51 protein-coding genes and 1 tRNA gene (1 of these 52 running past the window's edge) are annotated in these 57,671 nt (G+C 50.9%); 26 read left to right on the forward strand and 26 right to left on the reverse strand.

The genetic code is table 11. The annotated features are described in order from the left end of the window. Positions 1–1,107: 1,107 nt before the first annotated feature. The 12 genes from KP80_RS04420 to KP80_RS04475 all read right to left on the reverse strand — a co-directional run bounded on the left by KP80_RS04420 (position 1,108) and on the right by KP80_RS04475 (position 8,680). Positions 1,108–1,383: a type II toxin-antitoxin system RelE/ParE family toxin gene (locus tag KP80_RS04420; protein WP_052282379.1), complete on the reverse strand. Its 276-nt coding sequence runs from the start codon at positions 1,381–1,383 to the stop codon at positions 1,108–1,110. Positions 1,384–1,386: 3 nt separating this feature from the next. Then, positions 1,387–1,635 (reverse strand): CopG family ribbon-helix-helix protein, encoded by a 249-nt coding sequence (locus KP80_RS04425; protein ID WP_052282380.1) that lies wholly within the window; start codon positions 1,633–1,635, stop codon positions 1,387–1,389. A 96-nt stretch (positions 1,636–1,731) separates the two neighbouring features. Next, positions 1,732–2,565, reverse strand: a complete 834-nt coding sequence (locus tag KP80_RS04430; RefSeq protein ID WP_052282381.1) for a DUF4942 domain-containing protein — start codon at positions 2,563–2,565, stop codon at positions 1,732–1,734. Between the two features lie 113 nt (positions 2,566–2,678). Then, on the reverse strand, positions 2,679–2,999 hold the full coding sequence (locus KP80_RS04435) for a TA system toxin CbtA family protein (RefSeq protein ID WP_034917128.1): 321 nt from the start codon (positions 2,997–2,999) through the stop codon (positions 2,679–2,681). A gap of 36 nt (positions 3,000–3,035) precedes the next feature. Next, on the reverse strand, positions 3,036–3,359 hold the full coding sequence (locus KP80_RS04440) for a type IV toxin-antitoxin system YeeU family antitoxin (protein ID WP_052282466.1): 324 nt from the start codon (positions 3,357–3,359) through the stop codon (positions 3,036–3,038). A gap of 12 nt (positions 3,360–3,371) precedes the next feature. After that, a complete protein-coding gene (radC, locus tag KP80_RS04445) occupies positions 3,372–3,842 on the reverse strand; it encodes a RadC family protein (protein ID WP_052282382.1) in 471 nt (156 codons plus the stop codon). Between the two features lie 70 nt (positions 3,843–3,912). Continuing rightward, a complete protein-coding gene (locus KP80_RS04450) occupies positions 3,913–4,734 on the reverse strand; it encodes a DUF932 domain-containing protein (RefSeq protein ID WP_052282383.1) in 822 nt (273 codons plus the stop codon). Positions 4,735–4,830: 96 nt separating this feature from the next. Beyond that, positions 4,831–5,289 (reverse strand): hypothetical protein, encoded by a 459-nt coding sequence (locus KP80_RS04455; RefSeq protein WP_197276139.1) that lies wholly within the window; start codon positions 5,287–5,289, stop codon positions 4,831–4,833. Between the two features lie 24 nt (positions 5,290–5,313). Then, positions 5,314–5,787 carry a hypothetical protein gene (locus KP80_RS04460; protein ID WP_052282384.1) on the reverse strand — a complete coding sequence of 158 codons (474 nt, stop codon included), beginning with the start codon at positions 5,785–5,787 and terminating at the stop codon, positions 5,314–5,316. Between the two features lie 20 nt (positions 5,788–5,807). Then, positions 5,808–6,497, reverse strand: a complete 690-nt coding sequence (locus KP80_RS04465) for a WYL domain-containing protein (protein WP_052282385.1) — start codon at positions 6,495–6,497, stop codon at positions 5,808–5,810. 213 nt (positions 6,498–6,710) lie between these two features. Further along, positions 6,711–7,586 carry a GTPase family protein gene (locus tag KP80_RS04470; protein ID WP_052282386.1) on the reverse strand — a complete coding sequence of 292 codons (876 nt, stop codon included), beginning with the start codon at positions 7,584–7,586 and terminating at the stop codon, positions 6,711–6,713. Positions 7,587–7,717: 131 nt separating this feature from the next. Beyond that, the gene (locus tag KP80_RS04475) at positions 7,718–8,680 is read right to left on the reverse strand and encodes a hypothetical protein (protein ID WP_052282387.1); all 963 of its coding nucleotides are present in this window, start codon (positions 8,678–8,680) and stop codon (positions 7,718–7,720) included. A 648-nt stretch (positions 8,681–9,328) separates the two neighbouring features. Here KP80_RS04475 and KP80_RS04480 point away from each other — a divergent pair. The 7 genes from KP80_RS04480 to KP80_RS04510 all read left to right on the forward strand — a co-directional run bounded on the left by KP80_RS04480 (position 9,329) and on the right by KP80_RS04510 (position 18,238). Then, entirely contained in the window at positions 9,329–9,535 is a 207-nt protein-coding gene (locus KP80_RS04480) for a helix-turn-helix transcriptional regulator (RefSeq protein WP_043018267.1), read from the forward strand. A 95-nt stretch (positions 9,536–9,630) separates the two neighbouring features. Beyond that, on the forward strand, positions 9,631–10,227 hold the full coding sequence (locus tag KP80_RS04485; protein WP_052282388.1) for a hypothetical protein: 597 nt from the start codon (positions 9,631–9,633) through the stop codon (positions 10,225–10,227). A 209-nt stretch (positions 10,228–10,436) separates the two neighbouring features. Further along, positions 10,437–11,015 carry an inovirus-type Gp2 protein gene (locus KP80_RS04490; RefSeq protein WP_052282389.1) on the forward strand — a complete coding sequence of 193 codons (579 nt, stop codon included), beginning with the start codon at positions 10,437–10,439 and terminating at the stop codon, positions 11,013–11,015. Positions 11,016–11,274: 259 nt separating this feature from the next. Next, positions 11,275–12,831: a type I restriction-modification system subunit M gene (locus tag KP80_RS04495; protein WP_052282390.1), complete on the forward strand. Its 1,557-nt coding sequence runs from the start codon at positions 11,275–11,277 to the stop codon at positions 12,829–12,831. Further along, complete coding sequence (locus KP80_RS04500) at positions 12,828–13,934, forward strand: restriction endonuclease subunit S (RefSeq protein WP_052282391.1); 1,107 nt, start codon at positions 12,828–12,830, stop codon at positions 13,932–13,934. The genes KP80_RS04495 and KP80_RS04500 overlap by 4 nt, the downstream gene beginning before the upstream one ends. Position 13,935: 1 nt before the next feature. Continuing rightward, on the forward strand, positions 13,936–15,126 hold the full coding sequence (locus tag KP80_RS04505) for an AAA family ATPase (RefSeq protein WP_052282392.1): 1,191 nt from the start codon (positions 13,936–13,938) through the stop codon (positions 15,124–15,126). Next, on the forward strand, positions 15,119–18,238 hold the full coding sequence (locus KP80_RS04510) for an HsdR family type I site-specific deoxyribonuclease (protein WP_052282393.1): 3,120 nt from the start codon (positions 15,119–15,121) through the stop codon (positions 18,236–18,238). The genes KP80_RS04505 and KP80_RS04510 overlap by 8 nt, the downstream gene beginning before the upstream one ends. A 249-nt stretch (positions 18,239–18,487) precedes the next feature. Here the strand turns inward: KP80_RS04510 and KP80_RS04515 are convergent, their stop codons facing one another. From KP80_RS04515 to KP80_RS04530, 4 genes are all read right to left on the reverse strand, one after another. Next, the gene (locus KP80_RS04515; RefSeq protein WP_052282394.1) at positions 18,488–20,239 is read right to left on the reverse strand and encodes a hypothetical protein; all 1,752 of its coding nucleotides are present in this window, start codon (positions 20,237–20,239) and stop codon (positions 18,488–18,490) included. 465 nt (positions 20,240–20,704) lie between these two features. Continuing rightward, the gene (locus tag KP80_RS04520) at positions 20,705–21,637 is read right to left on the reverse strand and encodes a COG2958 family protein (RefSeq protein WP_040170604.1); all 933 of its coding nucleotides are present in this window, start codon (positions 21,635–21,637) and stop codon (positions 20,705–20,707) included. 232 nt (positions 21,638–21,869) lie between these two features. Beyond that, on the reverse strand, positions 21,870–23,126 hold the full coding sequence (locus tag KP80_RS04525; protein ID WP_052282395.1) for a tyrosine-type recombinase/integrase: 1,257 nt from the start codon (positions 23,124–23,126) through the stop codon (positions 21,870–21,872). Between the two features lie 186 nt (positions 23,127–23,312). After that, positions 23,313–23,397, reverse strand: a tRNA-Leu gene (locus KP80_RS04530). Positions 23,398–23,603: 206 nt separating this feature from the next. Here KP80_RS04530 and ahr point away from each other — a divergent pair. Continuing rightward, a complete protein-coding gene (gene ahr / locus KP80_RS04535; RefSeq protein ID WP_052282396.1) occupies positions 23,604–24,623 on the forward strand; it encodes an NADPH-dependent aldehyde reductase Ahr in 1,020 nt (339 codons plus the stop codon). 41 nt (positions 24,624–24,664) lie between these two features. On the opposite strand, the gene KP80_RS04540 is transcribed toward ahr, so the two are convergent. After that, positions 24,665–26,302: a glycerone kinase gene (locus KP80_RS04540; protein ID WP_052282397.1), complete on the reverse strand. Its 1,638-nt coding sequence runs from the start codon at positions 26,300–26,302 to the stop codon at positions 24,665–24,667. 134 nt (positions 26,303–26,436) lie between these two features. Between KP80_RS04540 and KP80_RS04545 the strand changes: the two genes are divergently transcribed. After that, positions 26,437–27,936 carry a helicase HerA-like C-terminal domain-containing protein gene (locus tag KP80_RS04545; protein WP_052282398.1) on the forward strand — a complete coding sequence of 500 codons (1,500 nt, stop codon included), beginning with the start codon at positions 26,437–26,439 and terminating at the stop codon, positions 27,934–27,936. 149 nt (positions 27,937–28,085) lie between these two features. On the opposite strand, the gene lptG is transcribed toward KP80_RS04545, so the two are convergent. Further along, entirely contained in the window at positions 28,086–29,168 is a 1,083-nt protein-coding gene (gene lptG, locus KP80_RS04550; RefSeq protein WP_052282399.1) for an LPS export ABC transporter permease LptG, read from the reverse strand. Continuing rightward, positions 29,168–30,268 carry an LPS export ABC transporter permease LptF gene (gene lptF, locus KP80_RS04555; RefSeq protein WP_052282400.1) on the reverse strand — a complete coding sequence of 367 codons (1,101 nt, stop codon included), beginning with the start codon at positions 30,266–30,268 and terminating at the stop codon, positions 29,168–29,170. Before lptF ends, lptG begins: the two co-directional genes overlap by 1 nt. A 267-nt stretch (positions 30,269–30,535) precedes the next feature. Between lptF and pepA the strand changes: the two genes are divergently transcribed. From pepA to KP80_RS04575, 4 genes are all read left to right on the forward strand, one after another. Next, positions 30,536–32,047, forward strand: coding sequence for a leucyl aminopeptidase (gene pepA / locus KP80_RS04560; protein ID WP_052282401.1), 1,512 nt, complete (start codon positions 30,536–30,538; stop codon positions 32,045–32,047). 123 nt (positions 32,048–32,170) lie between these two features. After that, positions 32,171–32,614, forward strand: coding sequence for a DNA polymerase III subunit chi (gene holC, locus KP80_RS04565; protein ID WP_052282402.1), 444 nt, complete (start codon positions 32,171–32,173; stop codon positions 32,612–32,614). Beyond that, a complete protein-coding gene (locus KP80_RS04570) occupies positions 32,614–35,469 on the forward strand; it encodes a valine--tRNA ligase (RefSeq protein ID WP_052282403.1) in 2,856 nt (951 codons plus the stop codon). The genes holC and KP80_RS04570 overlap by 1 nt, the downstream gene beginning before the upstream one ends. Before the next feature lie 225 nt (positions 35,470–35,694). Then, positions 35,695–36,198, forward strand: coding sequence for a GNAT family N-acetyltransferase (locus tag KP80_RS04575; protein ID WP_052282404.1), 504 nt, complete (start codon positions 35,695–35,697; stop codon positions 36,196–36,198). A 22-nt stretch (positions 36,199–36,220) separates the two neighbouring features. Here the strand turns inward: KP80_RS04575 and KP80_RS04580 are convergent, their stop codons facing one another. The 3 genes from KP80_RS04580 to rraB all read right to left on the reverse strand — a co-directional run bounded on the left by KP80_RS04580 (position 36,221) and on the right by rraB (position 38,453). Beyond that, positions 36,221–37,051 carry a topoisomerase II gene (locus KP80_RS04580; protein ID WP_052282405.1) on the reverse strand — a complete coding sequence of 277 codons (831 nt, stop codon included), beginning with the start codon at positions 37,049–37,051 and terminating at the stop codon, positions 36,221–36,223. Between the two features lie 170 nt (positions 37,052–37,221). Next, positions 37,222–37,980, reverse strand: a complete 759-nt coding sequence (gene miaE, locus KP80_RS04585; protein ID WP_052282406.1) for a tRNA isopentenyl-2-thiomethyl-A-37 hydroxylase MiaE — start codon at positions 37,978–37,980, stop codon at positions 37,222–37,224. 53 nt (positions 37,981–38,033) lie between these two features. Then, positions 38,034–38,453, reverse strand: a complete 420-nt coding sequence (gene rraB / locus KP80_RS04590; protein ID WP_052282407.1) for a ribonuclease E inhibitor RraB — start codon at positions 38,451–38,453, stop codon at positions 38,034–38,036. A gap of 95 nt (positions 38,454–38,548) precedes the next feature. Here rraB and argL point away from each other — a divergent pair, with 95 nt between their 5' ends. Beyond that, positions 38,549–38,644 carry a putative translational regulatory protein ArgL gene (argL, locus tag KP80_RS23425; RefSeq protein WP_419772949.1) on the forward strand — a complete coding sequence of 32 codons (96 nt, stop codon included), beginning with the start codon at positions 38,549–38,551 and terminating at the stop codon, positions 38,642–38,644. Next, positions 38,614–39,618, forward strand: a complete 1,005-nt coding sequence (argF, locus tag KP80_RS04595; RefSeq protein WP_052282408.1) for an ornithine carbamoyltransferase — start codon at positions 38,614–38,616, stop codon at positions 39,616–39,618. Before argL ends, argF begins: the two co-directional genes overlap by 31 nt. A 217-nt stretch (positions 39,619–39,835) precedes the next feature. Here the strand turns inward: argF and KP80_RS04600 are convergent, their stop codons facing one another. After that, positions 39,836–40,288: a YhcH/YjgK/YiaL family protein gene (locus KP80_RS04600; protein WP_052282409.1), complete on the reverse strand. Its 453-nt coding sequence runs from the start codon at positions 40,286–40,288 to the stop codon at positions 39,836–39,838. 261 nt (positions 40,289–40,549) lie between these two features. Here KP80_RS04600 and KP80_RS22205 point away from each other — a divergent pair, with 261 nt between their 5' ends. The 6 genes from KP80_RS22205 (at position 40,550) to KP80_RS04625 (ending at position 44,004) form a co-directional block, all read left to right on the forward strand. Next, positions 40,550–40,654 carry a pyrBI operon leader peptide gene (locus KP80_RS22205; RefSeq protein WP_072351778.1) on the forward strand — a complete coding sequence of 35 codons (105 nt, stop codon included), beginning with the start codon at positions 40,550–40,552 and terminating at the stop codon, positions 40,652–40,654. 36 nt (positions 40,655–40,690) lie between these two features. Continuing rightward, positions 40,691–41,626: an aspartate carbamoyltransferase gene (gene pyrB, locus KP80_RS04605; RefSeq protein ID WP_052282410.1), complete on the forward strand. Its 936-nt coding sequence runs from the start codon at positions 40,691–40,693 to the stop codon at positions 41,624–41,626. 13 nt (positions 41,627–41,639) lie between these two features. Beyond that, positions 41,640–42,101, forward strand: a complete 462-nt coding sequence (gene pyrI / locus KP80_RS04610; protein ID WP_052282411.1) for an aspartate carbamoyltransferase regulatory subunit — start codon at positions 41,640–41,642, stop codon at positions 42,099–42,101. A 73-nt stretch (positions 42,102–42,174) separates the two neighbouring features. After that, positions 42,175–42,561: a 2-iminobutanoate/2-iminopropanoate deaminase gene (gene ridA / locus KP80_RS04615; RefSeq protein WP_052282412.1), complete on the forward strand. Its 387-nt coding sequence runs from the start codon at positions 42,175–42,177 to the stop codon at positions 42,559–42,561. Positions 42,562–42,933: 372 nt separating this feature from the next. Next, positions 42,934–43,449: a glycine zipper 2TM domain-containing protein gene (locus tag KP80_RS04620; protein ID WP_052282413.1), complete on the forward strand. Its 516-nt coding sequence runs from the start codon at positions 42,934–42,936 to the stop codon at positions 43,447–43,449. A gap of 15 nt (positions 43,450–43,464) precedes the next feature. Next, entirely contained in the window at positions 43,465–44,004 is a 540-nt protein-coding gene (locus tag KP80_RS04625) for a DUF5384 family protein (protein ID WP_052282414.1), read from the forward strand. A gap of 104 nt (positions 44,005–44,108) precedes the next feature. Here KP80_RS04625 and mgtA read toward each other — a convergent pair whose 3' ends face one another. Then, positions 44,109–46,817 (reverse strand): magnesium-translocating P-type ATPase, encoded by a 2,709-nt coding sequence (gene mgtA / locus KP80_RS04630; protein ID WP_052282415.1) that lies wholly within the window; start codon positions 46,815–46,817, stop codon positions 44,109–44,111. 357 nt (positions 46,818–47,174) lie between these two features. Here mgtA and treR point away from each other — a divergent pair, with 357 nt between their 5' ends. From treR to nrdG, 5 genes are all read left to right on the forward strand, one after another. Next, a complete protein-coding gene (treR, locus tag KP80_RS04635; RefSeq protein ID WP_052282468.1) occupies positions 47,175–48,122 on the forward strand; it encodes a trehalose operon repressor TreR in 948 nt (315 codons plus the stop codon). A 193-nt stretch (positions 48,123–48,315) separates the two neighbouring features. Next, a complete protein-coding gene (gene treB, locus KP80_RS04640; protein WP_052282416.1) occupies positions 48,316–49,734 on the forward strand; it encodes a PTS trehalose transporter subunit IIBC in 1,419 nt (472 codons plus the stop codon). Positions 49,735–49,791: 57 nt separating this feature from the next. Next, positions 49,792–51,447, forward strand: coding sequence for an alpha,alpha-phosphotrehalase (gene treC / locus KP80_RS04645; protein ID WP_052282417.1), 1,656 nt, complete (start codon positions 49,792–49,794; stop codon positions 51,445–51,447). A 385-nt stretch (positions 51,448–51,832) separates the two neighbouring features. Further along, complete coding sequence (gene nrdD, locus KP80_RS04655) at positions 51,833–53,971, forward strand: anaerobic ribonucleoside-triphosphate reductase (protein ID WP_052282419.1); 2,139 nt, start codon at positions 51,833–51,835, stop codon at positions 53,969–53,971. 218 nt (positions 53,972–54,189) lie between these two features. Next, a complete protein-coding gene (gene nrdG, locus KP80_RS04660; protein WP_052282420.1) occupies positions 54,190–54,654 on the forward strand; it encodes an anaerobic ribonucleoside-triphosphate reductase-activating protein in 465 nt (154 codons plus the stop codon). Positions 54,655–54,672: 18 nt separating this feature from the next. Here nrdG and KP80_RS04665 read toward each other — a convergent pair whose 3' ends face one another. Continuing rightward, positions 54,673–56,583 (reverse strand): BglG family transcription antiterminator, encoded by a 1,911-nt coding sequence (locus KP80_RS04665; protein WP_052282421.1) that lies wholly within the window; start codon positions 56,581–56,583, stop codon positions 54,673–54,675. Between the two features lie 22 nt (positions 56,584–56,605). Then, a protein-coding gene (locus KP80_RS04670; protein WP_052282422.1) for a lactonase family protein crosses the window boundary here: on the reverse strand, positions 56,606–57,671 show its 3' portion. It continues 86 nt past the right edge of the window; only the last 1,066 of its 1,152 coding nucleotides appear in the window; the start codon falls outside the window, past its right edge; it ends in the stop codon at positions 56,606–56,608.

Below are 57,671 nucleotides of genomic sequence, written 5' to 3' on the forward strand. Positions count from 1 at the left end.
CCTCGCTGACCCGGCGGTTTGCTTGCCGTTGTTCCGTCTCAGTGGGGCCGCATTATAAGGAGTTTCTCGCAGCCCGCAATAGCTAAATTGCAGAAAAATGACTGACTGCTGCAATCCCCAGCAGAACCCCGCCTTATACCCACTTACACACAGAGTTATCCACAAACGTGGCAAAATATTATGATTGGCTGCGTATTACGCCTTTCTATATAGAGGGGAAAAGAACGTGATCTACGACTTCGTTAGTATCGGTGATGATTCTGCTTCGGCGGTTGTGCCTACTGAAGTTGCTGCGCTGGCCACGGCGGCGGTACGCCCTATAGGGATACAGCTATATAAAGGAAGGTCACACGTAATCGCTAATCACCGCCGGTGATAGCGTTGAGACACTGGGCAGACCAAACAGCACCAGAGTGCTATACACAAATAGAAGAATGCTGCACTAGCCCGTCATTAACTCATACACTATATAGTTGTGCGTCCACTACCGACGATCAACCTCTATATTCTCTGCAAGTTCACCATCCTCAAAGCGTTGAGTCGATATTCGCGTCCGACGTCGAACAGCGATTTGCACTGTTCAATCATAGTCGTCCTCCCATAGCCGGAGATTGTCGCAGCAGCCCAAGCACTCACCCGTGCGTAATCTGATTGCCATGAAGTGCGCTATAGTATCAGAACGCCATATCGGCTTGTTAAGTAGATTTGAAGGTCAGTGGTTTAACCGAGAAGGCTAAACTTAGCAGCAGCGGATATCACACAAGTGTGTGATCGGGCGATGTGTATGTTAACCCCCAGAGCACTCCAAATATTATCGAACCTCGATATATCCGCAGTTGTACCCGCATCAGTAAGTTGACTTAGGTTGAGTGAAAAAGCGAGGAAAGCCTTGCGGATACTGGATTTCAGGCACAAAAAAAGACGTCCGTTGACGTCTATTGATGTTCCGATGGTGCGAAGGCCGGACTCGCACATGATAATTAATCCTTTGATTTTAAAACAATTTAAAATAATATTTAGTTAATGTACCAACATCGATACCAACACATTAAATCGTTGATTTTGGGACTCGAATCGGGGCACGAGTTACCTCGAAGATGACGAACTTCAGCGATCCTCTCGGGTATGCCAAAGGTCAACAATATAGATAGTGTCGCGCTGAATTTCATAGTGAACGTCATAATCATCAAACAAGATTTTTCTCACTTCTCGTGGTTCATATCTTATCTGAGAAACACCGATTCTTGGATGTTCCGCGAGCCCTGAGGTTCCTATGAGCAAAAGCTCTAATACGTTGTCAGCGTGTTGCCGACTGTATTGACAGGCAAACCTATAAATACGCTCCAGATCATCCTGGGCCTTTTGGGTCCACTGTATTTCCATGGGTTACGATTTTTTCAGTTTGTTAGCGAAGTCAACTACATCCGCATGGCTAACCACTCTTCCCGCATCGACATCAGCAAGCCCTTTCAAAATCTGCTGATGCCGCCGCTCTCTCTCTTCAACCATGGCGGTCAGCGCTTCTTTAATCACCCAGCTTTTGGATCTATCCAGTTCAATAGCCAGGTTTTCAACCGCCGCAGCAAGCTCTGAAGGGATCTGAGCACTGATCGTCTGTTTCGTGAGTTGTCTCATGACCGTCACCTTTTAATAAAAATTAATAACACTTATTAAAATAGCACGTTTGTGTTCACGTAACTACCTGCGGCGAAGACAACATCAGTCCTCTCATCATCTCGAAGCCAGCATTCCCGGATAGTGTTTAGCAATGATGTCATTCATTCGCTCAATCAACTCCAGACGCTTGAAGGCTAGGTGCGCTGTACCTTTTTGATAGTAACGAATGCTGAAGAACTCATCTTCGTAAACGTCCTTAGCCGGGTTATCCCGAATATGCTCCATCAATCGGGTAGAAATATCACCCCGGTTGTCAGGGATGGGTTTGCCATCCAGCAGAAACAGCATTCTCTCCAGGTCCACCAGTTGATCCCGCCGCCAACCCCAGTTCAGACTAAATCCCCATCGATTGTGACTTACCAGATTATTGATGATGATCTTCTTACCAAAGCTGCAGGGACTATTGGTTTTGTAATCCCACGACAGGCCTTTGAAGATGTTGATGATCCCGCGCTCAAATACATCTATTTTATTCAGGTGCAGTTGTTCAAAGGTACTGAGGATATTCTCCTCGCTGATTGCAGGAAGGTCGCCCTCCTCCAGGTTCTTGTGCCACTGGTCGCGAGCCTGTGCATCCATCAAGGCCATCATGCCGGACTTCAGCATCAAATCGCGCCAGATGCTGCGATCTATATTGCGAGTGACGGCAGGCATAGCTTTATCAGCCTTCTCAGTCAGCCAGCTATCGTAGCGGTGCCCGGATTTCATCGCCCAGTCTTGCGCTGTACCACCGCCAATTTCTGAGGTTAGCCGTGATATGGCATCAAGCTGCTCAATGAGTTGTTCAATCTGTTTAAGTGCGGTATCGCGTCCAGTGACTACACGTTCGATACTGGTCGAAAGGATCAGTTCATTATGTTCCGTCAACACGTCGGGTTCTGTTTGCATCGTTAATCATCCATAAAAGCAAACACGCCTGCCGGGAGTGGCAGGCGCATTATGCGATGAATAAAAAAGGTGGGAAGTTCAGAGGTCAAAATCAGGAATGAGGCTCGAAGAATTCAGGTATTTATTAATCCGGTAGCTCGCCTGGCTCGGAGAATATCAGTCGCTGTCAGGAATGGTGTCTGTTCCTGCCATGTAAACCCTTTGCGGTCGATGCGTACCAGTTCATAACGTTCCACCAGGAAATTCACCGCATCGGCGAGCGTGATTCCCGCGTCGATATGCTCCTCAATGGCCGTATCGTCATGGAATGGCGTGTCGTTTAGTGTGAGGCCGTAATGGTGCTCCAGCAGATACGTTAACAGTTGCTGCCAGACCTGTACGGGCGACAGACGTGACGAAACCGGCACCGTGGCCGGTACAGATGAAATGTGCATGGATAGAATCCTGAGAAAAGAAGAAGAGAGAAGGTGTTACGGGGTTGGATAAATAGAAATGTAAACGTAACCGCAGCTACCACGGGTGTCAGCTATGCAGGTTAAACCCGTAAGATGAATGTTCATCTGATGTTGCTGCTGTGGATTTAACTCACCGAACCGCAGCATTGCTTCCAATTGACCTATAAACAGCGGGAAAGTCTGATCCAGTTTCTGCAGTTGCTCCGGGCTAAAGCTCCCCGTCAAACCAGCCCTGTCAGCCAGGTAATGCAGACGCTTGCCTTCCTGAACTAATCTCGCGCCAAATCGTGGGGTGATATCGCTTTGTAGACCCCATTCATGAGGTGGTGTGATTGACATGAAAACCTCCATTTAAAGCAAACCCTGATCAGCAAAAGAAACCACTTCATTCCCAACAACCAAATGATCCAGCACTCGCACTTCTACCAGTGCTAACGCTTTCACTATCCGCTGAGTGATGTGTTTGTCCTGCTGACTGATTTCTGTCGTACCTGACGGATGGTTATGCGCCAGAATTACCGCAGCGGCATTGTGTTTCAGAGCCAATTTAACCACTTCGCGGGGATGAACTTCGGTATGGCTGAGTGTGCCGGTAAATAGAGTTTCGCATCCCAGCAGGCAGTGCTGATTGTCGAGATACATCACGATAAAAACTTCACGCTCCTGATGAGCCATCTGTAATTGCAGCCAGGTCTTAGTGAAGCTGGTGGAGGTAAATGGCTCACTCGGTTGACGCTGATATTTCTCCAGCAGGCGTAACGCCCGACGAATGACGCGTTGCTCGTTTGCAGGAAATACCGGGGATAAATTGAATACAGACATATTTGCTCCTTAAAACAAAAAGCCTCGCCGGTTTATTGGCAAGGCCTGAGGGAAGGGATAATAAAAAGGTTCATGAGGCAAGCTGCAGCATATTCTCGGCCATTATCCATAGAGCGCGGTTAAGCTTCACATCACCGTCGATACCTTTAACGGCGCGTGTATGAGCGCGCTTACCTTTGGTCGTTCGCCCTGACAGCCCGCCTTTAATCAGGTTTTCCTGAATACGCTGGTAAGTGGTCCAGAGATCATTGCTTTCGTCCTGCCAGCGGCGCGGGGAAAGGATCTGCGATTCCGTCACCGGCTGATGTTCTTCACCAAAGCGGTAGGTTAATGCTGCTTTTGCCATTGCCAGTTGGGCCGGTGGCGGTAACAGCAGCGACTGCATGGCATCGCGTTTCTCTTCCACTTGGTCAAATATCCCCAGTACTTCGTAAGCCCCTTCAATGACTTTCTCCACCACGTTACCCTTATGGGGAACACGCACCTCACCAAAACTCTCACCGCAAATCAGCCCATTTTGACAAACCGATCTAAATAGCCCCGGCAGCATCTGGTATGAGCTGGAGCCGTCATGGCTGTTAAGCAGAATGATTTCCGGCACCTGCTTGCCAGTGATTTGGCCTTCGCGGCGCAGGCGCAGCATGTGTTTGGTGTGTTCACGCTTGCTCTGGTCCCGTACACGAGTCTGGCAGGCAAAGAACGGCTGGAAGCCTTCGCGCTGCAGGTTATCGAGCAGGGTTATGGTCGGGATGTAGGTGTATCGGTCGCTGCGTGATTCATGCTTTTCTTCACTAAAGACACTCGGTACGTAATGTGCCAGTTCATCACGGGTTAGCGGGCGGTCGCGGCGAACGAGGTTTACCGCTCCAAAGCGAGATACTAATCGGGTCATGGTTAATTCCGTTTTCGGAGATTAAAAACAAAAAGGCCATGCTTCCCGAAGGAGGCATGACCCGTATGATGATCGTTTGGCTACTAATAAAGAAAGTTAACCTGCGGTATTCCTGCAACCGCTAAGATCCTCCAGCTCTTTTTTTGTATTCTTAATACCGGGACTAAAATGCCCTACTTTTTTGTCATTAACATAAACATCGAACGTTGCGGCATTGCCAAGCGCATCAATGAACTGAATCCAGGCGTTATCGCCATTTCGCCAGCCCAGCGAAGAGGGTAATGGAAACTGTTGGTCATCGGTCACGATCATTATTGCTGTTTTGTCATCATGTGAATCCGCGCGTGTACCGTCCGGCAGGTCGATAAGCACATTATGTTGTAAGATATTTTGCTCATCCGGGTTCATGGTGCAGTTAAGGTTAACAACGACATTTTCCGGGTTAGTGATCAGGTATTCAGTTATGCCCTGACCAAAGCCACTGGCCCACATATTAGGAACCGCAAAAGAGGTAACAGGGAATAACAACATGGTAAAAATAGATAGTCTTTTCATATCCAAACCTTAATTCATTATAATTTATTTTGAGTCAGGCCATTTATAACGGAAGACTTCTTTTCCATTATACAGTCCGACCATGTCATCAAATTGAGGTCTTTTACTATTAGGTCTAAAGGTTACTTTCATGCCGGGACTGCACAGATCCTTGACTGTCACATTAATTTTAGCATCAGCAGTAATGGTATAACCCGTTGCAATATAATCAGTTAGGCTATTCTTGTCACCAGGATTGATCCATCCCCAAACACCAGCTTCGCAATCTTTTAAAGGGGCAGAACGTATCAAGATAAACCCACCTGACGCATCAATTTCAGTAGCTTTACACATTTTTCTCACCTGCTGATAAGCATTGCACCAAAACCTGTTGCCATCCTTATTGTTGACTGCGGCAGGTAATACACCTTTATAAAGGCTGGATGCCTCTGCTAAATTTGATGTAATTATTCCAGCAGCGATCCCAGATATTAATAACAATAACCTTGTTTTTTTCATTTCATTATCCTTTTATTTGGTTAAATATTGTTGGTACTAAAGGAAGATATAACGTCTTCGATACACTGAAAGTGAGGTAGTGCCTGAAGAAAATCGGGACGAGAAAGAATTTCGCGCACCGCCATATCCGGGGCAAAACTGTCCTTATTAAGCGTGACCGCCCGTATATCCGCCAGAGGAAACACGGCGATCCGGGCCTGATGCTCACCGGTCAGATACCACTCACGGTCACGCAAGACCAGACGATAGGGAGCGAGTCCCGTGCAGCGGCAACCATTACCCAATAGCGTCACCCTCCGGTGTTCAGAAACTGCACTCACCAGTCTGGTAAATACGCCGAGGTCTGGTGATGGCAATAGTGAATCCCCGTTCCAAATAAGGCATGGAGACTCACCCGGCCCGCTCAGAAGTGAACTGACCAGATGGTTATCCATATCCGGAAACAATGCTTCAACACCTGACTGGCGGGCGAAAGTCAGCACCGCCAGCTCTCTCTGGCGGCTACCGGACAGCAAACGACACTGACCTTTGCGATACTCAAGATCCAGATACATCAGCCGTTCCCTAAAGTCCCGACGCAGGGTACGAACCGATACGCCAAATTCAGTTGCCAGCGTTCGCATATCTAGCGTTTCGCCCGCTACCAGGCGGCTTATAATTAACGAAAGCCTGACGGCAAGCCGATCATGACGGCGTTCAGCCTGAGTCATGAGACAAGTTCTCCAGTGTGATAATTAGCTGAAAATAAGAAGGTTATTTTAACTAGGGAGCAGGACAGGGAATGGACACAAGAAGACGTATTTTTTAATGTTGCTGAATGCAGCCACGACGGGCTATCAAGAGAAAGCGGACCAAATTTGGTAGCCTATAAAACGTCAGAACGGACAGGATATGTCCCGATAATAACCGCAGGTGAGCCAAGGTTAGAAGAAAATCCAGTCCCAAACGGCACGGGCAACGGATACTACGGCATCGCGGACCGTACGAATGACCGCTTTTAGTGGTGCGGGAATAAATGATGCTGTTTCCGCAGAATCAAAAACCTCTCCCACAGCATCGCCAAAGCCCTCACGTGCCTGCTTTTTTACCGGCTCACTGCATAACCTCCCGTGGAGTTGCTTCATCAGCGGGCTGGTGGCACGGTCCGGCAGGCAACGCATCATGGTTTCAACCATTGATGGCAGGTTCCATTCTGTTCGGGCTGAGACTGCACATACTGGATGATGCGGTGAAAACAGTTGGCGAATGGAGTCCTGCTTGGTCACGATATTAGTCAACTGGTGCGGTGATGGTGCATTGCTGGTGGCGTCCCATTCATGACATGGCTCGATTTTGTCAGCCTGGTTAACGACAATCAGCACCCGTTGCTGGTAGCCAGCCATCACACGCCGGTAGAAACGTTCATCGATGGAGAAAGCACGATCATCGGCTTTAATAACCCACAGAATTAAATCCAATTCAGGAAGGATACAGCGATACAAAGATTCATATTCTTTATCCCGTTGCTCACTCTCACCGACACCGGGCAGGTCTACCAGTATCAGGCTATGTTCACCTCTTCTCAGGCGAAATCGCAGTACGTCACGGGTGCAGGCGTTGACATCACTGACGGGGGTAACCTCACTCTGGAACAGCGCATTACAGAGCGACGATTTACCTACACCTGTTTTGCCCATGATCCCGATGACCGGTTCGTAGTGAGTGAGTTTTTGAATATGGTCAAGAATATGTTTGCCAATGGCATGGGGGAGTGACGCCAACGGTTTCTCGATGGCCCGCAGACCTTCTATTTTTTTCATAAAACAACCTCAGACAGAAAAACAAAACCCCCGAGCCAGGAAGGTTTCGGGGTGATTCACTGAGATAATATCTGTCTGAAATTATTTGGAATGATGTTCAGATGTATACCCTGTTCCCATCTGGTTTTTTACTACCCGCAGATGCGTGAGCACTCATTGTCGATAAGACATTTGAGCGCCTCATCCAGCGTCATGCTTTTACTTTCAGCAATCTGGCTCAACTTTTTTTGGTATAATTTATTCAATTTCAAAGGTGTTGCTGTATCTTTTATCTTTTTCCTACGGGATTTTTGTTCCCAAGCTTTGCCCAGTTCTTCGAGCAATATCTTTTTATGCTCTAAAGCACTTCCTAATCCTTGATAATTCAATTTTGCAATACTTCTTCTTTTATTTTCTTTCAGATATCCTAGTTGCTCGTTACTCCAACCTGTCCAGTTATCAAAGATGGCGATAATAAAATGGTAGCGTTGCTCACAGGAAATAGGTTTGGTATTAATAGCAAGATATTTTTTATTCATTTGTTCCCAAACCCACTGGCATTGCCCTTCATTATTCTTGTCCAACCATGAAAACGGATTGAGAAATTGGTTACTGACATTAGCCCATTCATACTCGATTTCTTTTATAATCTTATCGCGTGAATTCATAGATGAATAAAACACTATGAGAATCTCAATGATTTCCTTTAGTACATCAGGGATGACATCAGTATTTTTTATTCTTGAAAAATCCAACCCATTAGCCTGATAGCATTTTAATCGTTCTTGACGCTGCGTATTTCTTTCTTTTTCATTCTCCACCCCGCCTTGCGTATCAGGATCGTACTGTGACATAAGAAACTTTGTTTCAAACGATTTTTCTCCCCCCATATTTTCGGCAGATAATGTTACTCCGGGATCATATCCAGGAGACAGAGGCACTAACTCAGACTTTGTGTTTCGAATGTTCCCATTAGCTAAAGAAGCTGTCTTCGTCAGCAAATGAAAGAGAAAGAAATGCATCGCCCTCGGATTTTTCTTTAGCCACTTCAGACGCCTTGCCTGACTCTGACGTCTTTCCCGCATATCTCGCTCATCGGCCCCACCCGCTCTCATGACCTCCTCCCCTCATCCAAAACGCTTGTTTTCCATCATTTTCATTCAAGATTAAATGAAGCAATTTAAGATGTAAATCTTACTTTTTTTGAAGGGGAAATAACAATAAAAACACTGTAAATTCGTAGTAAAAGTGTAGTGATTATTTTGATTTCAAGGCAATTATATCAATAAGTTATATCATTCAGACTCAATCAATCATACCGAAAATACATATGATTACTTATAGAATCTATGAAACCACCACCGATGATGCTCTACATAAACTCTTCGTCAGATGTTGCTGTCGTCCCCTCAACTATCAAATCGCTTCGACCCGCCAAAAAACCATCAAGTACAAAAGCAGTTTTTTTCACTCCTACACATAGCGGTCCCTTGAGATTAAATGTCAAAAACCTCGCGTAATGCAGTGCTCAATGGCAGCTTATAGATTGGTATGTAGTAGCGTTCAGGGAACTCGATAGCTGATAGAAAGCGGATCGTTATGATGTAGCACTTAGCAATTCAATTTGCCTTTAGGCCCGTAGTGGCATAGAGGTCAATGACCTTCAACTTTTTTTACAGATTACCGGGTTGGTATGCCGAAGCACGTGGTCGTTATCAAACATCGCGAGTCTGGCTTACCTTTCTTAACCGGAGAATCGAATAATGAACACCCATACATCTCTTTTAGAAGACCAGTTTGTCAATATGGCATATATCACCAGTCTGACGGGCTTAACGGACAAGTGGTTCTACAAGCTAATTAAAGATGATGTTTTCCCAAAACCAATAAAAATGGGCCGTAGCTCCCGCTGGCTAAAAAGCGAAGTTGAATCCTGGCTCCAGGAACGTATTAACCAATCCCGTAAATAACCTCAATCCAAACTAACGTTGCAGTACGAAGATAGTTATCCGGCTCCCCGGAGATTTTCTGCTGCCTGTAATTTAAGCCAGAAGGAATATAAACGATGAAAGGCTATAAACCGCGTTACGAAGAACTTCAAAAATGCTACCAGACCTGGTTGACTGATTTTACGAAGCTGACTGTCCGGCAGGGAATGTGCCATCAAAACATATATCACTATCATAGCCTGACGGTTGGCTGTCTAAATTTTCATGGTAAAGAAGCTGTTATTGCTATTGTGCCCCACTGGCTACACCGGCTTATTTACGGAAAGGGAGCGGCAGCATCATTATCGATAGATGATGACCTGAGCGTAAGCTTATTAACGCAGGAACACCTGTTGGCCCATCATCCCATGCTTGAAGGCGTTCTGCTTTCCGAATGCGTCCGTTTAAAACAGCGTTCACTTGCAAATAAGCTCACCAGTCTGTTTCAGCAGTTTAGAGGGACTGAGCTCCGTCTAAAGCTTGTATGGCTATGCTGGTACGATTTGATGTTGGGCAACTGTCTTGCTGATTGGGTTGAAAGTTTAAAATTCAAAACAAGCGAGGAGGTAAATAGCTGGGTCAATGACCGTCAGGCTGAGAACCACATGCTTACCAGCAAGATGGATGAGTACGTCTGCTTTGCATACCGCACTGTACTCGATCCGCTGATTTGAGCCTCAAGCCTTGTTCTGTAAGGGCTAAGAAATGTTCAGGGAGTTAAAATTAATATCGGTTAATTAATATAATTAATAGGCACTCCCTTTTTATATTCCTCTTAACCCTGTCTACAGATCTGCCCATTAATAATCCATCCCTCAGCTCATTGCCGCGGGAGTATCCTCCTCTACATGGCTGTTCCAAGCAGCAGTCAGGAAATAACCACATGAATATTGAACGATCCTGGACACCAGACTGGTTTCTGGAGTCTGTCTTGAACTGGCATACGGATAATATGATCAACCGGTATGCTTGCCTGCGGGCTATTCGAATAGACTTGTTCTACAAAAATGGAACGCCTAGATATGCACAACCTGGACACCACCAACTGGAACTGGATATCCACTTGTTAATGAAAAACATGATGAGTCTGCGGGCCGTAGTAGGTTATTTCTGGGTCATAGAGTGGACTGAGGATCACCGCTACCACGCCCATGCAGTCTTCTGGTTAGATGGTAATCGGACCCAGATAACTTATCCATGGGCTGCGAAAGCGGGCGAGCTATGGAGCAACATTACAGACAGGGAAGGCTGGCATCACCGTTGCGAGTACAAGGAACACTATCGAGCAAATATCAATATCCCTGTTCACTACAACGATCCTGGAAGTATTACCAACATACGGCAGGTACTCGCCTATATGACAAAAATCCAACAGAAGGAGGGGTTGCTACTCCACGGCTGCAATGAAGTACCTGAGCGTCCACTGACAGGTCGTCCACGACTTCCCCTGCAACTCAACTGAACAGGTATGCAGGTTTATCTGCTGCAGGATACGCTCTAATGCCCAATACGGCAGACCAGAAAACGATTGCTGCAGCACAGCAAATAATCAAATTTTACTAATGCACACAGATAGAGGTAACTGGCATAGCCTTTTTGTCATCGTGAAACCACTTATCGGAAGAGTCATAACTGGATCTGATATAGATACAGTCGTTGTGAACAAATTGCGGTAAAATCTCGTCAACAGCAGTTGCTAAGAATCGAACACAGGATAAAAAATGACAAGCTTTCAACAGCGTGCAGAACTACATCGCCAAATCTGGGCTATCGCCAACGATGTCAGAGGCTCGGTAGATGGATGGGACTTTAAGCAGTATGTCCTTGGTGCACTTTTCTACCGCTTTATCAGTGAAAACTTCTCCAGTTACATCGAAGCTGGTGATGACAGCATCCACTATGCTGCGCTTGATGACAGTATCATTACCGATGACATCAAAGATGATGCCATCAAAACCAAAGGCTATTTCATTTACCCGAGCCAGCTATTCTGCAACGTTGCAGCTAAAGCCAATACCAACGACAGGCTGAATGCTGATTTAAACAGCATTTTTGTCGCCATTGAAAGTTCAGCTTATGGCTATCCATCTGAAGCCGATATCAAAGGCCTGTTTGCTGATTTTGACACCACCAGTAACCGTCTGGGTAACACGGTAAAAGACAAAAATAGCCGTCTGGCCGCCGTGCTGAAAGGTGTAGAAGGTTTAAAACTGGGTAACTTTAATGACCACCAGATTGACCTGTTCGGTGATGCGTACGAGTTCCTGATTTCTAACTATGCGGCAAATGCAGGTAAATCAGGCGGAGAGTTCTTCACACCACAGCACGTTTCAAAACTGATTGCACAACTAGCAATGCACGGTCAGACCCACGTTAACAAAATCTACGACCCGGCAGCAGGCTCGGGCTCACTGCTGCTGCAGGCGAAGAAACATTTTGATAACCACATCATCGAAGAAGGTTTCTTTGGTCAGGAAATAAACCATACGACGTTCAACCTGGCGCGTATGAACATGTTTCTGCACAACATCAACTACGACAAATTTGATATCAGGTTGGGTAATACCCTAACTGAACCACACTTTGGCGATGAAAAGCCGTTTGATGCGATTGTTTCTAACCCGCCGTATTCGGTGAAATGGATTGGCAGTGACGACCCGACGTTGATAAACGATGAGCGTTTTGCTCCGGCAGGTGTGCTGGCTCCAAAATCAAAAGCTGACTTTGCGTTTGTGCTTCATGCGCTGAACTATCTTTCCGCCAAAGGCCGGGCGGCGATTGTCTGCTTCCCGGGGATCTTCTACCGTGGCGGTGCAGAGCAGAAAATCCGTCAGTATCTGGTTGATAACAACTATGTTGAGACGGTGATTTCTCTCGCCCCGAACTTGTTCTTCGGCACCACCATTGCCGTCAATATTCTTGTGCTGTCAAAGCACAAAACCGATACCAGCGTGCAATTTATTGATGCCAGTGGGCTGTTTAAGAAAGAAACCAATAACAACATTCTCACCGATGCCCATATCGCTCAGATCATGCAGGTGTTCAGTAGCAAATCAGATGTTGACCATCTGGCAAAATCAGTGCCCTTTGAAAGAGTGGCCGGGAATGAATACAACCTTTCTGTCAGCAGCTACGTGGAAGCGAAAGACACCCGTGAAATCGTCGATATTACGGAACTGAATGCTGAATTGAAAACTATCGTCAGCAAAATCGACCAGTTACGCAAAGACATTGATGCGATTGTGGCTGAGATTGAAGGTGGCGAGGAGCAGAAATGAGCGAACTGAGTTATCTTGAAAAACTGCTAGATGGGGTTGATGTTGAGTGGAAGCGTTTAGGTGATGTGGCTCGCATCAAAAACGGCAAGGATCACAAGGCGCTTGGCGAAGGCGAATTTCCGGTTTACGGTTCAGGTGGAATTATGCGATACGCAGACACCTACGCCTACAACAAACCTTCTGTTTTAATTCCGAGAAAGGGCTCGCTTGGTAATCTATTTTTCGTTGATGTTCCGTTCTGGACTGTTGACACCATTTTTTATACGGAAATTGATGAAGCACAAATTTGCCCAAAGTATCTTTACTACTTCTTGACGACGGTAGGTCTTGGCGAAATGAACCAAGCAGGTGGCGTGCCAAGCCAGACACAATCAGTTTTAAATAAGCTGAAAATCCCTATCCCCTGCCCGGACACTCCAGAAAAATCCCTTGCCATCCAGTCTGAAATCATCCGGATTCTGGATACGTTTACTGCACTTACCGCTGAGCTTACCGCTGAGCTTAGCATGCGTAAAAAGCAGTACAACTACTATCGCGACAAGTTGCTGGACTTTAAGGAAAGTGAATACGTCAAGGAAATGACATTAGGTGATATTTATGATTTTCAGTATGGAACAGGTAATACGATCCCTAAATCTGGAGGGCAATACCCAGTTTATGGCAGCAATGGGATTGTCGGCACTCATGATAAATATAATAGCGAAGATTCGCCGGTTATTGGCCATATAGGTGCTTACGCAGGCATTGTTAATTGGGGTAAAGGCAAGCATTTTGTTACGTATAATGGCGTCATTTGTAAACATAAATCGACAGAAGTTTTACCGCAATTTGCATACTATTTATTACTGTTACAAGATTTTGGTTCTAAATCTAACAGTGCCTCACAGCCGTTTGTTTCATATCACATACTGAAAGCTCCTGTTGTATTAGTTCCCCCTTTAGATGAACAAACTCGTATCGTCACAGTTCTCGACAAATTTGAGACATTAGCAAACTCTATCAGCGAAGGCCTTCCTCGCGAAATTGAACTGCGACAAAAGCAGTACGAATATTATCGAGACATGCTTTTTAGCTTCCCGAAGCCGGAAGTGGCAGAGGCATAACATGAGCAAGACACTCTCAGAGATAGCCCAACAACTGAGTTCGCCCAGGAAAACCAAAAAAACTGTCACCAAGGAAGTAGAGCAGATTAAGTCTGTACCAAAGGTGCAGTTAATCTACGCTTTCAATGGCACGGGTAAGACACGTCTTTCCCGGGATTTCAAGCAACTGATTGCGTCCAAAGTAAATAACGCAGAAGATGAAGACGAAGCTGAGCAGTCCGAGTCGTCGCACAAAAAAATCCTCTATTACAATGCATTCACCGAGGACTTGTTTTATTGGGATAACGATCTGCAAGAAGACGCAGAACCGAAGCTGAAGGTGCAGCCTAATTCCTATACAAACTGGTTGCTGACATTGCTAAAAGATTTGGGGCAGGATGGCAATATCGTCCGTTATTTCCAGCGCTATGCGAACGACAAGCTAACGCCACACTTCAATCCAGATTTTACAGAAGTTACTTTTTCCATGGAGCGCGGCAACGATGAACGTTCCGCCCATATCAAGTTATCTAAAGGCGAAGAGAGCAACTTCATCTGGAGTGTTTTTTACACCTTGCTGGATCAAGTCGTCACAATTCTCAATGTCGCCGATCCGGATGTACGTGAGAACCGAGAGTTTGATCAACTGGAATATGTATTCATTGATGATCCCGTTAGCTCCCTTGATGATAACCATTTGATTGAATTAGCAGTCAATCTTGCAGGGCTGATCAAATCCAGTGAATCCGATTTGAAGTTCATTATCACGACGCATAATCCACTATTTTATAATGTGCTTTTCAATGAGCTGAACGGAAAAGCTTGTTACATGTTGGAGAGTTTTGAGGATGGTACATTTGCCCTCACAGAAAAACATGGCGACTCTAACAAGAGTTTTTCCTATCATCTCCACCTAAAGCAAACCATCGAACAGGCTATTGTTAATAACAACGTGGAAAGATATCACTTCACGTTACTGCGCAATCTGTATGAGAAAACGGCCAGTTTTTTGGGCTACCCTAGATGGTCCCTACTTTTACCCGACGACAAAGAACTCTATTTGAATAGAATTATGCAGTTCACAAGTCACTGTACGCTATCGAATGAAGCCGTTGCAGAACCAACGCCAGCGGAGAAAGCAACAGTCAAACTGTTGCTCGAACACTTGAAAGATAACTATAACTTCTGGCAGCAGGAACAAAAAAATGGTTGATTGTACCAAGCCAATTGCTGAGTCCAATAATTTTATCATTTTGGACAAATACAACCCGGACTGGAAGATTACCGAGAGCTACCAGAGCGAAGGTGATCTGGAGCGTGAGCTGATTCAGGATTTAGTTAACCAGGGCTATGAATACCTGCCAACCCTGAACAACACCAAGGCTATGCTCGCCAATGTCAGGGAACAGTTGCAAAGCCTTAACAATGTGGAGTTCCTGGAGGCTGAATGGCGTCGCTTTGTAGAAACCTGGATGGACAAGCCCAGCGATGGCGTTGTCGAAAAGGCCCGCAAAATTCATGATGATTATGTTCATGATTTCGTCTTCGACGATGGCCGTATTCAGAATATCTATCTGCTGGATAGAAAAAACGTCCTTCGCAATAAAGTGCAGGTCATCAAGCAGTTTGAACAAGCAGGCACGCATGCCAATCGCTACGATGTCACCATTCTGGTCAATGGCCTGCCGCTGGTACAAATTGAATTGAAAAAACGCGGTGTCGCTATACGTGAAGCCTTCAATCAGATACACCGTTACAGCAAGGAAAGCTTTAACAGTGACAATTCTCTGTTTAAGTATCTGCAACTGTTTGTTATATCCAACGGCACCGATACCCGTTACTTTGCCAATACCACCAAGCGGGATAAAAACAGTTTTGATTTCTCCATGAACTGGGCGAAGTCCGACAACACGTTGATTAAAGACCTGAAGGACTTCACCGCCACGTTTTTCCAGAAGCATACCCTGCTCAATGTGCTGTTTAACTACAGCGTGTTTGACAGTAGCCAGACGCTGCTGGTGATGCGCCCCTATCAGATTGCTGCCACCGAGCGAATCCTATGGAAAATTAACAGTTCCTTTACCGCGAAGAACTGGTCAAAGCCAGAAAGCGGGGGATTTATCTGGCACACTACCGGATCAGGCAAAACCCTGACCAGCTTTAAGGCCGCACGGCTGGCAACCGAACTGGACTTTATTGATAAAGTCTTCTTTGTGGTCGACAGGAAAGATCTCGATTACCAGACCATAAAAGAGTATCAGCGCTTCTCGCCGGACAGCGTGAATGGTTCTGACAATACTGCAGGCCTTAAAAGGAATCTGGATAAAGACGATAATAAAATTATCGTCACTACTATTCAGAAACTGAATAACCTGATGAAGGCGGAAGCGGACTTGTCCGTCTATCAGCAGCAGGTGGTGTTTATTTTTGATGAATGTCACCGTAGTCAGTTTGGTGAAGCACAGAAGAACTTAAAAAAGAAATTCAAACGGTATTACCAGTTCGGTTTTACCGGCACGCCCATTTTCCCGCAAAACGCATTAGGGTCGGAAACGACCGCCAGCGTTTTTGGCCGTGAGTTACATTCTTACGTGATTACCGATGCCATTCGTGATGAAAAGGTGCTGAAGTTTAAGGTGGACTATAACGATGTCCGCCCGCAGTTTAAGGCGCTGGAAACCGAAACCGACGAGAAAAAACTCAGTGCCGCGGAAAATCAGCAGGCTTTTCTTCACCCGCTGCGCATCCAGGAAATCACACAGTACATACTGAACAACTTCTGCCAGAAAACACATCGCACTTTCCCTGGTGCCAGAGGTTTTAATGCCATGCTGGCAGTAAGTAGCGTGGATGCGGCAAAAGCGTATTACGCGACGTTTAAAGAGCTACAGAAAGAGGTGGCTAATAAATCAGCCAGCTATAAACCGTTGCGGGTGGCAACTATCTTCTCTTTTGCGGCTAATGAAGAACAAAGTGCTATCGGTGACATTACTGATGAAAGCTTTGATACCAGTGCAATGAATAGCAGCGCCAAAGAGTTTCTGGATGCAGCCATTGATGATTATAACGCTCACTTTAAGACGAATTTCAGCACTGACAGCAACGGTTTTCAAAACTATTACCGTGATTTGGCCCTGCGAGTTAAAAATCAGGACATCGACCTGCTCATTGTGGTGGGAATGTTTTTAACCGGTTTTGACGCTCCGACGCTGAACACCCTGTTCGTCGATAAAAACCTGCGTTATCACGGCTTGATGCAGGCATTCTCCCGCACCAACCGTATCTTTGATGCCACCAAGACCTTCGGCAATATAGTGACGTTCAGGGATCTTGAACGCGCAACCATTGATGCTATTACGCTGTTTGGTGATAAGAACACCAAAAATGTGGTGCTGGAGAAAAGCTATAAAGAGTACATGGAGGGCTTTACTGATATCGTGACAGGTGAGGCTAAGCGCGGCTTTATGGATATTGTGACGACCTTGGAACACCAGTTCCCTGATCCGGCTAGCATTGATAGCGAGAAGGGGAAAAAAGCCTTCGTTAAACTGTTTGGTGAATACCTGCGGGCTGAAAATATCCTGCAAAACTACGACGAATTTGCCATGCTGAAAGATCTGCAAAAAGTCGATATCAGCGATTCCGATGCCGTGGAAACCTTCAAGACAGCGCATTATCTTGACGATGAAAAGTTTGCCGAATTACAGACCATTCGTCTCCCCACAGAACGTAAGATTCAGGACTATCGTTCAGCCTACAATGATATCCGTGACTGGCAGCGTCGCGAGAAAGTGGCTAATGACAAGGATAAGTCAACCACTGACTGGGATGATGTCGTGTTTGAAATTGACCTACTGAAATCTCAGGAAATTAACCTGGACTACATTCTTGGTCTAATTTTTGAACACAACAGGCAGAAGAAAGGTAAAGAGGCACTGACTGAAGAGGTTAGACGGTTAATTCGCTCAAGCCTAGGTAACAGGGCAAAAGAAGGTCTGATTGTTGACTTTATTCAGCAGACTAACCTTGATGACATGCCGGACAAAGCCAGCATCATTGATGCATTCTTCATTTTTGCTCAGCGTGAGCAGCTACGTGAAGCTGAAGCGTTGATAAAAGAAGAAAACCTCAATGAAGAGGCAGCGAAGCGCTATATCCGTACATCGTTAAAACGCGAATATGCCACCGAAAATGGCACTGAGTTAAACGAGACTTTACCAAAACTTAGTCCGTTAAATCCTCATTACAAAACGAAAAAACAAACCGTTTTTCAGAAATTTGGGGAGTTTATTGAGAAGTTTAAAGGGGTGGGCGGACAAATTTAGTCGTGGGCACATTGGGGGGACAAAATAGTCCCCTTTGATTAAGGATAGCCGTTGCATCGACCCGTTGAACTCAGAGCGATGAGCGGATATTGGCAATTGCACTGCAACTGATGAATGGATTACTAACGCACCAATGTATGAGCAAACAGATCACAGAGCACATCAAGATTGATTATTAATAATTCCAAAAAACATAGATTAAACAAAAAGCTTTAGAATTCCTTCTAAAGCTTATATTTATCCGTAATTTTAATGCAGGATTTTATTTAAATTTGTATTAAAATATTTTAGACTTCCAATTATTTTATCAAAGATAAAATCTAACGCATGGCTATAACCCGATGCTAAAGTTGCACTATCAAAGCCAAGCTTAGCTAAATGTTCGATGGATTTATCCACTGCTTCGTGAGCTTCAGCGTTTCTCAAATCGTTATTAATAAAGAGAGCCGCTAACTTAAAATTAGGCGAATTAAATGCTGTAAGTTCATTAGCATGTTTAAGTGCTGATTGCTCCTCATTCTGTTCAAGAATAGCATCCGTAAAATTTAATATTCCTTGCAATAACTTTAGCGCTTGCATTCTTTCAACATCCTTAGGCTTTACACCCATTGCAATACTTAATTTCTTTAACGAGCCTATTTTAATTTTATTTATAATCTCGTTTATAGTTTTGCATCGCGCTAAGAAATCTTGCTCCTGCATATCACTTGAAGCCACATGAGCAAGCTTTTGCAATACAGGATAGTTTCTTAATCCCTCAGCATTGAGCTCATCATTGTTGTATTCAAAAATATCAAAACCAGTCAGGTGAACATCTAAAAAGGCCCCTAGAGACACTAAATTCTCATTAAGATTTGCTAGTTCTCTAGCAAATCTAAAAGTCTTTGAAACAATATGCTCAACATCTATTAAGTTAAAATCGATAAGACTTGGATCTTTTGCAAAATCAAATACATGATATATTTCCTTTTCTGGAACTCCTCGGTAAAGTTCATAAAAAGGTATTTTTACTAAGTTCCTGCCGATTCTAATACAGTCTCTAAACGCCCACTGTCCGCCGTAACTAGGATCTGTTCGATAATGATCGCCATCAAAAAATGGAATGGCTTCATAAGTTTTATCTTTTTCATATTTATTAAGAAAACCATCGTTAACATACACATATTCGCTCTTTCTAAAATCCTTTGCTCGGGACATTGTCATTGGTGCATTGTGACCAGGCCATACTAATGAGTTGACGTCTAATTCGACACAAAGTTCTGGCTGTACAGATTGAACAGTTCCCCACGCTTGAAGTATTACCTTATCTCCATGATCAACTATTTCGAACTCAATCCAAGGAAGATTTAATACGTAGTGATTAGAGCCTGATAAAAGGTTGAGCACATCCTTAGTTCGTTCGATATAGGCTTCATAGAAGAAAACTTTTACTCCAACACAACCTTTCATCCATAAATATTTTCTGAGGTAATCGTTCCTCATTGTCCACTTAACATCTTTGTTGCTCTTAAAGTAATATTCACTTGAGACATCACCTTGCGCAACTCCATAAGATGGCGAAGTAACCTCATCAAATATAACTTTTTGTTCATCATCACCTATTAGTCTCGGTTTTAAACCCAGTTTCATCCAGACATCTTCGGCCAAATAAAAGGAGTAATGAGAACCAGATCCCCAAGAAGCTACAATATACCCATAACCAGAAATAGAAATATTAATATCCCAAGCGCCACCTTTTACTGTGCAGTCTGGCGTGGAAAAAGTTACGACTCCATCTCTGGATTCACGTAACACGCTTACTTTTGAAACATCATTTTCGGGCACTACAGCCATAATCATATGAGTATATTCATAATCATCTTGATATTTATTTTTTTCGTATCTATGAGTTACAGTAACATCTCTCTGAGGGTTAGAGTTTTCTTCAACAAATAATAGATCTTTTAAACCTTGAGGTATTTTATCAAGCGGTAAAGGAAGCTGGGAAATATAATCAAGCATATAATAATCTCTCGTGATAATCCTAGATGTTAACTAATTTAGTAATTATATCAAATTTGAATTATTTATGTCTAATCTGACCTTGGCAATAAACACACCATAGGGGTTTAAGAATTTCTACAAGCTGTGATGGTTATATACCTATCGCTGAGGTGTTCTATTACTTGATGCGAAGTGATGATCCGCTTTTGGCACAGAGCTGCCTGTCAGATTAGGTTTAGATCTGTGCCATATTTTTGCCAGGTAAAATCTGAGCTAACACAATTTAGATAAGTTAACCTATCTGCATGGATTTATTTATTATAATATTTGGTGAGCACATACTAGCCCACTTTTATTACATTTACTATTCCATCGATTCGCAGACAGAGTTTTTAAATTTCACTAACTCTAAATAGTTCGCTGTTCATTAATCTATATTGTTATTAATCCACTCTAATATCTTATTAAAAAAATTACAGTGGGTTATCTATTCCAGAGCGCTTTGTGTATTTTTCCTGTTTGGTGATAATCGGAAACCAGATCGATAAACTCTTTAAAATCCTTGTTCTCAACCACCAGGCGGTTGACGGATTGCCAATCAATACTTGTTCGCTCTCGTGCAGGAATCAGAGTTTGGCTATTACCGGGATCTTGCGGGTTAAGCAGGATCACACCGATACCATGTAATGCACACAACATTTGCAGTTCTCTTTCAACGCCACGCTGCTTATCTTCATTTATTTCGGTCGCGACCAGATAGCCAAAGTGGGCCCAACTTGAATTACTCACTGCCTGGAAGAAACATTCTCGAACATTGCTACGGTTAAGCTGGCGTTTTACCTCAAAGGACCACAGCCGCGTTAAACGCCCTTCGCTATAACGTACACAATTTTGCACAACGCTATCCCAGCCTTTATCGAGAGGCTGCAATGCAACAATATCAGGATAAAGCCAATGGTTTGCTCCGAGACCTTTGTTATTGCTTGAACGCTTTTCATCGATACGACGGCAAAGTAATTCTTCTTCTTCAGAAAGGTACTCAATCAAAAGCGGGTAAAGAGCATGCTCAGAAAAAGCTACCGTCTCAGCAGACGGAGTCGGAGCAATATCAAAAGATGACTCTTGTTGCACGCCATTATCGATTTCCTTACCCCAGTAATAAAGTCTGGGCCGAGGTTTGTCACGCGTCATAACCTGAGGACACATCGCTTTTGCCTGAACGGTTCTGCTCCCACCAACTTCAGCAGCTATTTGACTCAAGAAATCTTCATCACTGGCGAATCGAGGATTTTGACGCTTTACAGCAAGCTCTGCGCCATAGTGATCAATGATTTTTTGGGCAAGCTGACGGGCTGTAAATTGCTCATCAGGATTAGCCTGAAGAACATTAATAATCATCTGTGGGCGACTAGTCATGGCTCCTGCCTTTAATGTAACAGTAAGAACGCTTCTATCTGAATGAATGGCTAAATCTCAGATGCTGCTTTTCTGATGAGACAGTGTAAAACTACCTATCACTTGAACCAAGCTTACAATATGAGTTTTTGGCATTGAACAACAGATTTCATTACAAAAACGAACACCGCATCAGAAGCCATGTTAAAGAAAAAAATAAGGTATGTCAGACACATACCTTAAATACATCTAATCATTCCATGCTTAATTTGGCAAAATCAAACGGACTCACCGCCTTCTCACGATTCGCATCAAGAAAATCAGCCCACCACTGCAGCATCAATCTGCGCTCATCCAGATGCTCGGCCTTATGAATATAAGCCGCACGCACAGAGTTACGCTCCATATGGCTCATCTGCCGTTCAACCGCATCCCTCGACCACAATCCCGATTCTATCAACGAGCTACATGCCATCGTCCTGAAACCATGCCCACAAACCTCTATCTTAGTGTCATAACCCATAACGCGCAGAGCCTTGTTTACCGTATTTTCACTCATCGGTTTACGATGGTCGTGATCGCCAATGAAAACAAAATCGCGATCGCCACTAAGTTTGTGCACCTGTTTAAGGATTGCTAACGCCTGACGAGATAACGGCACCAAATGAGGTGTACGCATTTTTGAGCCGCGCTGGGAGTGCTTTATCCCTTCAATAGCCTCTCGTTCTGCGGGTATCGTCCACATTGATGTTTCAAAATCAATCTCAGACCAACGAGCAAAACGCAATTCGCTGGAGCGGATGAAGACAAGGAGGGTTAACTCAACGGCAAGACGAGTCAAAGGCCTGCCGGTATAGCTATCAATGCGCTGAAGCAGTTCGGGAGTACGTCTCAACTCTAACGCAGGCCTATGCTGCCGGTTACTTGATGCAACAGCACCGGCCATCTCCTGTGCCGGATTATAATCAAGCAAACCACTCTGTACGGCATAACGCATAATTGCCGTAGTTCGCTGTTGCAGCCGTGACGCGACCTCAAGACGTCCAGACATCTCTACGGCTTTTATCGGGGCTAACAAATCCCGTGTTTTAAGTTCGGCTATATTACGTTTGCCAATGGCTGGAAAGAGATTGTCCTCCAGGCTTTTCAGCACTCGTCGGCTATGTTCTTCCGACCACTTTTTATTCGTGGCGTGCCACTCAATAGCAAGTTGTTCGAAAGTACGTGCTTCTTCCTGCTCAACCTTATCATTTTTCTTTTTGTCTCCCGGGTCGATGCCGTTTGCCAAAAGCTTACGGGCATCATCACGACGCGCTCTGGCATCCGCAAGAGACACGTCAGGATAAACGCCTAAAGCCAGCATCTTTTGCTTCCCGCTAAAGCGGTACTGCAGACGCCAGTATCTTGAACCATTTGGGTGGACGAGAAGATGCATACCGTTGCCATCGGTCAGCTTATATTGCTTATCCGTTGGCTTGGCTGTTCTGACTTTGATATCTGTTAGAGCCACGTTTATCCCCTCCCTGTTGGTATAAGCATTATCGAACCGGAAATACCATCATCTGTACCAACATCTGTTGGTAGATGCACGTTGAAGTCGGTTGACCTTGAGAGAGTTAATATAGCGGGAATGATGGCTAAATACTGGATTTCAGACATAAAAAAAGACCTCAGTCGAGGTCCATTTACATACTGTTGGTGCCGAAGGCCGGACTCGAACCGGCACGTATTTCTACGGTTGATTTTGAATCAACTGCGTCTACCGATTTCGCCACTCCGGCACGGAAAGGTATGCGGAAAACGTTGTGGATTATACCTACCGCGCGCTGCCATGCAAGCACCAGCATGTACCAAACACGCTAAGTGTTGAAAAAAACAGCATCTTTCTACCATCATCACTTCTCACCCAGAATCCCGCCTTCCGCCAAGCGCTGTACTCGCACATGCTCTACACTCTCTGTTCAACACCACACGAAAGAGATACACGATGTCCATAATAAAAAGCTACGCCGCTAAAAATGCTGGAGCGGAACTGGAAGTTTGGGAATACGACGCCGGCGAACTGCTGCCGGAAGACGTTGAAGTGAAGGTAGATTACTGCGGGATCTGCCACTCGGATCTGTCGATGATCGACAACGAATGGGGCTTCTCGCAATATCCGCTGGTTGCCGGCCACGAGGTGATTGGCCACGTAGTCGCGCTAGGTAGCGCCGCGCAGAGTAAAGGGCTGAAGATTGGTCAGCGCGTGGGTATTGGCTGGACGGCGCGAAGCTGCGGCCACTGCGATGCCTGCATCGATGGCAACCAGATCAACTGTACCGAAGGCTCGGTGCCGACCATCCTCAACCACGGCGGCTTTGCCGATAAGCTGCGCGCCGACTGGCAATGGGTGATCCCACTGCCAGACAACATTGATATCGAAACCGCAGGCCCGATGCTGTGCGGCGGGATCACCGTCTTTAAACCGCTGCTGATGCATCACGTCACCGCCACCAGCCGCGTCGGGGTGATTGGAATTGGCGGGCTTGGGCATATCGCCATTAAGCTGCTGCGCGCGATGGGTGCAGAAGTGACGGCCTTTAGTTCCAATCCGTCGAAAGAACAGGAAGTGCGGGCGATGGGTGCGGATCATGTGGTGAATAGCCGTTCACCAGAAGCGCTGAAAGAACTGGCCGGTCAGTTTGATCTGATCATCAACACCGTTAACGTGGACCTGAACTGGCAGCCGTACTTCGAAGCGCTGGCTTCAGGCGGTAACTTCCACACCGTGGGTGCGGTGCTCACGCCGCTGCCGGTACCAGCGTTTACGCTGATTGGCGGCGACCGTAGCATCTCGGGTTCGGCAACGGGTAACCCATTTGAACTGCGTAAGCTGATGAAATTTGCTGGCCGCAGCAAGGTCGCACCGATTACCGAGCTGTTCCCGATGTCTAAAATCAACGATGCCATCCAGCACGTCCGTGACGGTAAAGCCCGCTACCGCGTGGTCCTGAAGGCTGACTTCTGATGTGTTACCGGCGGCGCGTAGCCGCCGGTTCTCTCCTGGCGTTAGTCGTTGCCTAACGCCGCAAACACTTCCGCCACCGCTACGGCTCCCGGGTCCGGCACGCCGTTCAGATTATCGCTGTTAACATAAGAAGCGCGACCTGCTTTCGCCTGCTGCATCGTGGCCGTACTCTCCGCACCGCGCTGTGCGGCGCGAATCGCCTCGTCCAGTCCGCTATCACGCAACGCTTCCAGCGCGGGCTGTAGTGCGTCGATTAACGTTCTGTCGCCCACCTGCGCCCCACCGTAAAACTTCATCTGTTTTAAACCGGCCAGCAGCGCATTCGGCAGCGACTCGCCCTGTGATAACGCCTGCCCGGCGGCGGTAAAGAACAGCGACATCAGTACCCCGCTGGAGCCACCCATCACGGTCGCCAGCCGTTCACCAACAAACTGCAACAGCTGCGCCGGATCGTTCAACGGCAGCGCATGGCGCGCAAGCTGACTGGCAATATCCTGCGCCCCCAGCGCGAAGGTTGAGCCGGTATCGCCGTCGCCCACTTTCGCGTCCAGCGCGTTCAACCTTTCCTCAAGGCCGAGCAGCGTCTGGGTGACGCGGTCCACCACATCATGCACCTGCGCGTTCTCCGATGGCTGAACCTCCAGCGCGTCGTGCACTTTGGCATGTTGCAGCGTTTTAAGCGGCCCAAAGGCCGTCGCCTTCACCCAACCGACGGTTTCAACGTCGGCCAGCAGCGCCTGTTCAGTGGCGTCGTTCAGCATCAGCAATGAGAGCGAAAAACCTTTCATATCCAGCGAGCTGACCAGCGTGGCGGGGCCAATCAGATAAGCAATCTGTTCACGCAATGCCGAATGCGCCAGTTCTTTCGTCAACAGCGCCATCTCAAGCTCCGACACGCCGCCCAGGTTGTTAATCAGCACCGCGACGCGCGAATCACCCACCGAGGCTTTAAGCGTCTGTGCCAGAGTGTCGACCAGCGCCTTGCTGTTATGGCTGCTAACAGTTGATGCCCCAGGCTCGCCGTGAATACCCAGTCCAAGCTCGACCTGGCCGGGCTTAATGCGATCTTCGGCTTCACTGCCTGGCAGATTACAGCTCTCCATCGCTAGCCCAAGGCTGAAGACGTTGTCGCAGGCGCGCTGCGCTATCGCATGCACTTCACTGAGCGATTTACCCTGCTCTGCCGCATATCCGGCGATCTTGTGCACAAAAACGGTACCAGCGATGCCGCGCGGCTGCTTGTTCTCCGGCAGCGCGATGTCGTCAGCCACAATCACCATCTCAACCTTTAAGCCATGGCGCTTGGCCTTTTCGGCGGCGAGACCGAAGTTGAGACGGTCGCCGGTGTAGTTTTTGACAATCAGCAGGCAGCCGCGATCGCCGGTAACGGCAACAATCGCATTGAGCACCGCATCCACGCTGGGCGACGCGAAAACATCGCCGCAAACGGCAGCGGTGAGCATCCCTTTGCCAACAAAGCCCGCATGCGCCGGTTCGTGGCCGGAGCCCCCGCCGGAGATTATCGCCACCCGGCTTTTATCCCAATCGCTACGCGCCACGATGCGGATCGCCGGATCAACATCCAGCCGCAGTAAATTTCCGTGTGGAGCAGACAAGACTAAACCTTCAATCGCATCATCAACCAGCTGTTTGCGATCATTAAAAAAGAATCTGGACATAATGTTCCCAAAATAAACAAACCGTACGCAAAGCATAGTCCGCACTGAATATTGCGCCGCAAAACGGACAATTTACCGCACCGCAATGTCGTTGTTTTGCCTATACTCGACGCAGAGAAAATGGAGGATTACCCATGAGCGCACCTTTGCTGATTGCACGTACCCAGGATACCCAGTTGGTTTTACTTCCCGGCATGGCCAACCGTCACGGACTCATTACCGGCGCTACGGGGACAGGGAAAACCGTCACCCTACAAAAACTGGCGGAGTCGTTTTCCGAGATTGGCGTGCCGGTATTTATGGCGGATGTAAAAGGTGACCTGACCGGTATCGCGAAGGAAGGCCAGGCCTCCGAGAAGCTGCTGGCCCGGCTGAATAAAATCGGCGTGACTGACTGGGAACCGCACGCGAACCCGGTAGTGCTGTGGGATATCTTTGGCGAGAAAGGCCATCCGGTGCGCGCTACCGTCTCGGATCTTGGCCCGCTGCTGCTGGCGCGCCTGCTGAACCTCAACGAAGTACAGTCTGGCGTACTTAATATCATCTTCCGTATCGCCGATGACCAGGGTCTGCTGCTGCTCGATTTCAAAGACCTACGCGCCATTACCCAATACATCGGTGACAACGCCAAATCATTCCAGAACCAGTACGGAAATATCAGCAGCGCCTCCGTCGGCGCGATTCAGCGCGGGTTACTGACGCTGGAGCAGCAAGGCGCCGAGCATTTCTTCGGCGAGCCAATGCTTGATATCAAAGACTGGATGCGTACCGACAGCAACGGCAAGGGCGTCATCAATATTCTCAGCGCCGAGAAGCTCTACCAGATGCCGAAGCTGTACGCCGCCAGCCTGCTGTGGATGCTCTCTGAACTTTACGAACAACTGCCAGAAGCGGGCGACCTCGAAAAACCGAAACTGGTGTTCTTCTTTGACGAAGCACATTTGCTGTTTAGCGATGCACCACAGGTGCTGCTGGATAAAATCGAGCAGGTGATCCGCCTGATACGTTCCAAAGCCGTCGGCGTCTACTTTGTTTCGCAAAACCCGGCGGATATTCCCGACGCCGTGTTGGGGCAGTTGGGTAACCGCGTGCAGCACGCGCTGCGCGCCTTCACGCCGAAGGATCAAAAAGCGGTGAAAACCGCCGCGCAGACCATGCGGGCCAACCCGGCGTTCAGCACCGAACAGGCTATTCAGGAGCTGGGAACCGGCGAAGCGCTAATCTCATTCCTCGACGAGAAAGGTAGTCCATCGATTGTTGAGCGGGCAATGGTCATTGCCCCGGACTCGCGGATGGGGCCGGTGACCGACGATGAACGCAACGGCCTTATCAATAACTCACCGCTGTACGGTAAGTATGAGGATGAAGTCGACCGGGAATCGGCATTTGAGATGTTGCAAAAAGGCGTGCAGAACAGCGCAGGCCAAGCGGAGGCACCACCGGCGAAAGGCCAGCAGAGCGAGGATGGGGGTCTACTGGGGAGTCTAAAGGATATCGTCTTTGGCACCACCGGGCCGCGCGGCGGTAAACATGATGGGCTGGTACAAACGGCAGCGAAAAGCGCCGTACGTCAGGTCACCAATCAAATCGTGCGCGGGATGCTGGGGAGCCTGCTGGGCGGCAGACGCCGCTAACGGTTGGTGATTGCCGGGGAGCTACGTGAATCCTCTATCCGGTACCTATCACCGGAGCACGCGAAAGAATCACACGCCCCATTCAAATTTCAGCCACAAAAAACCCGGCGTCGCGAAACGAGGCCGGGTTTTAACATGGCGCTAAACCGTTAGCTTTTCCGCATCATCAGCCAGAGGCTTATCAGGAAGAAACTGGCGCTCGGCAGCAGCGCACCGATGATTGGCGGGATGCCATACACCAGGGTCAGCGGGCCGAAAATCTGGTCGAGAACGTAGAACACGAAGCCAAAGCTAATCCCCGTCACCACGCGCACGCCCATCGGCACACTGCGCAATGGACCAAAGATAAACGACAGCGCCATCAGCATCATCACCGCCACGGAGAGCGGCTGGAACACCTTGCTCCACATATTGAGCTGATAACGCCCGGAATCCTGGCCACTGGCCTTCAGGTACTTCACGTAGTTGTGCAGGCCGCTGATGGAGAGCGCATCGGGATCCAGTGCCACCACACCCAGCTTATCTGGCGTAAGGGTGGTCTTCCAGGTACCGCTAACCGTCTGCGTGCCGGTGATCTGCTTAGGATCGCTCAGGTTGGACTCGTCCACCTGCGACAGACGCCATACTTTCTGTTCGTTATCAAATTTCGCGCTGGCAGCATAGCGTACAGACTGTAAACGACGCTGGTCGTTAAAAGCATAAATGCTCACGCCGCCCAGTTCATCGTTGCCTTTAACGCGCTCGATATAGACAAAGCTGTGGCCGTCTTTCGCCCACATCCCCTGCTGGGTAGAAAGCAGCGAGCCGCCGTACATCTGCTGAGCACGGTAGTTACGCGCCATCTGCTCACCCTGCGGCGCAACCCACTCGCCCATTGCCATGGTCAGCAGTACCAGCGGAATCGCCGTTTTCATCACCGCCAGGGCAACCTGCATGCGGGTAAAACCAGATGCCTGCATCACCACCAATTCGCTGCGCTGCGCCAGCATCCCCAGCCCTAAAAGCGCACCAAGCAGCGCGGCCATGGGGAAGAAGATCTGCACATCTTTTGGCGCGCTGAGAATGGTATATAACCCTGCGCCGAGTGCGTCATAGCTCCCCTGTCCCGCTTTTTTCAGCTGGTCGACAAACTTGATGATGCCGGAGAGCGACACCAGCATGAACAACGTCATCATGATGGTGGTAAAAATGGTCTTGCCGATATAGCGGTCAAGTACACCAAATGGCTGCATTATACCGCTCCTCTCTGCGTGAAACGGGCGCGGATACGGCGCATTGGGATGGTATCCCACAGGTTCAAGGCCACGGCCAGGGCGAAGTAAAGAATGTTTACCGCCCACATCCATAGCCCCGGATCAATCTTGCCTTTACCCGCATTGGACTTCAGCGAGGTTTGCAGCAAGAAGAACACCAGGTAGAGCAGCATGGCTGGCAGCATCGACAGCACGCGTCCTTGACGCGGGTTCACCACGCTCAGCGGAACCACCATCAGCGCCATAATAAAGACCGTCGCGACCAGCGTGAAACGCCAGTGCAGCTCGGCACGAGCACGGCTGGTATCGGTTTTCCACAGGGTGCTCATGCTCATCTGTTCGGTGTCGGTCGGATCCGATGCTACCGCCTGATGACCAATCACGGCCTTGTAATTTTTGAAATCGGTAATGCGGAAATCGCGAAGCATGGCGGTGCCTTCAAAACGCGTTCCTTGATTGAGCGTGACCACCTGCGAGCCATCTTTATGCTGGGCAAGTTGACCGGTATCCGCGACCACCACCGATGGGCGTGCGCTGCCTTTTGGACGGAGCTGCGCCAGGAAGACATCGTGGAAATTCGCGCCTTTAACGCCTTCAATAAACAGCACCGCATTGCCATCGCTGGACTGCTGGAACTGCCCCTGTGCCAGCGCCGCCATACCTGGGTTGGCCTTGGCTTCTGACAGGACTTCATCCTGATGTCGCGACGACCAGGGCCCTGCCCACATGACGTTCACGGCAGCGACAATCCCGGTGAACAGCGCCAGCACCATCGCCGCTTTAATCAGTACCGCTTTACTCAGGCCACACGCGTGCATGACCGTAATTTCACTTTCGGTATACAGTTTGCCCAGCGTCATTAATAGACCCAGGAACAGACTCAGCGGCAGGATAAGCTGCGCCATTTCAGGCACACCGAGTCCCAGCAGCGAGAGCACCAGGTTTGTCGGGATATCACCATCAACCGCTGCGCCCAAAATCCTCACCAGTTTCTGACAAAAGAAGATCAGAAGCAGGATGAAGAGGATGGCAAGCTGGCTTTTTAGCGTCTCCCGCACCAGATATCGTATGATTATCACTATAAATACGCCCGTAAAAACCCGTCTTAATGCAGGAAAATAGCTTGTTTCATGGCTTAAACGTCATTTATTCTCTTGAGTCGTCGAAAACATCGCTAAGATTAAATGACTCAGCGGTTTCACGTTTCAGGAAATGTTCTGACGCGCCAACACCGTAATAACGTTAAGATTAACACGAAGTCACCGCAACAGCGGAAATGAGTTACGTAAGCTTGCAATTCTATCCGTAGCCACCGCCGTTGTCTTTAAGATTCAGGAGCGTAGTGCATGGAGTTCAGTGTAAAAAGTGGTAGCCCGGAGAAGCAGCGGAGTGCCTGTATCGTCGTGGGCGTATTCGAACCACGTCGGCTCTCTCCCATTGCCGAACAGCTCGATAAAATCAGCGACGGCTATATCAGCGCGCTGCTGCGCCGCGGCGAATTAGAAGGCAAACCGGGGCAGACCTTATTGCTGCACCACGTACCTAACGTGCTGTCAGAGCGCATTCTGCTGATTGGCTGCGGCAAAGAGCGTGAGCTTGACGAACGCCAGTACAAGCAGGTTATTCAGAAAACAATCAACACCCTGAATGATACTGGTTCAATGGAAGCCGTTTGCTTCCTGACCGAACTACACGTGAAAGGCCGCAACAACTACTGGAAAGTACGCCAGGCGGTTGAGACAGCAAAAGAGACGCTGTACAGCTTCGACCAGCTGAAAACCAACAAAAGCGAGCCTCGTCGTCCGCTGCGCAAAATGGTCTTCAACGTGCCAACCCGCCGTGAACTGACCAGCGGCGAGCGTGCTATTCAGCACGGTCTGGCTATCGCTGCCGGTATTAAAGCGGCGAAAGACCTCGGCAACATGCCGCCAAACATCTGTAATGCCGCTTACCTCGCCTCCCAGGCGCGCCAGCTGGCTGATTCTTACAGCAAAAACGTCATCACCCGCGTCATCGGCGAACAGCAGATGAAAGAGCTGGGAATGCACTCTTATCTCGCGGTCGGTGATGGTTCACAAAACGAATCCCTGATGTCGGTTATCGAGTATAAAGGCGTGGCGTCCGAAGACGTTCGTCCTATCGTGCTGGTCGGTAAAGGCCTGACCTTCGACTCCGGCGGTATCTCCATCAAGCCAGCCGAAGGCATGGACGAGATGAAGTACGACATGTGCGGTGCGGCGGCGGTCTACGGCGTGATGCGTATGGTCGCGGAGCTTCAGCTGCCGATTAACGTTATCGGCGTACTGGCTGGCTGTGAAAACATGCCGGGCGGGCGCGCGTATCGCCCAGGCGACGTGCTGACCACCATGTCCGGTCAAACCGTGGAAGTACTGAATACCGATGCCGAAGGCCGTCTGGTACTGTGCGACGTCTTAACTTACGTTGAGCGTTTTGAGCCAGAAGCGGTGATTGACGTGGCTACTCTGACCGGTGCCTGCGTGATTGCCCTGGGTCATCACATCACCGGCCTGATGTCGAACCACAATCCACTGGCGCACGAACTGATTGGCGCGTCCGAGCAAGCGGGCGACCGCGCATGGCGTCTGCCGCTGGGCGACGAGTACCAGGAGCAGTTAGAGTCCAACTTTGCGGATATGGCAAACATCGGCGGCCGCCCTGGCGGTGCAATCACCGCGGGCTGCTTCCTCGCGCGCTTTACTCGTAAATATAACTGGGCTCACCTGGACATCGCCGGTACCGCATGGCGTTCCGGCAAAGCCAAAGGTGCGACCGGTCGTCCGGTGGCGCTGCTGTCCCAGTTCTTACTTAACCGCGCGGGTTTTAACGGCGAAGAGTAAGGCGAAAAGGCCGGATAGCGCCACGCTTATCCGGCCCTGATTCCGACGCGTAAGCGTCATCATCAGGTAATAAGGCCGGGTCATCCGGCCTTGCATTTAAATCCACCACAAGAAGCCCCATATATGAAGAATGCAACGTTCTATATTCTGGACAACGACACCACCGTCGACGACCTCAGCGCCGTCGAGCAGTTAGTGTGTGAAATTGCCGCAGAACGTTGGCGAGCAGGCAAGCGCGTGCTCATCGCCTGTGAAGATGAACAGCAGGCCATTCGCCTGGATGAAGCGCTGTGGACGCGCCCGCCGGAAAGCTTTGTGCCACATAATCTGGCAGGTGAAGGTCCGCGTGGTGGTGCCCCGGTCGAGATTGCGTGGCCTGCGAAGCGTAACAGCAGCCCCCGCGATATACTGATCAGTCTGCGGGTAAATTTTGCAGATTTTGCCACCGCTTTCACAGAAGTGGTAGACTTCGTCCCTTACGAAGAAACTCTGAAACAACTGGCACGCGATCGCTACAAAGCCTACCGCGTGGCTGGTTTTAACCTGAATACGGCAACCTGGAAATAATGGAAAAGACATATAACCCACAAGATATCGAACAGCCGCTTTACGAGCACTGGGAAAAGCAGGGCTATTTCAAGCCTAACGGCGATGAAAGCAAAGAGTCCTTCTGCATCATGATCCCGCCGCCGAACGTCACCGGCAGTTTGCATATGGGTCATGCTTTCCAGCAGACCATCATGGACACCATGATCCGCTACCAGCGCATGCAGGGCAAAAACACCCTGTGGCAGGCTGGTACTGACCACGCGGGTATCGCAACCCAGATGGTGGTTGAGCGTAAAATTGCCGCTGAAGAAGGTAAAACCCGTCACGACTACGGTCGCGATGCCTTTATCGACAAAATTTGGCAGTGGAAAGCGGAATCCGGCGGCACCATTACCCGCCAGATGCGTCGTCTCGGCAACTCTGTTGACTGGGAGCGCGAACGCTTCACCATGGACGAAGGCCTTTCCAATGCCGTGAAAGAAGTCTTTGTCCGCCTGTACAAAGAAGATCTGATCTACCGTGGCAAGCGCCTGGTCAACTGGGACCCGAAACTGCGCACCGCCATCTCCGATCTGGAAGTGGAAAACCGCGAGTCTAAAGGCTCGATGTGGCATATCCGCTATCCGCTGGCCGACGGCGCGAAAACCGCAGACGGTAAAGATTACCTGGTTGTCGCTACCACCCGTCCGGAAACCATCCTCGGTGATACCGGCGTGGCCGTGAACCCGGAAGATCCACGTTACAAAGATCTGATCGGCAAATTCGTAGTTCTGCCGCTGGTCGACCGCCGCATTCCAATCGTTGGCGATGAACACGCCGATATGGAAAAAGGCACCGGCTGCGTGAAAATCACCCCTGCGCACGACTTTAACGACTACGAAGTGGGTCGTCGCCATGCGCTGCCGATGATCAACATCCTGACCTTTGATGGCGACATCCGTGAAACCGCGGAAGTGTACGACACCAAAGGCGAAGAGTCTGACGTTTACTCCAACGCCATCCCAGCTGAATTCCAGAAACTGGAACGCTTTGCCGCGCGTAAAGCGATTGTGGCGGCTATCGACGCGCTGGGCCTGCTGGAAGAGATCAAACCGCACGACCTGACCGTTCCTTACGGCGACCGTGGCGGCGTGGTTATCGAGCCAATGCTGACCGACCAGTGGTACGTGCGTGCAGACGTGCTGGCGAAGCCTGCCGTGGAAGCGGTAGAAAATGGCGATATCCAGTTCGTACCAAAACAGTACGAAAACATGTACTTCTCCTGGATGCGTGATATTCAGGACTGGTGTATCTCCCGTCAGCTGTGGTGGGGTCACCGCATCCCGGCATGGTATGACAACGACGGTAACGTCTATGTTGGCCGTACCGAAGAAGAAGTGCGTAGCGAAAACAACCTCAGCGCCGACGTTGCGCTGCGTCAGGACGAAGACGTTCTCGACACCTGGTTCTCCTCCGCGCTGTGGACCTTCTCGACTCTGGGCTGGCCGGAAAATACCGACGCACTGCGTCAGTTCCACCCAACCAGCGTGATGGTTTCCGGCTTCGACATCATCTTCTTCTGGATTGCCCGCATGATCATGATGACCATGCACTTCATCAAAGATGAAAACGGCAAGCCGCAAGTTCCGTTTAAGACCGTCTACATGACCGGTCTGATTCGTGACGACGAAGGCCAGAAGATGTCTAAATCCAAGGGCAACGTTATCGACCCGCTGGATATGGTTGACGGTATTTCGCTGGCCGACCTGCTGGAGAAACGCACCGGCAACATGATGCAGCCGCAGCTGGCAGAGAAAATTGCCAAGCGTACCGAGAAGCAGTTCCCGGACGGCATCGAACCGCACGGCACCGACGCCCTGCGCTTCACCCTGGCGGCACTGGCCTCAACCGGCCGTGACATCAACTGGGATATGAAGCGTCTGGAAGGTTACCGTAACTTCTGTAACAAGCTGTGGAACGCCAGCCGCTTTGTACTGATGAACACCGAAGACCAGGATTGCGGCTTCAACGGCGGCGAGAAAACCCTGTCTCTGGCGGACCGCTGGATCCTCGCAGAATTCAATCAAACCACCAAAGCGTACCGCGAAGCGCTGGATAACTTCCGCTTCGATATCGCCGCGGGCATTCTGTATGAGTTCACCTGGAACCAGTTCTGTGACTGGTACCTCGAGCTGACCAAGCCGGTGATGAACGGGGGTTCTGAGTCTGAACTGCGCGGCACCCGTAACACGCTGGTGACCGTTCTGGAAGGCCTGCTGCGCCTGGCGCACCCAATCATTCCATTCATCACCGAAACCATCTGGCAGCGTGTGAAGGTCATCTGCGGCAACACCGCTGACACCATCATGCTGCAGCCGTTCCCGGCGTACGATGCGTCCCAGGTTGATGAAGCAGCGCTGGCCGATACCGAATGGCTGAAGCAGGCAATCATCGCCGTACGTAACATCCGTGCGGAAATGAACATTGCCCCAGGCAAACCGCTGGAACTGCTGCTGCGTGGTTGCAGCGCGGATGCGGTACGTCGCGTCACCGACAATCAGAGCTTCCTGCAGTCGATGGCACGTCTTGAAAGCATCACCATCCTGCCTGCTGATGACAAAGGCCCGGTTTCCGTGACCAAAATCATCGACGGCGCTGAGCTGCTGATCCCAATGGCTGGCCTCATCAACAAAGACGATGAGTTGGCGCGTCTGGCGAAAGAAGTGGCGAAAATCGAAGGTGAAATCAGCCGTATCGAAAGCAAGCTGTCGAACGAAGGCTTTGTCGCGCGCGCGCCGGAAGCGGTGATTGCCAAAGAGCGTGAGAAACTGGACGGCTACGCAGAAGCCAAAGCGAAGCTGATTGAGCAGCAGGCGGTTATCGCCGCGCTGTAAGGCCATGGGGTTATTCCCGTCTGTTTGCCGGATAGCGCTATGCTTTTCCGGCCAATAGACGCAGCCCATGCCTTTCGGATGCCTATCGTGAATCCGACATCCTGGACCGAAAAAGCCCCTGATGCTGTTGCTCAGGGGCTTTTTGTTGAATTATCCTCGCTTGCGCTTCCCCCGCCCGCAGTGTTATTAACTGCATATGTTTCACGTTGATGTCATGAGTTTGCTATGAGTGTTGTTACGCCCGTTGCGGTGACCCTTCGCCGGATAACGGCTGAAGATAATGCCGCGATCGCCACCGTTATCCGCCAGGTCTCGGCCGAATACGGTTTAACCGCCGATAAAGGCTACACGGTCGCCGACCCTAATCTGGATGAGCTGTTCGAGGTTTACAGCCAGCCTGGCGCCGCTTATTGGGTGGTTGAACTCAATGGCTTGATTGTTGGCGGCGGCGGCGTGGCCCCATTAAGCTGTAGCGAACCGGGCATCTGTGAACTGCAGAAGATGTATTTTTTACCCGCCGCTCGCGGGCAGGGTCTGGCGAAAAAGCTGGCGTTGATGGCGCTCGAACATGCCCGCGAACAGGGTTTTCAGCAATGCTATCTGGAGACAACAGCGTTTCTGACTGAGGCTATCCGTCTGTACGAGCGTCTTGGCTTTGCGCATATTGCTGAACCGCTGGGCTGTACCGGCCACGTCGACTGTGAAGTGAGAATGCTTAAACCCCTTTGATGACGCAAAGGGGTTGTCAGATTTACTGCATTTCAGGCGATAGCGCCAAACGAACGACTCCCGCCGCATTCGCTTCCGGCAGCGCCAGAACCTGCGACCAGAAATCCTGTACCAATCCGCAAGCAACTTTCTCTTTGCCAACGCCTTTACTCGGATCGGACATGATGTCGATATCCTGCCCGTAACGCTGTACCAGCCCCGGACCAATGGACTGCATGTCCGCCAGCGCCTGCTGTTTTTCCTGCGGTGTCACCGTGTGCTTATTTGGGCCGTAAGCGGCACGCATCATCCGTGCATCGCTCTCGGTACGGCGAGCGAGAACCTCATGGGAAATGACTTTCACCGGATTGATACCGCCTTTCACCGCCGGGAACAGGAAGCGGAAACAGACGTCATCGCTGCTGGCCTGTGCCTGGGCTATCTGCTCAAGGTTGATTTTCATGTACTCAACCACGTTGGCATCGGGTGCCTGCTGTAGTCGGGCCATTTGTAGCTGTAGGATTTGCGGCTGAATGGTATCGATAATCTGTTGCTGATCTTTGCCCGCTTTTTTCATCTGCACCGCGAGTTCGAGAATATGCTGCCAGAACGCCGGGTCTTGTTCCTTGATGACCTGGAACGTCGGCATGGTCATCATCGCCGATTCGAATTTCTGTTCTTCGGTCTGCCCATAATCCGGACTCATCCGCGGTATGAGATAGTGCACGTCAAACAGGTTCCAGCCAATAATCGCCACCACAAAAATCACGGCACCGGCGGCCTTGCCTACCCAACCCTTTTTACGAAATACGCCGACCAGCACGGCAATCACCGCGCCGATATAGCCTGCCAAAATAACGTGAGCCCAGTTCATCAACCATCCTTATTCCAATCAAGAGTTCTGCCAGGGATTATATTTCCCCTTTATGAATGTTGATTATTGCGGCAACGGGCGGGCATTTCCAGCCACCATATTTTCATTTGCGCAAAGGTTGACGATGAGGGAGGGAGAGGAAAACGGCGCGAATGCGCCGTGACATAACGCTATACAGGCACACCGCTGTGAAAACGAAACTCGTCGTCAGCAGAGGTAATCAGCGCCGCCTCGACTTCGCCAAAGAAACGCACGCGCTCGCTGATATCACCGGCAGCAATCTGCTCGGCCAGCATCAGGTAGTCCTGATAATGCCGCGCTTCTGAGCGCAGCAGCGACAGATAAAACGCCTGCAGACCGTCATCAAGATACGGCGCCAGCGCGGCAAACCGTTCGCAGGAGCGCGCCTCAATGTAGGCGCCGCAAATCAGCTTATCAATCAGCGTCAACGGTTCGTGGGTACGTACCTCTTTGAGCATGCCTTTCGCATAGCGGCTGGCGGTGATCTTCACATAAGGAATGTTACGGCGCTGCATGGCTTCACGCACCTGCCAGAAGTGATGCAGCTCTTCTTTAATCAGCAGCACCATGCTATCGATAAGCTGACGTCCCCACGGGTCGTCGGTTTTCGGCATCACGCCTTTGCCAATCTGCTTATTCAGTGCGACAAAATCCGGCTCTTCACCATCGCGAAAAGTGAATGCCTCATACGGTTTTAGCCAATCCAGGAGCGCCTGAGAACCGTCTTTATCCGCCACATATTTACGCACCAACAACATCGCGGTTTGCGCGGCTTTAAGCTCGCAAACCAAGTGGTCGGTTAGCAGCAGAGGAAGATTTTCAGGTAAACGCGCTTTATCCAGCCACGCCTGAGGCGTTTTGCAGTGCAGGAAACGATAAATGGGAGAGAGTATTTGCGGGTAATCCATTCCGGGATCCTTGACCTACGGCAGCGGGTGCTGCCGTAGGGAATCAAGATGACTTAGTGGCGAACGCCATCGTCGTCTTCATCAACTTCATCTTCGTCATCGTCGCCTTCTTCACCGTTAGGGTCTTCGTAGTAGGTGCCCCAACCGTCATAGTCGACTTCGAATTTCTCAGCCAGATTCATCAGTTGCTCAACCTGAGCGTCGATAAGCTCAGCGTTCAACGCACATTCGCTGAGAATATCGCAGCAGATGACGGTGTCGCCCTCTTCCACTTCCAGCTCTTCCGGTTCGGTCACTTCATAACCCATCTTGAACGCTTCAACCGCCGCTTTTTCCAGGCTTTCGAAATCGTCTGCAGAGAGGTGGTGTTCAATGGTGTACAGCGCGTCAGGATCGCTGCCGTCTTCCAGCAGTTCTTCAATGATCAGACGTGTCTCTTCACGCTGTTCTTCCAGGTGTTCTGGGTTTGCCATGGCTCGTTCCTCGTAATGTGGCTGATACTCTTATTGTCACATACCGTTGCCATTGCCTCCACCTTTCCGATAAAGATTTGTTATTGGGGTTGCAAATGAATATTCATCCATATAAAGTGAATTTTAATTCAATAAGTGGCTTAAGCCAGGTGAGGGAAAAATGTCTACTCTGTATAAAAAGCACTTCTTAAAATTACTCGATTTTACCCCTGCAGAAATCACCACCCTGCTGCAACTCGCGGCAAAACTTAAAGCGGATAAAAAGAGCGGCACGGAGTCGCCGAACCTGACCGGTAAAAACATCGCGCTCATCTTCGAAAAAGACTCAACCCGTACACGATGCTCTTTCGAAGTTGCCGCTTACGATCAGGGCGCTCGCGTCACCTATCTTGGATCCAGCGGCAGCCAGATTGGCCACAAAGAATCGATTAAAGACACCGCCCGCGTACTGGGTCGGATGTATGACGGTATCCAGTATCGCGGCTACGGCCAGGAGATCGTCGAAACGCTGGCGGAATATGCCGGTGTTCCAGTGTGGAACGGCCTGACCGACGAATTCCATCCAACCCAGCTGCTGGCGGATCTGCTCACCATGCAGGAGCATCTGCCGGGTAAAGCGTTCAATGAAATGACGCTGGTATACGCCGGGGATGCGCGTAACAACATGGGTAATTCGATGTTGGAGGCCGCCGCGTTAACCGGTCTCGACCTGCGCCTGGTTGCGCCACAAGCGTGCTGGCCGGAAGCAAGCCTGGTCGCGGAATGCAAAGCGCTGGCGCAGAAGAATGGCGGTAACGTGACGCTAACCGAAGATATCGCCAGCGGCGTGAAGGGCGCGGACTTTATCTATACCGACGTATGGGTATCGATGGGCGAAGCGAAAGAGAAGTGGGCCGAGCGTATCGCCCTGCTGCGCGACTACCAGGTCAACAGCGCGATGATGAAGCTGACCGGCAACCCGCAGGTCAAATTCCTGCACTGTCTTCCAGCCTTCCATGATGACCAGACGACGCTGGGCAAGAAAATGGCGGCAGAATACGGGATGCATGGCGGCATGGAAGTGACCGATGAGGTCTTTGAGTCGGCGGCGAGCGTGGTATTCGATCAGGCGGAAAACCGGATGCACACGATCAAAGCGGTGATGGTGGCGACGCTATCGCAGTAATTTCGCCCTCATCTCCGAAGGGCTAGGGTACGGTTGTTCCCCTCACCCTAGCCCTCTCCCCAAAGGGGCGAGGGAACAGAGTCATGCAGTCTTCCGCTCCCCGACGAATAAGGGAAAAGAGCCGCGTGGTCTTCCTCTCCCCAAACACCAGGTTAGCAGAACGCCACGGCCTTTCCCCCTCTCCCTTGCAGAGAGAGGGCCGGGGTGAGGGTTAACCTCACGCCACCAGCAGCTTAATCACCGCTTTACGGACTTTCGCCGGCTGCCCTACCGCGCACAGCGGTTTGTGCACTTCGCCCGGATAGAAGACCACGAAGTCACCTTCATTCATCACCACCATTTTTTCCTCGCCGCCTTCCGGCAGGAAAGCGATATCTTTATCCGCCAGCCAATCAGTGTCCGGTTTGCCCGCAGGCAGCACGCTAAACGCCATCCCTTCCTGACCTTTCAGTACCACCTGAATATCCAGGTAACGTGCATGATATTCCGCGCGACGCTCGGCGAACGGCTCAGTCATATTCTCTGAGATCATATAAAACAGACGGTTGCCGTCGATATCATATTTCCCTTCCGGGGTTTCGTCGGTGACGTTGGCCTGAAGATGGATAATCGCCTGACGCAGTTCTTCCGGCAGCCATGACTGCAGGTGATGGATGTTGCCAATAATCATGATGACTCCGTAAATAAAACAATGTTTCAATTTTTATTTGTTATACGTAATTTCGCGTTACCATACCACTACTTTTTGTCATGACTCTTGCCCCGGTTGCGCTAGCGCAACTTTGCTGCTCTATTCACTCCATGGAATTTAAATTCATCGTAACCAGCTAACCATTCAGTAAGAATCGTTTTCGTCGCGTAAATTGTGAATCTGCCCCTTGATTGCCAGATAAAGCTGCGTATAATTCCGCTCCGTTTGCCGGGAGGAAATATGGTTCAGTGTGTACGACATCGCGTCTTACCGCGTCTGAAAACAGACGCTGGCCTGCCGTTTTTCCTTTCCGTTGCATCCGTATTCGTAAAGCCCCTTATTTAAGGGGCTTTTTTTTTGCGCCGTCGTCAGGAGATAAACATGGCTAATCCGCTGTATCAAAAACACATCATTTCCATAAACGATCTCAGTCGCGAAGACCTGGAACTGGTGCTGGCCACCGCGGCCAGGCTGAAAGCACATCCCCAGCCGGAGCTGCTCAAGCATAAAGTGATTGCCAGTTGCTTCTTCGAGGCCTCGACGCGCACCCGTTTGTCTTTTGAAACGTCAATGCACCGCTTGGGCGCGAGCGTAGTCGGCTTCTCCGACAGCGCCAATACCTCGCTTGGCAAAAAAGGGGAAACCCTGGCTGATACCATCTCCGTCATCAGCACCTACGTGGACGCCATCGTCATGCGCCACCCACAGGAAGGCGCAGCGCGCCTGGCGACGGAATTTTCCGGCGGTATTCCAATTTTGAACGCCGGCGATGGTGCCAACCAGCACCCAACCCAAACCCTGCTCGACCTGTTCACCATTCAGGAAACCCAGGGCCGTCTGGAAAATCTGAACATCGCGATGGTTGGCGACCTGAAATACGGCCGTACCGTTCACTCACTGACCCAAGCGCTGGCCAAGTTTAACGGCAACCGTTTCTACTTTATCGCCCCGGACGCGCTGGCCATGCCGCAGTACATTCTCGATATGCTGGACGAAAAAGGCATCGCCTGGAGCCTGCACAGCGCCATTGATGAAGTGATGGCCGAGGTCGATATCCTCTACATGACCCGCGTACAGAAAGAGCGCCTCGACCCGTCCGAATACGCTAACGTCAAAGCGCAGTTCGTGCTGCGCGCCGCCGATCTTGAAGGCGCACGCGACAACATGAAAGTGCTGCACCCGCTGCCGCGCATTGATGAGATCACCACTGATGTCGACAAAACGCCGCACGCCTGGTACTTCCAGCAAGCCGGCAACGGCATCTTCGCCCGTCAGGCGTTACTGGCACTGGTACTGAATAGCGAACTGGCTCTGTAAGGGGGAAATGACGATGACACACGATAACAAATTGCAGGTAGAAGCCATTAAACGTGGCACGGTGATCGACCATATCCCGGCACAAGTTGGCTTTAAGTTACTGACGCTGTTCAAACTGACCGAAACCGATCAGCGCATCACCATCGGCCTGAACCTGCCGTCCGGCGAAATGGGCCGTAAAGATCTGATTAAAATTGAGAATACGTTCCTGACCGACGAGCAGGTTAACCAGCTGTCGCTGTACGCACCACAAGCCACGGTTAACCGCATCGACAACTATGAAGTGGTGGGGAAATCGCGCCCAAGCCTGCCGGATCGTATCGATAGCGTGCTAGTCTGCCCGAACAGCAACTGCATCAGTCACGCAGAGCCCGTTTCATCAAGCTTTGCAGTGAAAAAACGCGCTGATGACATCGCACTCAAATGTAAATACTGCGAAAAAGAGTTTTCTCATTATGTGGTGCTGGCCAACTAATTGCGGTTGGTATTGAAATGTTGGCTCTCTATAATGGCTAACACCTTATTACTGCAGTTCATCTGGAGATATCATGAGCAAGACTATTGCGACGGAAAAGGCACCAGCCGCTATCGGCCCATACGTTCAGGGCGTTGACCTGGGCAGTATGGTTATCACTTCCGGTCAGATCCCGGTTGACCCGAAAGACGGTAGCGTAGCGGAAGACGTGTCCGCTCAGGCTCGCCAGTCGCTGGAAAACGTAAAAGCTATCGTTGAAGCCGCCGGCCTCAAAGTGGGCGATATCGTGAAAACCACCGTATTCGTTAAAGATCTCAACGATTTCGCGACCGTTAACGCCACCTACGAAGCGTTCTTCACCGAGCATAACGCGACTTTCCCGGCGCGCTCCTGCGTTGAAGTTGCGCGTCTGCCAAAAGACGTGAAAATTGAAATCGAAGCGATTGCCGTACGTCGCTAAATGATAAGCTGAATAAAGGCATCAGCCTTTATTCAGCTTCTTTCTTTTCCGTAAAAGTATCAGCCGTAATACCATCCTCGTACTTCACGGTGCGGTTATCATCCTATTATTTACGACTAATACTATCCCGCAATAAATAATATCAACCCATTTCCTCAGCTATTCATTCGCCGCTTATAGTTTCATCCAGTCATTACATCAATAATAAAAATCATTATCCTAATTTAAGTTTCAACTGTCATGAGTCGATCAGGAAAATAAATACCTACTACGGATTAACTTTACCATCCGAGGTGTTTGTCGAATAACGAATAAATTCTGTGCTCGTTTCATCTCAAATAGATAGTTGAATAATGTTAACAAGGACTTTGTATGAACTTTAAAAAATGTACTTTATCTATTGCCTTACTGGCTGCTATTTCCCTCACCGGTTGTCAGTCAAATGCCGATGACTATGCGGCTGACGTCTATGACACGCAGCATCTGAATGCAAAGCAGGAAACTAAGACCGTTAATATTATCTCGGTTTTACCGGCAAAAGTGGCTGTTGATAACACGGCGAATAAAAAAGCAGCGCAAACTTTTGGTGCCATTTTAGGTGCGGTTGCGGGCGGCGTAGCGGGCCATAACACTGGCAGCGGTAGCGCATTAGGCACTACTGCTGGCGCTGTTGGCGGTGGTGCCGTCGGTGCGGCGGCGGGAACAATGGTAAAAGATAAAACTATCGTGGAAGGTGTTTCTTTAACCTACAAAGAAGACACCAAAATTTTCACATCAACCCAGGTTGGAAAAACATGTCAATTCACCACTGGGTTGGCAATGGTTATTTCGACCAAGGACAACGAAACACGAATTCAACCTAACGCTACGTGCCCTGAGAAAAAATAACAATCAGGAGATATCATGAAGAAAGTGCTTTTATTGACTCTCTTAGCTACGGTAAGCCATCCCGTATTTTCCAACTCATTGCAGTCCCAACTGTCTGCTGTTGCACAGGCAGAACAGCAAGGAAAAACGGAAGCAAACCGTCAACGTGATGCTCTTCAAGCGCAGCGCGAAAAAGAATTTCAGCTAGAAAAACAAAGACGAGCCAATGCGGCCGCTATTGCAAACCAAAAAGCAAAAGCGGCTGCGCAAGAAAAACAGGCCCGAAATGACAAACGTGACGCTGCCGCTGCTCTCGATAAAAAACGAGATCAGAATTTTGAAGACGAACTTCGCAGTCTGGAGATTCAAAAGCAGAAATTAGCGCTGGCCAGAGAAGAAGCTCGCGTTAAGCGAGAAAATGATTTCATTGATCAAGAGCTAAAAAACAAAGCAGCTCAGACCGATGTCCTGCAATCCCATGCAGATGCGAACCGAAATATTTCTGAAGGTGGCCGCGATCTGATGCAAAGCGAAGGGAAAGCACGCGAAGAAAAAGCCAGCGGCTGGTTTAATTAATATCCCATCCAGGATTTTAGTTTTTTCGTGTAATGACTCCCAACGAGAAACCACCCTTTGGTGGTTTCTCGCTATTTCAATTGATGATTCTTGTCTGCCGCCAATCACTGCCAGCCATAACGGCGGCTGAAGAATCCTTTCACCATCTGCGTGAACGTCATGTAGCCCACCAGAATCGCCACCAGCCATGGGAAATAGCTCAGCGGGAGCGGCTGCAGTTGCAGGTAGCTTGCCAACGGTGAGAACGGCAGTGCGATACCGACCGCCATCACGACCAGGGTCATGGCAAACAGCGGCCACGCGGCGCGGCTCTGCACAAATGGAATACGACGGGTACGGATCATGTGCACAATCAGCGTCTGCGATAGCAGCCCCTCAATAAACCAGCCGGACTGGAACAGGGTCTGCATTTCCGGCGTATTCGCCTTAAACACCCACCACATCAGGCAGAAAGTTAGAATATCGAAGATCGAACTGATCGGCCCGAAGAACACCATAAAGCGGCCAAGATCCGCCGGGTTCCAGCGCTGGGGTTTCTGAATCTGTTCGTCATCGACGTTATCAAACGGCAGCGCCACCTGGGATACATCGTACAGCAGGTTCTGAATCAGCAAGTGTAACGGCAGCATCGGCAGGAATGGCAGGAAGGCGCTGGCCACCAGCACGCTAAAGACGTTACCGAAGTTCGAGCTGGCGGTCATTTTGATGTATTTGAGCATGTTAGAGAAAGTACGACGCCCTTCAATCACCCCCTCTTCCAGCACCATCAGGCTTTTTTCCAGCAGGATGATATCGGCCGCTTCACGGGCGATATCCACCGCACCATCGACGGAGATGCCGATATCTGCCGCCCGCAGCGCCGGCGCATCGTTGATGCCGTCCCCCATAAAGCCAACCACGTGCCCTTCACGTTTGAGCAACGTCACAATGCGTTCTTTATGCATCGGCGTCAGGCGGGCAAACAGCGTGGTACGCTGCGCCAGCAGGGCCAGTTCGTCATCGCTTAAATGCTCGATGTCGCTACCAACAATCACTTCGCCCGCATCCAGCCCGACTTCATGGCATACTTTCGCTGCCACCAGTTCGCTGTCGCCGGTCAGAATTTTAACGGTAATACCGCTGGCCTTCAGCGCTTTCAGCGCCGGCGCGGTGGTCTCTTTCGGCGGATCGAGGAACGCAATGTAGCCTTCCAGGATCAGGTCAGACTCATCAATACGCTGATAATCGCCTTCCCGCGCTGGGAGGAATTTGCTGGCCACCGCCACCACGCGCAGCCCCTGGCGGTTCAGCGTGTCGGTCACTCGCTTGATACGGCGCAGCATAGTCTCATCCAGCGGCACCACTTCACCGTTGTGATGCACCTGCGTACAGACGTTGAGGATCTCCTGCAGCGCACCTTTGCAAATCAGTTTATGAACATCCGCTTTTTCGCTCACGACTACCGACATCCGGCGGCGTTCGAAATCAAACGGAATTTCATCGACTTTCTGCCAGTCGCTGGAGAGCCGACGCGCCGCCACTTCATCCACCCCTTCCAGCACCGCGGTATCCAGCAGGTTTTTCAGCCCGGTCTGATAGTGGCTGTTCAGCCAAGCTGTGTGCAGCACACGTTCACTGGCTTTGCCGGAAACATCGGTGTGGTTCTCCAGCACGATTTTATCCTGGGTCAACGTCCCGGTTTTATCGGTGCAGAGAATATCCATCGCGCCAAAGTTTTGGATGGCGTCGAGGTGCTTCACAATCACTTTCTGTTTTGACAGCTTCACTGCCCCACGCGCCAGCGTTGAGGTCACAATCATCGGCAGCATTTCCGGCGTCAGGCCAACCGCCACCGACAGCGCAAACAGCGCCGCTTCCCACCAATCGCCTTTGGTGTAACCGTTAATCACCAGCACGATAGGCGCCATCACCAGCATAAAGCGAATAAGCAGCATGCTGACGCGGCTAATGCCTTTCTGGAACGCATTCGGTTCGCTCTCCTGCTCGCTGACGCGACCAGCCAACTGACCGAACCAGGTATTGGCACCGGTGGCAATCACCATCGCCTGGGCGGTGCCGCTCACCACATTGGTGCCCATAAAGCACAGCGTGTCGCACTCAAGCGGGTTCGTCTGTTGCGGTTCGCGGGTTTTGGCGACCTTCTCGACCGGCAGCGATTCACCGGTCAGTGATGCCTGAGCGACAAACAGATCGCGCGCCTGAATCACGCGCAGGTCGGCAGGGATCATATCCCCGGCGGCAAGCTTGATGATATCGCCCGGCACCAGTTGATCGATAGGCAGTTCAACCCAGCCATTTTCCCCCTGGTCATTGATGACCCGTAGCACCGTCGCGGTGTTGCTGACCATCGCTTTCAGAGTATCCGCAGCTTTAGTGGAACGGGCTTCTTGCACAAAGTTCAGCAGGGTGGAAATTCCCACCATCAGCACAATCACCACCGCAGCGAACAGATCTTCCGTCGCGTAGGAAACGGCGGCCAGCACGGTCAGCAGGATATTGAAGGGATTGCGGTAGCACAGCCAAAGATGTACCCACCACGGCTGAGGCTGCTGCGCGGGCAGCTGGTTCTCACCGTGCTCGGCACGTGCCTTTTCGACTTCAAGCGCATTCAGCCCTTCCGGGTGGCTATTAAACGCCTGCCACAGTTCCTGCTCGCTGAGCTGCGCCATTTTCAGGCAGTGTTCGCTCAGCGATGGCGGAATCGGCGTGTTGGCGACGCTTTGCTGGGTCGGCATGGGATCGCGCTGGACTAAGCGGCGCGGTAAATGGCGGCCAAGCTGTGCAAACAGCTGCCGGGTTAAATTTTTCAGCATAAAAAAGTCCCCCGCGATCGTTTGAGACGAACGCAGTCGATCCAACAGGCACAGATAATTCTAGCCTGAAGGCAATGTTTTTTTCTTGCAGGGACATGAAATGGGATGTCACTGCCTCACAGCATCGGTAAGGCAGCAAAAACTGGCTTACCGGGAAATTACTCTCCCGCAGGAGAGAGGGGTGGGATCGGGATCCATAACGCCTCCGGTAAGTTAGATAAGAAAAACGCCGCGAATTATACGGAGAAAATCATAAGGTGTGTGACCATTAGAGCGATATAATAACGGTCGGCAATTCAACGGCACGTAAACCATCAGGTTTAACCATAGAAATTATTCACGCGGGGCAACTATATGCTGGAAAATCGACTGACCATCAAAGATATCGCTCGTTTGAGTGGCGTCGGTAAATCCACCGTTTCCCGCGTGCTGAATAATGAGAGCGGCGTCAGCGACCGCACTCGCGAACGCGTCGAAGAGGTGATGCAGCAGCACGGTTTCTCCCCTTCCCGCTCGGCGCGCGCCATGCGTGGGCAAAGCGATAAAGTGGTTGCCATTATCGTCACCCGCCTGGATTCACTTTCCGAAAACCTTGCCGTGCAAACCATGCTGCCCGCCTTCTACGAACAGGGCTATGACCCGATCATGATGGAGAGCCAGTTCTCGCCGGAAAAAGTGGTCGAACATCTGGCGATGCTTAAGCGCCGCAACATCGACGGCGTGATCCTGTTTGGCTTTACCGGCGTCACCGAAGCGATGTTGAGCAATTGGCAATCCACGCTGGTGCTAATGGCGCGCGATGCCAGCGGCTTTACCTCCGTCTGCTATGACGATACCGGTGCTATCACCCAACTGATGCAGCGTCTATTCGATCTCGGCCATCGCCATATCAGCTTCCTCGGCGTGCCAGCCAGCGACGCCACCACCGGCCAGCGCCGCCACGATGCCTATCAGGCCTTCTGCAAACGGCACAAGCTGACGCCCGTCGCCGCACTGCCGGGCCTGGCAATGAAACAGGGCTACGATTTTGCCCGCCAGGTGATAACCTCTGACACCAGCGCACTGATTTGTGCCACCGATACCCTGGCCCTCGGTGCCAGTAAGTACCTTCAGGAGCAGCGCATCGACAATGTGCAGCTTGCCAGTGTCGGTAATACCCCTCTCACCAAGTTCCTGCACCCGGAAATTATCACCGTCGATCCCGGCTATGCCGAGGCTGGACGCCGCGCCGCAGAACAGCTCATCGCCCAGATAGGCGGCAAAAGCGAGCCGCATCAGATAGTGATCCCGGCGATCCTGGCCTAAGCTTAATGTCAGCTTTAATGTGATCGTCGCGACGTTTCGGGAACGTTCCCATTTTCCCGAAAACCTAAACCCGGTACGCTTATATTCAGCGTGTTAATTACGGTTTTGATCCTGAGTCCGTCAGGCTGCCAGACTCAAGCAGCCTGAAGTGGCGGGTATCGGGGAGATCTCACCTCTGTTTTAAGGCCCTATAATGAGCAAAAAAATAGAACAAAAAAACATCGATAAACTTATCGAACTGGTGGGCGGACGCGAGAACATCGCCACCGTCAGCCACTGCATCACGCGTCTGCGCTTCGTACTTAACGACCCGGCTAAGGCCAACCCTAAGGCCATCGAAGAGCTGCCAATGGTGAAAGGCTGCTTTACCAACGCCGGGCAGTTTCAGGTGGTCATTGGTACCGAAGTTGGTGACTACTATGATGCGCTGCTGGCCACCACCGGTCAGAAATCGGCAGATAAAGAGCAGGCCAAACTGGCGGCACGCCAGAACATGAAGTGGCACGAGCAGATGATTTCGCACTTCGCCGAAATCTTCTTCCCACTGCTGCCAGCGCTTATCAGCGGGGGTTTGATCTTAGGCTTCCGCAATGTCATCGGCGATTTGCCGATGAGCAACGGCCAGACGCTGGCGCAGATGCACCCGTCGCTGCAAACCATTTATGACTTCTTATGGCTGATTGGCGAAGCCATCTTCTTCTACCTGCCGGTGGGTATTTGTTGGTCGGCGGTGAAAAAAATGGGCGGCACGCCAATTCTCGGTATCGTCCTTGGCGTAACGCTGGTTTCCCCACAGCTGATGAACGCCTATATGCTGGGCCAGCAGGTGCCAGAAGTATGGAACTTCGGCCTGTTCACTATCGCCAAAGTCGGCTATCAGGCACAGGTTATTCCGGCACTGCTTGCCGGTCTGGCGCTGGGCTTTATTGAAACCCGCCTGAAGCGCATCGTACCTGACTACCTTTACCTGGTCGTCGTACCGGTATGCTCGCTGATTCTCGCCGTCTTCCTCGCCCATGCCTTCATCGGCCCGTTCGGCCGCTGGATTGGCGATGGCGTGGCCTTCGCCGTACGTCACCTGATGACCGGCAGCTTCGCACCGGTGGGTGCTGCGCTGTTCGGCTTCCTATACGCACCACTGGTGATTACCGGTGTGCACCAGACCACACTGGCGATTGATATGCAGATGATTCAAAGCATGGGTGGTACGCCGGTATGGCCGATGATTGCGCTGTCTAACATCGCGCAGGCATCTGCGGTGGTTGGCATCATCATTTGCAGCCGTAAGAGCAACGAGCGTGAAATCTCCGTCCCGGCGGCTATCTCTGCCTATCTGGGCGTCACCGAGCCAGCCATGTACGGGATCAACCTGAAGTACCGCTTCCCAATGCTCTGCGCCATGATCGGCTCCGGTATTGCCGGTCTGCTGTGCGGCCTGAACGGCGTGCTGGCGAACGGCATCGGTGTTGGCGGCCTGCCGGGCATTCTGTCCATCAAGCCGACCTTCTGGGGCGTCTACAGCATCGCGATGGTTATCGCCATTGTGGTGCCGATTATCCTGACCATGATGGTGTACAAGCGCAAACTGCGCCAGGGCACGCTGCCGGTCTAAGTCTCACCTTTGTTCGGGGCGCAATTGCGCCCCTTCGCCTTCTTAAAGGACAACCTCATGAATACACTTCCTCACTGGTGGCAGAACGGCGTTATCTACCAGATTTATCCAAAGAGTTTCCAGGACACCACCGGCCGCGGAACGGGAGATCTGCGCGGTGTGACCTCTCGTCTGGATTACCTGCAAAAGCTCGGTATCGACGCCATCTGGCTAACGCCGTTCTACGTTTCACCGCAGGTTGATAACGGCTACGACGTGGCCAACTACACGGCGATTGACCCCTCTTACGGTACGCTCGACGATTTCGATACGCTGATTGCCGAGGCGCACCAGCGCGGGATCCGCATCGTGCTCGACATGGTGTTGAATCACACCTCAACCCACCACGCGTGGTTTAAAGAATCACTCAACAAAGAGAGCCCGTACCGCCAGTTCTACATCTGGCGCGACGGCACGCCGGAGACGCCGCCGAACAACTGGCGCTCAAAATTTGGCGGTAACGCGTGGCAGTGGGACGCCGCCAGCGGCCAATACTATTTGCACCTGTTCGCCACCGAGCAGGCCGATCTCAATTGGGAAAACCCAACGGTCCGCGATGAGTTGAAGAAGGTTTGCGAATTCTGGGCCGATCGCGGCGTCGATGGTTTGCGCCTCGATGTGGTGAACCTGATCTCCAAAGATCAGTCCTTCCCCAATGATGACCAGGGCGATGGCCGCCGCTTCTATACCGACGGCCCGCGCGCGCATGAATTCCTACAGGAGTTCAGCCGCGATGTCTTCACCCCACGCGGGCTGATGACCGTGGGCGAAATGTCCTCCACCTCGCTGGAAAACTGCCAGCAGTACGCCTCGCTCGATGGCAAAGAGCTGTCGATGACCTTTAACTTCCATCACCTCAAGGTTGATTACCCGGGCGGTGAAAAGTGGACGCTGGCGCGCCCGGACTACGTGGCATTGAAATCGTTGTTCAGCCACTGGCAGCGAGGAATGCACAACAAGGCATGGAACGCGCTGTTCTGGTGTAACCACGATCAGCCGCGTATTGCCTCACGTTTTGGCGATGAAGGTGAATACCGGGTCACGGCAGCTAAAATGCTGGCGATGGTGCTGCACGGCATGCAGGGAACGCCGTACATCTATCAAGGCGAAGAGATTGGCATGACCAACCCGCATTTCGCAACGATCGCGCAATATCGCGATGTGGAAAGCCACAATATGTATACCGAACGGCTGGCGGCTGAGCAAAACGCCGATGAGCTGTTGGCAATCCTTGCCAGTAAATCTCGCGACAACAGCCGGACGCCGATGCAGTGGGACACGAGTGCTAACGCCGGATTTACCCAAGGCGAGCCATGGATTGGCGTCTGCGATAACTACGCGGACATCAACGTCGAACGCGCGCTGGCGGATCCGGATTCGGTGTTTTATGCCTACCAACAGCTGATTACGCTGCGTAAATCACAGCCGGTACTGACATGGGGTGATTATCAGGACCTGCTGCCTGAGCATCCTTCGCTGTGGTGCTATCGCCGCCAGTATCAGGGGAAAACGCTGCTGGTGCTTGCCAACCTTGGTGCTGAACCGCAAGCGTGGCAGCCATCGGAAACGCTGGTCGATGGTCGCGTTTTGATGAGTAACTATGGCGATGCCGCACAAAAACCGGCGGCAATGACGCTGCGCCCATTTGAAGCTATCTGGTGGCTTCTGGGCTAAGCCCACGGCCCGGTAGCCTTGTGCTGCCGGGTCTGCCTGCATCACGCTGTTTTACGGCCCTTTTTGCGCATTTATTACACAGTAAAATTTACATATCCCCTCAACGCCTGTCATCTGTACTCTTGCATTTTTACTTTGTTCTGCATCAATAAAAGCGTAAACATCTTTGATGCAAATCACTACATATAGAACTTAAAATGCTCCCCGGCCCAACATATGGTATTTATCGACTATCATTGCAACAATGAGAATCACGAAGAAGATCGTCGGTATGTGGATAACCTGGGCCGCACTCAGGGGAAAGTATTGGTTAATGGAGCTATTACGCCAATTGTTGTTTTCCCACCGCTGTGGATAACCTGTTCTTATAAATAATGGAGTGATCATGACACCGCATGTGATGAAACGTGATGGCTGTAAAGTGCCGTTCAAATCAGAGCGCATCAAAGAAGCAATTCTGCGTGCAGCTAAAGCAGCGGGAGTCGATGACGCAGACTATTGCGCCACCGTCGCAGCAATCGTTAGCCAGCAAATGCAGGACCAATCGCAGGTTGATATCAACGAGATTCAGACCGCCGTTGAAAACCAGCTGATGTCCGGGCCGTATAAGCAGCTGGCCCGTTCTTATATTGAATATCGCCACGACCGCGACAGCCAGCGCGAAAAGCGCGGCCGCCTGAACCAGGAAATTCGCGGTCTGGTTGAGCAGACCAACTCGGCGCTGCTTAACGAAAACGCCAACAAAGACAGTAAAGTGATCCCAACCCAGCGTGACCTGCTGGCCGGTATCGTCGCTAAACACTATGCGCGCCAGCACCTGCTGCCGCACGACGTCGTCATGGCGCACGAGCGCGGTGTGATTCACTACCACGATCTCGACTATTCGCCGTTCTTCCCGATGTTCAACTGTATGCTTATCGATCTGAAAGGCATGCTGACTCAGGGCTTTAAGATGGGCAACGCGGAAATTGAACCGCCGAAATCCATCTCGACCGCCACTGCGGTCACCGCGCAGATCATCGCGCAGGTCGCCAGCCACATTTACGGCGGCACCACCATCAACCGAATTGATGAAGTGTTAGCACCGTTCGTTGCCGCCAGCTTCAACAAGCACCGCCAAACTGCCGAAGAGTGGCAGATCCCGAACGCCGAAGAGTACGCGCTGTCTCGCACCGAGAAAGAGTGCTACGACGCCTTCCAGTCGCTGGAGTATGAAGTGAATACGCTGCATACCGCCAACGGACAGACGCCGTTCGTCACCTTCGGTTTTGGCCTCGGCACCAGCTGGGAATCGCGTCTGATTCAGCAATCGATTCTGCGCAACCGTATTGCTGGCCTTGGCAAAAACCGCAAAACCGCGGTGTTCCCAAAACTGGTCTTTGCGATTCGCGATGGCCTGAACCACAAACCGGGCGATGCCAACTACGACATCAAACAACTGGCGTTGGAGTGCGCAAGCAAGCGCATGTACCCAGACATCCTCAACTACGATCAGGTGGTTAAGGTTACCGGTTCGTTCAAAACACCGATGGGCTGCCGCAGCTTCCTCGGCGTGTGGGAAAACGAAGAGGGCGAACAGGTACACGACGGGCGTAACAACCTTGGCGTGATAAGCCTGAACCTGCCGCGCATCGCGCTGGAAGCCAAAGGGGATGAAGCCGCATTCTGGTCGCTGCTCGACGAGCGTCTGCTGCTGGCACGTAAAGCGCTGATGACCCGTATTGCGCGTCTGGAAGGGGTAAAAGCCCGCGTCGCGCCAATCCTCTATATGGAAGGCGCCTGCGGCGTACGTCTGAAAGCCGACGATGACGTGTCCGAAATCTTTAAAAACGGCCGCGCATCCATCTCGCTGGGCTACATCGGTATTCACGAGACCATCAACGCGCTGTTCGGTGACCAACACATGTACGACAGCGAAATGCTGCGTGAAAAAGGCGTGGCCATCGTCGCGCGTCTGCGTGAAGCGGTCGACCAATGGAAAGACGAGACCGGCTACGGCTTTAGCCTGTACAGCACGCCAAGCGAAAACCTGTGCGACCGTTTCTGCCGTCTGGATACCGCCGAGTTCGGGCTGGTGAAAGGCGTGACCGACAAGGGTTACTACACCAACAGCTTCCACCTCGACGTGGAGAAAAAGGTTAACCCTTACGACAAAATCGATTTCGAAGCGGCCTACCCTCCGCTGGCGAACGGCGGCTTCATTTGCTACGGCGAGTACCCGAACATCCAGCACAACCTGAAGGCGCTGGAAGACGTGTGGGACTACAGCTACCAGCACGTGCCGTACTACGGTACCAACACGCCAATCGACGAGTGCTACGAGTGCGGCTTCACCGGTGAGTTTGAATGTACCAGCAAAGGCTTCACCTGCCCGAAATGCGGTAACCACGACGCCGCCCGCGTCTCGGTGACGCGCCGCGTATGCGGCTATCTCGGCAGCCCGGACGCACGTCCGTTCAACGCCGGTAAGCAAGAAGAAGTGAAGCGCCGCGTGAAGCATCTGGGGAATGGGCAGTTAGGTTAAGCTAACCATCGTTTTTTGCGGGTCGTTTTCCTCCTCAGCCCGGCCCTCTCCCGCAAGGGAGAGGGTGAAAACCAGCGCTCTCCCTTTACCTCTTTCCGCAAAGCAATTGGCGTTAGAGCAAGGCGGCAAACGAAAGCATCCCGGGGAGCTTACTTTAGTCAGTGACCTGGGTGAGAGAGAGCGGCCAACGCTGCTATGGCGTCAATTGAGAAGCAGAAATGAATTACCACCAATACTACCCCGTCGACATCGTCAACGGCCCCGGCACGCGTTGCACCCTGTTTGTTTCAGGGTGCATTCACGAATGCCCCGGCTGCTACAACAAAAGCACCTGGCGGGTTAACTCCGGCCAGCCGTTCACCGTAGAGATGGCCGACCGCATCATCGCCGATTTAAACGACACGCGGGTTAAGCGTCAGGGGATTTCGCTCTCCGGCGGCGACCCATTGCACCCGCAGAACGTGGCGGAAATCCTCGCGCTGGTGAAACGGATTCACGCCGAATGCCCGGGCAAAGATATCTGGGTGTGGACCGGCTATAAACTCGACGAACTGAATGCCGCGCAGATGGAGGTCGTCGACCTGATCAACGTACTGGTCGACGGCAAGTTCGTGCAGGATTTAAAAGACCCGGCGCTTATCTGGCGCGGCAGCAGTAATCAAGTCGTGCATCATCTGAGATAAATCGCTCACGTCAGCCGTTCAAAACCGGCTGACGCACTCCATCGCCACCGTTTTAAACTCATCAAAGCTACGCGTTGCCGACAGGCGTGCCATCGCGCGCTCGCGCAGGAAGGTGACGAAAATATCGTAGATTGCCATCGCCTCTTCATACTCACTTTTACTGATTGCCAGCAGGAAGATGATGTGTGCGGTTTCGTCGCCCCAGACAATGCCGTCAGGAGCTATCACGGTGTAGACCACCGTCTTTTTCGCCAGCAGTCCCAGCGCATGGGGCAGCGCGATACCATCACCCAGCATGGTGCTGACAATGGCTTCACGCTCGACCACCGAGCCATAAAACTCAGCGTCGACAAACCCTTCCATCTCCAACTGCTCGCACAGTTCGGCAAACAGCGTTTGCTGATCCATCTGGCCGTCAATCACCCGGAAATGGGCTTCGTCGAAGTACTTGTTCAACATAAATGGCCGGGTGCGGTCCACCAGCACCAGCTTGCCGATTTGGTCAAGCTGATAGTCGGTCGGGAAAGGCGCGATGGTAATAACCGGTTTATCTTTTTCGCTGATGCGCGCGGTAGAGATAACAAAATCTTCCGTAATCATCTCCAGCTGTTCGTACTCACGCTGGGAGAGCGTGGCGACAATTTCCACCTGCGGATACTTACGCTGCAAAATCGCTTCGATCATTCGCGCCATCGCATTACCCGCATCGCACACCAGCAGCACCTTTGGTTGGCGCTGATAGCCAATGTTGTAGTGGCGCTCAAGGCCGACGCCGATATGCAGCACCAGAAAACCAATCTCGTTTTCGCTAATGGCGTACGGCGTGTATTTGCCCCAGCTGGAGACCGCCGCCAGCGTCATATCCCATGCCATCGGGTAGTGCTGTTTGATGTTATCGAGTAGCGGATTGGGGATCATTATCTGGTAACGCACGCGGGTAATCATGGTTTTGATGTGAGTTAGCAGATCCGCATGCAGCTGGGCATCATCCAGCAGGTTGTAGTTATATTGCTGATTGATATAGCGCAGGATGTAATTCACCAACGCTTCGTCATCATCGGCGCTGATAGTTTCCGGGTCCACATCCTGGACCTGGCGGGCGGCAATATGCACACACAGCCACTCTTCTTCTGCCGGTGAAAACGGCTTTCCGGCCAACTTTTGCAGCGCGAGTGCCACATCGTGGGCGACGTCACGTACGTTTTGCGCCACATCCTCGGCGCTAAAATCCGCCAGCGGAAAACCTTCGCTGACGCGACGAGCCACCACCGCGCCATACAGACAGAGAAAACGCTCGCCGGCATCGGTCAGGCGAACGCGGTGACGGGTCAGCGTCTCCTGCAGTATCTCTTCAAGCTGCATCGGCACGCTGGCGTCAAATGCTTCTTCACAGATGAGCGGATTGAGCGCGCCTTGCTGGCTCAACTCCCACAGCAGATCGGTCAGACAGGCGCGTAGCGACACTTCGCTGCCAAACAGCTTCATGCCGTGACGCGGGCGCGTCTCCAGGGTCAACTGATAGCGGGCAAAGCGCTCGCGCACCTCTGCCATATCGCTTTGCAGCGTCGCCCGGCTCACAAACCATTCGTCGGCCAAATCCTCAAGCTTGAGGGAGAAGGCCGAGGTGAGAAACCGCACCAGCAAAAAGTGGATACGGTCCTGCGCCGTACGCGGGATATTTTGTGGCTTAGGCGCCGTCTCTTCCAGCGTCTGAAAGCGCGATGGATCGTCGATTTTCAGCTGATAACCACTGCCGCGCGTCAGCACAAACTGCGCGCCGTAGTGCATCAACAGCGCATTGAGCGCGGTGATGTCGGCGCGAACGGTACGGGTCGACACCGACAGCCGCTGCGCCAGTTCATCCTGCGGCAGCGTTTCGTTTTGCAGCAGGCTAAAGAGTTGCGCTAAACGTTGGTTGGGAAATCGCATGTCGGTTCCTTCATATTACGGCTTAAGGTTTTGCAGAAATCACCATCTGAGATGGGCTGCCGACCGGGGTATAGTCCGGCGCAAACGTCAGCTTGCCGTCCTTCGGCGCGACGCTAAAGCGGGTAATGTTATCGCTGCGCTGATTCATGACGTACAGCCAGCGCCCCTGACTATCCAGCGTTAAGCCGCGCGGATAGTCCCCACGGGTCCACACATCATCCTGATGGCTCAGGCTACCGTCCGCCATCACGGTAAAGTGGGCAATGCTGTTGTGCAGTCGGTTAGCAACATACAGCTGCTTACCGTCCGCGCTGAGCACCAGTCCAGCGGCAAAGCTAGTGCCTTTGTACTCTTTCGGCAGCGCCGAGACCGTTTGGCCTTCGCGCAGCAGGCCGCTTTGCTTATCAAGATGATAGAAGGTCAGCGTCGATGATTCTTCGTTAATCAACCATAGACCATCCCCGGCGGGCGTAAAGACAAAGTGGCGCGGCCCGGCTCCCGCGGAAGATGCCGCGATATATGGCGGATCGTTAGGGGTTAACTTGCCGCTCGCGCTGTCGCGGCGGTATTGGTAAATCCGGTCCAGCCCCAGATCGGTGGAGTAGACAAACTTCCCGCTCGGGTCTGCCTGCACCATATGGGCGTGCGGGCCGTTATGGTCGCTCATGGCGAAACTGCCTTCCACCGCGGCTTCCGGTCGCTCGGCGCCCGCCGAGCCATGATCCTGGTGCAAATCCACCGCATCACCGAGGCTGCCATCCGCTTTCACCGGCAGCACCGCAATGGAACCACTGACGTAGTTTGCCACCAGCAGATGACGGTTATCCGGCGTTAGCGACAGATAAACCGGCCCGGCACCGCCGGACACCACCTGATTGAGGCTACTTAAGCTACCATCGTTGCCAATACTCCATGCCTGCACCACGCCCTTTTCCACTTCGCTGGCGGCATACAGCGTTTTGCCATCCTGCGAGACGGTCAGCTGCGCGACGTTAGGCAGCGAGCCGACCAGCGTTTTATCACGTAGCTCGCCGGTTTTGTCGTCAACGGTAAAACGGTAAAGCCCTTCGCCGTTGGGATTGTAGGTC

Origin of the sequence: Kluyvera genomosp. 1, assembly GCF_001266615.1 — a bacterium.
In the GTDB taxonomy this organism is placed as follows: domain Bacteria; phylum Pseudomonadota; class Gammaproteobacteria; order Enterobacterales; family Enterobacteriaceae; genus Kluyvera; species Kluyvera cryocrescens_A.

Excerpts from the sequence above, each read along its gene's own strand:
- KP80_RS04420 (WP_052282379.1), bottom strand. The coding sequence starts at position 1,383 with ATGGAAATACAGTGGACCCAAAAGGCCCAGGATGATCTGGAGCGTATT.
- KP80_RS04425 (WP_052282380.1), bottom strand. The coding sequence starts at position 1,635 with ATGAGACAACTCACGAAACAGACGATCAGTGCTCAGATCCCTTCAGAG.
- KP80_RS04430 (WP_052282381.1), bottom strand. The coding sequence starts at position 2,565 with ATGCAAACAGAACCCGACGTGTTGACGGAACATAATGAACTGATCCTT.
- KP80_RS04435 (WP_034917128.1), bottom strand. The coding sequence starts at position 2,999 with ATGCACATTTCATCTGTACCGGCCACGGTGCCGGTTTCGTCACGTCTG.
- KP80_RS04440 (WP_052282466.1), bottom strand. The coding sequence starts at position 3,359 with ATGTCAATCACACCACCTCATGAATGGGGTCTACAAAGCGATATCACC.
- radC (WP_052282382.1), bottom strand. The coding sequence starts at position 3,842 with ATGTCTGTATTCAATTTATCCCCGGTATTTCCTGCAAACGAGCAACGC.
- KP80_RS04450 (WP_052282383.1), bottom strand. The coding sequence starts at position 4,734 with ATGACCCGATTAGTATCTCGCTTTGGAGCGGTAAACCTCGTTCGCCGC.
- KP80_RS04455 (WP_197276139.1), bottom strand. The coding sequence starts at position 5,289 with ATGAAAAGACTATCTATTTTTACCATGTTGTTATTCCCTGTTACCTCT.
- KP80_RS04460 (WP_052282384.1), bottom strand. The coding sequence starts at position 5,787 with ATGAAAAAAACAAGGTTATTGTTATTAATATCTGGGATCGCTGCTGGA.
- KP80_RS04465 (WP_052282385.1), bottom strand. The coding sequence starts at position 6,497 with ATGACTCAGGCTGAACGCCGTCATGATCGGCTTGCCGTCAGGCTTTCG.
- KP80_RS04470 (WP_052282386.1), bottom strand. The coding sequence starts at position 7,586 with ATGAAAAAAATAGAAGGTCTGCGGGCCATCGAGAAACCGTTGGCGTCA.
- KP80_RS04475 (WP_052282387.1), bottom strand. The coding sequence starts at position 8,680 with ATGAGAGCGGGTGGGGCCGATGAGCGAGATATGCGGGAAAGACGTCAG.
- KP80_RS04480 (WP_043018267.1), top strand. The coding sequence starts at position 9,329 with ATGAACACCCATACATCTCTTTTAGAAGACCAGTTTGTCAATATGGCA.
- KP80_RS04485 (WP_052282388.1), top strand. The coding sequence starts at position 9,631 with ATGAAAGGCTATAAACCGCGTTACGAAGAACTTCAAAAATGCTACCAG.
- KP80_RS04490 (WP_052282389.1), top strand. The coding sequence starts at position 10,437 with ATGAATATTGAACGATCCTGGACACCAGACTGGTTTCTGGAGTCTGTC.
- KP80_RS04495 (WP_052282390.1), top strand. The coding sequence starts at position 11,275 with ATGACAAGCTTTCAACAGCGTGCAGAACTACATCGCCAAATCTGGGCT.
- KP80_RS04500 (WP_052282391.1), top strand. The coding sequence starts at position 12,828 with ATGAGCGAACTGAGTTATCTTGAAAAACTGCTAGATGGGGTTGATGTT.
- KP80_RS04505 (WP_052282392.1), top strand. The coding sequence starts at position 13,936 with ATGAGCAAGACACTCTCAGAGATAGCCCAACAACTGAGTTCGCCCAGG.
- KP80_RS04510 (WP_052282393.1), top strand. The coding sequence starts at position 15,119 with ATGGTTGATTGTACCAAGCCAATTGCTGAGTCCAATAATTTTATCATT.
- KP80_RS04515 (WP_052282394.1), bottom strand. The coding sequence starts at position 20,239 with ATGCTTGATTATATTTCCCAGCTTCCTTTACCGCTTGATAAAATACCT.
- KP80_RS04520 (WP_040170604.1), bottom strand. The coding sequence starts at position 21,637 with ATGACTAGTCGCCCACAGATGATTATTAATGTTCTTCAGGCTAATCCT.
- ahr (WP_052282396.1), top strand. The coding sequence starts at position 23,604 with ATGTCCATAATAAAAAGCTACGCCGCTAAAAATGCTGGAGCGGAACTG.
- KP80_RS04540 (WP_052282397.1), bottom strand. The coding sequence starts at position 26,302 with ATGTCCAGATTCTTTTTTAATGATCGCAAACAGCTGGTTGATGATGCG.
- KP80_RS04545 (WP_052282398.1), top strand. The coding sequence starts at position 26,437 with ATGAGCGCACCTTTGCTGATTGCACGTACCCAGGATACCCAGTTGGTT.
- lptG (WP_052282399.1), bottom strand. The coding sequence starts at position 29,168 with ATGCAGCCATTTGGTGTACTTGACCGCTATATCGGCAAGACCATTTTT.
- pepA (WP_052282401.1), top strand. The coding sequence starts at position 30,536 with ATGGAGTTCAGTGTAAAAAGTGGTAGCCCGGAGAAGCAGCGGAGTGCC.
- holC (WP_052282402.1), top strand. The coding sequence starts at position 32,171 with ATGAAGAATGCAACGTTCTATATTCTGGACAACGACACCACCGTCGAC.
- KP80_RS04570 (WP_052282403.1), top strand. The coding sequence starts at position 32,614 with ATGGAAAAGACATATAACCCACAAGATATCGAACAGCCGCTTTACGAG.
- KP80_RS04575 (WP_052282404.1), top strand. The coding sequence starts at position 35,695 with ATGAGTGTTGTTACGCCCGTTGCGGTGACCCTTCGCCGGATAACGGCT.
- KP80_RS04580 (WP_052282405.1), bottom strand. The coding sequence starts at position 37,051 with ATGAACTGGGCTCACGTTATTTTGGCAGGCTATATCGGCGCGGTGATT.
- miaE (WP_052282406.1), bottom strand. The coding sequence starts at position 37,980 with ATGGATTACCCGCAAATACTCTCTCCCATTTATCGTTTCCTGCACTGC.
- rraB (WP_052282407.1), bottom strand. The coding sequence starts at position 38,453 with ATGGCAAACCCAGAACACCTGGAAGAACAGCGTGAAGAGACACGTCTG.
- argL (WP_419772949.1), top strand. The coding sequence starts at position 38,549 with ATGAATATTCATCCATATAAAGTGAATTTTAATTCAATAAGTGGCTTA.
- argF (WP_052282408.1), top strand. The coding sequence starts at position 38,614 with ATGTCTACTCTGTATAAAAAGCACTTCTTAAAATTACTCGATTTTACC.
- KP80_RS04600 (WP_052282409.1), bottom strand. The coding sequence starts at position 40,288 with ATGATTATTGGCAACATCCATCACCTGCAGTCATGGCTGCCGGAAGAA.
- KP80_RS22205 (WP_072351778.1), top strand. The coding sequence starts at position 40,550 with ATGGTTCAGTGTGTACGACATCGCGTCTTACCGCGTCTGAAAACAGAC.
- pyrB (WP_052282410.1), top strand. The coding sequence starts at position 40,691 with ATGGCTAATCCGCTGTATCAAAAACACATCATTTCCATAAACGATCTC.
- pyrI (WP_052282411.1), top strand. The coding sequence starts at position 41,640 with ATGACACACGATAACAAATTGCAGGTAGAAGCCATTAAACGTGGCACG.
- ridA (WP_052282412.1), top strand. The coding sequence starts at position 42,175 with ATGAGCAAGACTATTGCGACGGAAAAGGCACCAGCCGCTATCGGCCCA.
- KP80_RS04620 (WP_052282413.1), top strand. The coding sequence starts at position 42,934 with ATGAACTTTAAAAAATGTACTTTATCTATTGCCTTACTGGCTGCTATT.
- KP80_RS04625 (WP_052282414.1), top strand. The coding sequence starts at position 43,465 with ATGAAGAAAGTGCTTTTATTGACTCTCTTAGCTACGGTAAGCCATCCC.
- mgtA (WP_052282415.1), bottom strand. The coding sequence starts at position 46,817 with ATGCTGAAAAATTTAACCCGGCAGCTGTTTGCACAGCTTGGCCGCCAT.
- treB (WP_052282416.1), top strand. The coding sequence starts at position 48,316 with ATGAGCAAAAAAATAGAACAAAAAAACATCGATAAACTTATCGAACTG.
- treC (WP_052282417.1), top strand. The coding sequence starts at position 49,792 with ATGAATACACTTCCTCACTGGTGGCAGAACGGCGTTATCTACCAGATT.
- nrdD (WP_052282419.1), top strand. The coding sequence starts at position 51,833 with ATGACACCGCATGTGATGAAACGTGATGGCTGTAAAGTGCCGTTCAAA.
- nrdG (WP_052282420.1), top strand. The coding sequence starts at position 54,190 with ATGAATTACCACCAATACTACCCCGTCGACATCGTCAACGGCCCCGGC.
- KP80_RS04665 (WP_052282421.1), bottom strand. The coding sequence starts at position 56,583 with ATGCGATTTCCCAACCAACGTTTAGCGCAACTCTTTAGCCTGCTGCAA.